The sequence below is a fragment of the Xanthomonas sp. NCPPB 3442 genome (assembly GCF_056725145.1).
Window position 1 is genome coordinate 4,131,718 of sequence record NZ_CM161514.1, and the last position, 57,671, is coordinate 4,189,388.

The 57,671-nt window shown below is 65.8% G+C and carries 48 protein-coding genes and 1 other RNA gene (2 of these 49 only partly in view); 14 read left to right on the top strand and 35 right to left on the bottom strand.

Features of this window, described 5'->3' with window-relative positions; genetic code table 11:
* The 4 genes from AC1POX_RS17930 to AC1POX_RS17945 all read right to left on the bottom strand — a co-directional run.
* Window positions 1–832, bottom strand: the 5' portion of a protein-coding gene (locus AC1POX_RS17930; protein ID WP_029818694.1) for a sulfotransferase domain-containing protein. The gene continues 101 nt to the left of window position 1, outside the view; only the first 832 of its 933 coding nucleotides appear in the window; the start codon lies at window positions 830–832; the stop codon falls past the left edge of the window.
* Between the two features lie 492 nt (window positions 833–1,324).
* Window positions 1,325–2,011, bottom strand: coding sequence for a sulfotransferase family protein (locus tag AC1POX_RS17935; protein WP_005910850.1), 687 nt, complete (start codon window positions 2,009–2,011; stop codon window positions 1,325–1,327).
* A 150-nt stretch (window positions 2,012–2,161) separates the two neighbouring features.
* Window positions 2,162–2,719, bottom strand: coding sequence for a DUF3228 family protein (locus AC1POX_RS17940; protein WP_209261694.1), 558 nt, complete (start codon window positions 2,717–2,719; stop codon window positions 2,162–2,164).
* Between the two features lie 234 nt (window positions 2,720–2,953).
* Complete coding sequence (locus AC1POX_RS17945) at window positions 2,954–3,499, bottom strand: DUF2058 domain-containing protein (RefSeq protein ID WP_039417995.1); 546 nt, start codon at window positions 3,497–3,499, stop codon at window positions 2,954–2,956.
* Window positions 3,500–4,212: 713 nt separating this feature from the next.
* Between AC1POX_RS17945 and AC1POX_RS17950 the strand changes: the two genes are divergently transcribed.
* Window positions 4,213–5,583: an alpha-amylase family protein gene (locus AC1POX_RS17950; protein WP_372356438.1), complete on the top strand. Its 1,371-nt coding sequence runs from the start codon at window positions 4,213–4,215 to the stop codon at window positions 5,581–5,583.
* 402 nt (window positions 5,584–5,985) lie between these two features.
* Here the strand turns inward: AC1POX_RS17950 and AC1POX_RS17955 are convergent, their stop codons facing one another.
* Window positions 5,986–6,921, bottom strand: coding sequence for a Gfo/Idh/MocA family protein (locus AC1POX_RS17955; protein WP_008573520.1), 936 nt, complete (start codon window positions 6,919–6,921; stop codon window positions 5,986–5,988).
* A 374-nt stretch (window positions 6,922–7,295) separates the two neighbouring features.
* Here AC1POX_RS17955 and AC1POX_RS17960 point away from each other — a divergent pair, with 374 nt between their 5' ends.
* Entirely contained in the window at window positions 7,296–7,700 is a 405-nt protein-coding gene (locus AC1POX_RS17960) for a VOC family protein (RefSeq protein WP_029818689.1), read from the top strand.
* 79 nt (window positions 7,701–7,779) lie between these two features.
* Here the strand turns inward: AC1POX_RS17960 and AC1POX_RS17965 are convergent, their stop codons facing one another.
* Together AC1POX_RS17965 and AC1POX_RS17970 are read right to left on the bottom strand one after the other, a co-directional pair.
* Window positions 7,780–9,540, bottom strand: coding sequence for a S53 family peptidase (locus AC1POX_RS17965; RefSeq protein WP_014089400.1), 1,761 nt, complete (start codon window positions 9,538–9,540; stop codon window positions 7,780–7,782).
* 239 nt (window positions 9,541–9,779) lie between these two features.
* Window positions 9,780–10,757 (bottom strand): NAD(P)H-quinone oxidoreductase, encoded by a 978-nt coding sequence (locus tag AC1POX_RS17970; protein ID WP_011346431.1) that lies wholly within the window; start codon window positions 10,755–10,757, stop codon window positions 9,780–9,782.
* A 396-nt stretch (window positions 10,758–11,153) separates the two neighbouring features.
* On the opposite strand from AC1POX_RS17970, the gene AC1POX_RS17975 reads away from it, so the two are divergent.
* From AC1POX_RS17975 to AC1POX_RS17985, 3 genes are read left to right on the top strand one after another with little or no spacing between them, the layout of a single operon-like run.
* The gene (locus AC1POX_RS17975) at window positions 11,154–12,536 is read left to right on the top strand and encodes a glycoside hydrolase family 2 TIM barrel-domain containing protein (RefSeq protein ID WP_372356439.1); all 1,383 of its coding nucleotides are present in this window, start codon (window positions 11,154–11,156) and stop codon (window positions 12,534–12,536) included.
* 39 nt (window positions 12,537–12,575) lie between these two features.
* Complete coding sequence (metF, locus tag AC1POX_RS17980; protein ID WP_372356440.1) at window positions 12,576–13,403, top strand: methylenetetrahydrofolate reductase [NAD(P)H]; 828 nt, start codon at window positions 12,576–12,578, stop codon at window positions 13,401–13,403.
* A 45-nt stretch (window positions 13,404–13,448) separates the two neighbouring features.
* Entirely contained in the window at window positions 13,449–14,078 is a 630-nt protein-coding gene (locus AC1POX_RS17985; protein ID WP_014089397.1) for a hypothetical protein, read from the top strand.
* Window positions 14,079–14,189: 111 nt separating this feature from the next.
* Here AC1POX_RS17985 and AC1POX_RS17990 read toward each other — a convergent pair whose 3' ends face one another.
* The 3 genes from AC1POX_RS17990 to AC1POX_RS18000 form a co-directional block, all read right to left on the bottom strand.
* Entirely contained in the window at window positions 14,190–15,137 is a 948-nt protein-coding gene (locus AC1POX_RS17990) for a Nudix family hydrolase (RefSeq protein ID WP_008571815.1), read from the bottom strand.
* Window positions 15,138–15,460: 323 nt separating this feature from the next.
* Window positions 15,461–18,199 (bottom strand): preprotein translocase subunit SecA, encoded by a 2,739-nt coding sequence (secA, locus tag AC1POX_RS17995; protein ID WP_372356441.1) that lies wholly within the window; start codon window positions 18,197–18,199, stop codon window positions 15,461–15,463.
* Between the two features lie 156 nt (window positions 18,200–18,355).
* On the bottom strand, window positions 18,356–19,297 hold the full coding sequence (locus AC1POX_RS18000; protein WP_011346427.1) for a M23 family metallopeptidase: 942 nt from the start codon (window positions 19,295–19,297) through the stop codon (window positions 18,356–18,358).
* Here AC1POX_RS18000 and AC1POX_RS18005 point away from each other — a divergent pair, their 5' ends adjacent.
* Window positions 19,298–19,744: a DciA family protein gene (locus AC1POX_RS18005; RefSeq protein ID WP_372356442.1), complete on the top strand. Its 447-nt coding sequence runs from the start codon at window positions 19,298–19,300 to the stop codon at window positions 19,742–19,744.
* 185 nt (window positions 19,745–19,929) lie between these two features.
* Here the strand turns inward: AC1POX_RS18005 and lpxC are convergent, their stop codons facing one another.
* From lpxC to mraZ, 15 genes are all read right to left on the bottom strand, one after another.
* On the bottom strand, window positions 19,930–20,841 hold the full coding sequence (lpxC, locus tag AC1POX_RS18010) for a UDP-3-O-acyl-N-acetylglucosamine deacetylase (RefSeq protein ID WP_011346426.1): 912 nt from the start codon (window positions 20,839–20,841) through the stop codon (window positions 19,930–19,932).
* Between the two features lie 234 nt (window positions 20,842–21,075).
* Window positions 21,076–22,314, bottom strand: a complete 1,239-nt coding sequence (gene ftsZ / locus AC1POX_RS18015; protein WP_008571978.1) for a cell division protein FtsZ — start codon at window positions 22,312–22,314, stop codon at window positions 21,076–21,078.
* A gap of 306 nt (window positions 22,315–22,620) precedes the next feature.
* On the bottom strand, window positions 22,621–23,856 hold the full coding sequence (gene ftsA, locus AC1POX_RS18020; RefSeq protein ID WP_003485272.1) for a cell division protein FtsA: 1,236 nt from the start codon (window positions 23,854–23,856) through the stop codon (window positions 22,621–22,623).
* Window positions 23,853–24,680: a cell division protein FtsQ/DivIB gene (locus tag AC1POX_RS18025; protein WP_071117963.1), complete on the bottom strand. Its 828-nt coding sequence runs from the start codon at window positions 24,678–24,680 to the stop codon at window positions 23,853–23,855. The genes ftsA and AC1POX_RS18025 overlap by 4 nt, the downstream gene beginning before the upstream one ends.
* A 124-nt stretch (window positions 24,681–24,804) precedes the next feature.
* Window positions 24,805–25,761, bottom strand: a complete 957-nt coding sequence (locus AC1POX_RS18030) for a D-alanine--D-alanine ligase (protein WP_029818682.1) — start codon at window positions 25,759–25,761, stop codon at window positions 24,805–24,807.
* Complete coding sequence (gene murC, locus AC1POX_RS18035; protein ID WP_011346425.1) at window positions 25,758–27,191, bottom strand: UDP-N-acetylmuramate--L-alanine ligase; 1,434 nt, start codon at window positions 27,189–27,191, stop codon at window positions 25,758–25,760. The genes AC1POX_RS18030 and murC overlap by 4 nt, the downstream gene beginning before the upstream one ends.
* Entirely contained in the window at window positions 27,188–28,480 is a 1,293-nt protein-coding gene (murG, locus tag AC1POX_RS18040; protein WP_031421105.1) for an undecaprenyldiphospho-muramoylpentapeptide beta-N-acetylglucosaminyltransferase, read from the bottom strand. The genes murC and murG overlap by 4 nt, the downstream gene beginning before the upstream one ends.
* On the bottom strand, window positions 28,477–29,853 hold the full coding sequence (ftsW, locus tag AC1POX_RS18045) for a putative lipid II flippase FtsW (protein WP_218556761.1): 1,377 nt from the start codon (window positions 29,851–29,853) through the stop codon (window positions 28,477–28,479). Before ftsW ends, murG begins: the two co-directional genes overlap by 4 nt.
* Window positions 29,853–30,938, bottom strand: coding sequence for a phospho-N-acetylmuramoyl-pentapeptide-transferase (mraY, locus tag AC1POX_RS18050; protein ID WP_372356443.1), 1,086 nt, complete (start codon window positions 30,936–30,938; stop codon window positions 29,853–29,855). Before mraY ends, ftsW begins: the two co-directional genes overlap by 1 nt.
* Window positions 30,928–32,439 (bottom strand): UDP-N-acetylmuramoyl-tripeptide--D-alanyl-D-alanine ligase, encoded by a 1,512-nt coding sequence (locus AC1POX_RS18055; protein WP_218558595.1) that lies wholly within the window; start codon window positions 32,437–32,439, stop codon window positions 30,928–30,930. Before AC1POX_RS18055 ends, mraY begins: the two co-directional genes overlap by 11 nt.
* Window positions 32,436–33,911 (bottom strand): UDP-N-acetylmuramoyl-L-alanyl-D-glutamate--2,6-diaminopimelate ligase, encoded by a 1,476-nt coding sequence (locus AC1POX_RS18060; RefSeq protein ID WP_170922841.1) that lies wholly within the window; start codon window positions 33,909–33,911, stop codon window positions 32,436–32,438. Before AC1POX_RS18060 ends, AC1POX_RS18055 begins: the two co-directional genes overlap by 4 nt.
* Before the next feature lie 8 nt (window positions 33,912–33,919).
* On the bottom strand, window positions 33,920–35,788 hold the full coding sequence (locus tag AC1POX_RS18065; protein WP_372356444.1) for a peptidoglycan D,D-transpeptidase FtsI family protein: 1,869 nt from the start codon (window positions 35,786–35,788) through the stop codon (window positions 33,920–33,922).
* Window positions 35,789–36,143: 355 nt separating this feature from the next.
* A complete protein-coding gene (ftsL, locus tag AC1POX_RS18070) occupies window positions 36,144–36,407 on the bottom strand; it encodes a cell division protein FtsL (protein WP_005910928.1) in 264 nt (87 codons plus the stop codon).
* The gene (gene rsmH / locus AC1POX_RS18075) at window positions 36,404–37,447 is read right to left on the bottom strand and encodes a 16S rRNA (cytosine(1402)-N(4))-methyltransferase RsmH (protein WP_057682282.1); all 1,044 of its coding nucleotides are present in this window, start codon (window positions 37,445–37,447) and stop codon (window positions 36,404–36,406) included. The genes ftsL and rsmH overlap by 4 nt, the downstream gene beginning before the upstream one ends.
* A 14-nt stretch (window positions 37,448–37,461) precedes the next feature.
* Complete coding sequence (gene mraZ / locus AC1POX_RS18080) at window positions 37,462–37,917, bottom strand: division/cell wall cluster transcriptional repressor MraZ (RefSeq protein ID WP_005910933.1); 456 nt, start codon at window positions 37,915–37,917, stop codon at window positions 37,462–37,464.
* 315 nt (window positions 37,918–38,232) lie between these two features.
* On the opposite strand from mraZ, the gene AC1POX_RS18085 reads away from it, so the two are divergent.
* The 3 genes from AC1POX_RS18085 to AC1POX_RS18095 are packed head-to-tail and all read left to right on the top strand — an operon-like array spanning window position 38,233 to window position 39,613.
* Complete coding sequence (locus AC1POX_RS18085) at window positions 38,233–39,000, top strand: NRDE family protein (RefSeq protein WP_218496562.1); 768 nt, start codon at window positions 38,233–38,235, stop codon at window positions 38,998–39,000.
* Window positions 39,001–39,047: 47 nt separating this feature from the next.
* On the top strand, window positions 39,048–39,299 hold the full coding sequence (locus tag AC1POX_RS18090; RefSeq protein ID WP_008571282.1) for a type II toxin-antitoxin system CcdA family antitoxin: 252 nt from the start codon (window positions 39,048–39,050) through the stop codon (window positions 39,297–39,299).
* Window positions 39,296–39,613, top strand: coding sequence for a CcdB family protein (locus tag AC1POX_RS18095; RefSeq protein WP_008571283.1), 318 nt, complete (start codon window positions 39,296–39,298; stop codon window positions 39,611–39,613). Before AC1POX_RS18090 ends, AC1POX_RS18095 begins: the two co-directional genes overlap by 4 nt.
* A gap of 477 nt (window positions 39,614–40,090) precedes the next feature.
* Here AC1POX_RS18095 and rnpB read toward each other — a convergent pair.
* Window positions 40,091–40,440: RNase P RNA component class A (gene rnpB, locus AC1POX_RS18100), an RNA gene on the bottom strand.
* Window positions 40,441–40,586: 146 nt separating this feature from the next.
* Window positions 40,587–41,408 (bottom strand): 16S rRNA (cytidine(1402)-2'-O)-methyltransferase, encoded by an 822-nt coding sequence (gene rsmI / locus AC1POX_RS18105; RefSeq protein ID WP_029818675.1) that lies wholly within the window; start codon window positions 41,406–41,408, stop codon window positions 40,587–40,589.
* A gap of 120 nt (window positions 41,409–41,528) precedes the next feature.
* Between rsmI and AC1POX_RS18110 the strand changes: the two genes are divergently transcribed.
* From AC1POX_RS18110 to AC1POX_RS18130, 5 genes are all read left to right on the top strand, one after another.
* Complete coding sequence (locus AC1POX_RS18110; RefSeq protein ID WP_372357189.1) at window positions 41,529–43,220, top strand: penicillin-binding protein activator; 1,692 nt, start codon at window positions 41,529–41,531, stop codon at window positions 43,218–43,220.
* 3 nt (window positions 43,221–43,223) lie between these two features.
* On the top strand, window positions 43,224–43,592 hold the full coding sequence (locus tag AC1POX_RS18115; RefSeq protein ID WP_008571510.1) for a YraN family protein: 369 nt from the start codon (window positions 43,224–43,226) through the stop codon (window positions 43,590–43,592).
* Window positions 43,593–43,621: 29 nt separating this feature from the next.
* Window positions 43,622–44,161: a metal-dependent hydrolase gene (locus tag AC1POX_RS18120; RefSeq protein ID WP_127167617.1), complete on the top strand. Its 540-nt coding sequence runs from the start codon at window positions 43,622–43,624 to the stop codon at window positions 44,159–44,161.
* Window positions 44,158–45,555 carry an FAD-binding oxidoreductase gene (locus tag AC1POX_RS18125; protein WP_122273271.1) on the top strand — a complete coding sequence of 466 codons (1,398 nt, stop codon included), beginning with the start codon at window positions 44,158–44,160 and terminating at the stop codon, window positions 45,553–45,555. The genes AC1POX_RS18120 and AC1POX_RS18125 overlap by 4 nt, the downstream gene beginning before the upstream one ends.
* Window positions 45,556–45,622: 67 nt before the next feature.
* Window positions 45,623–46,231 carry a hypothetical protein gene (locus AC1POX_RS18130; protein ID WP_046932260.1) on the top strand — a complete coding sequence of 203 codons (609 nt, stop codon included), beginning with the start codon at window positions 45,623–45,625 and terminating at the stop codon, window positions 46,229–46,231.
* Here AC1POX_RS18130 and AC1POX_RS18135 read toward each other — a convergent pair.
* The 8 genes from AC1POX_RS18135 to AC1POX_RS18170 all read right to left on the bottom strand — a co-directional run.
* A complete protein-coding gene (locus AC1POX_RS18135; RefSeq protein ID WP_008571514.1) occupies window positions 46,212–46,928 on the bottom strand; it encodes a response regulator in 717 nt (238 codons plus the stop codon). The genes AC1POX_RS18130 and AC1POX_RS18135 overlap by 20 nt on opposite strands.
* On the bottom strand, window positions 46,918–49,578 hold the full coding sequence (locus AC1POX_RS18140; RefSeq protein WP_008571515.1) for a sensor histidine kinase: 2,661 nt from the start codon (window positions 49,576–49,578) through the stop codon (window positions 46,918–46,920). The genes AC1POX_RS18135 and AC1POX_RS18140 overlap by 11 nt, the downstream gene beginning before the upstream one ends.
* Window positions 49,579–49,713: 135 nt before the next feature.
* Window positions 49,714–50,343, bottom strand: a complete 630-nt coding sequence (gene kdpC, locus AC1POX_RS18145) for a potassium-transporting ATPase subunit KdpC (RefSeq protein WP_372165228.1) — start codon at window positions 50,341–50,343, stop codon at window positions 49,714–49,716.
* 40 nt (window positions 50,344–50,383) lie between these two features.
* Window positions 50,384–52,432 carry a potassium-transporting ATPase subunit KdpB gene (kdpB, locus tag AC1POX_RS18150; RefSeq protein ID WP_071117895.1) on the bottom strand — a complete coding sequence of 683 codons (2,049 nt, stop codon included), beginning with the start codon at window positions 52,430–52,432 and terminating at the stop codon, window positions 50,384–50,386.
* 12 nt (window positions 52,433–52,444) lie between these two features.
* A complete protein-coding gene (gene kdpA / locus AC1POX_RS18155; protein ID WP_209261687.1) occupies window positions 52,445–54,238 on the bottom strand; it encodes a potassium-transporting ATPase subunit KdpA in 1,794 nt (597 codons plus the stop codon).
* A 15-nt stretch (window positions 54,239–54,253) separates the two neighbouring features.
* A complete protein-coding gene (locus tag AC1POX_RS18160) occupies window positions 54,254–54,346 on the bottom strand; it encodes a potassium-transporting ATPase subunit F (RefSeq protein ID WP_005910961.1) in 93 nt (30 codons plus the stop codon).
* 447 nt (window positions 54,347–54,793) lie between these two features.
* Complete coding sequence (gene xopI, locus AC1POX_RS18165) at window positions 54,794–56,146, bottom strand: type III secretion system effector F-box protein XopI (RefSeq protein ID WP_372356445.1); 1,353 nt, start codon at window positions 56,144–56,146, stop codon at window positions 54,794–54,796.
* Between the two features lie 224 nt (window positions 56,147–56,370).
* Window positions 56,371–57,671: the 3' portion of a CocE/NonD family hydrolase gene (locus AC1POX_RS18170; protein ID WP_372356446.1), read on the bottom strand. 280 nt of this gene lie beyond the right edge of the window; the window shows 1,301 of its 1,581 coding nt (coding positions 281–1,581); its start codon lies beyond the right edge, outside the window; it ends in the stop codon at window positions 56,371–56,373.

Consider the following 57,671-nt stretch of genomic DNA (forward strand, 5'->3'; position numbering starts at 1 on the left):
GATAGGCCGCATCGACTGCCGGTGCCAGTCGGTCACGCCACCGCCCATTGAGACCTTGATTGAAGAAGGCTCGGCCGCCGTCGCGCCAGAAACCGGCGCCCTGTGGAACGTAGCGCGCCGCGTGCGCGCGCATGTAGTCCAGACTGCAGTGCGCCAGCACGCGCTCGCAGCACTGGGCATCCAGCGGGATATCCAGGAATGCGGCAATGCGCCGCACTTGCGCAGGCAGGTCATGCAGCAACGCGGCGTAATGCACCAGCAGCACGTTGTCGTAATCGCGCAGCGCCCACCAGGAACGCACGCCCTCCCAGAACGGCCACAGCGGCGCACCATCGGCGCGCATCCAGTTCTGGAAATAGTCCTCCACCGAGCACGTGGGCGGCGGCATGACCTTCAATTTACCGTTGCTGGAGGGCTCCGCATCCAGACGCGCCTGTGCATCCGCGCTGACTGCTCGCTGATGGTCGTACAGGCTCCAGACGATGTCGCGCGCATCGCGGCCGACGTAGAGATAGCGGGCGCGTTCGGATAGCACCAGCGCATCGGCGGGCAGATGGGTTTTCACGAAGCGGCGATGGCGTTGCTCGGCGAGCAGCCGCTGCTTGGTGGCCTTGTCCGGATACACCGAGTCGAACCAGGGCGACAGCCGCGAGACCTCGATCTCCTCGGCGCCGCCGAAGATCAGTTGCGCGACGATCTGCTGCACCCAGGTCGTCCCTGCCTTGGCATAGCTGGCGATGACGACATCGTCGTCGCGAAAGGCGAAGTCGTTCCAGACTGTCGAGTCGAAAAAGCGATTGGGATATTCGCGCTGCTTGGAGGGCATGCCCACATCGGCGTCCTGTCGGTTGTCATCGCATCGGGCTCATCGGATATGCACGAGTAAACACTTCGCAACCGCATGATCCGCATCCGCGCCTGGCTCCAAGTCCCGGCAAGACGGCATAACGTCTGCCGCACATCCGCACACTGCACTTGCAGCACATCGGTAACCTGCGGCAGCGCGCATCGCCGTCGCCGACGATGCGCGTGCATGCGGGCCATCCGGCAAAGCCTGCCCGGGCATTGCAGTCACTGCGTGTAGATATACGCCACCTTGCGCGGACCAAACATTTTTAGAATCTTCGAAAACACGAGTGACAGCATGGCTTTGGCAGTTTTCATCACGCGCACCTCTTCTGGAAGTTTCAGAAATGGCGAACTTTGACATTCGCCTTATTCAGGCTAGCAATAGTCATATGGCCAATCAACATTATGGTTGGTACTTTATTTTTAAAATCAAATTATCGGGCATGTGTCGCAGAATAAGCCACGCAATGTGCGTTTATCCGAACAGATCTTCGCGCAGGTACTCCAGATATTCGCGCACATGTCGCTCGCGTGCGGCAACGTCGTCCGGCAGACGCAAGCCGCGCGTAAACCAACGCAGCCGCGGCCGTGCGTGCAAGTGTGGGTAAGGCTTGTGCGGCAGCGGTACGCCGAGGAAGCTGCATAGTGGCGCCCAGCCTTGCCGAGCCGAAAATACCAGCAGCCGTTCGGCTGGCACCGTATCGATCACCGCCTGATTCCAGCGATTGAAGTAGTCGACCATGAAGGCGCGGTCCTGACTGCGCCCGCCCATCTGCTGCTTCAAGAACGTACTGAATGTTTCGCCTTCGGGGCCGACGAAGGTGCTCTTTCTGCCCGGCATCAGGATGGTCTGGGTCACCGACTCGAACCAGCTGTCGGGATCGCGCACCGTCAGGACGACCTTGGCCTGCGGATATACCTCAATCAATTGCCGCCAGTAATAGCAACCAGGATGGTCGGTGCTCGAACGGTAGCCGGCGAAGATGGTCGACCAGTCTGCGGCACCGCGCTCGGCGGCATTCCACAGCGGCAGTGCCGTACGCATGTTCGCGGCGACCTCCGTGGCGTGATAACACGGTCCAAATCCCAAATGTTCCAGCGCGAACTTCAGCGACAGCGTCCCGGTTCGGCCTAGGCCAGCACCAAGCACTTCTAACGACATGGCGATTCTCCGATCCGTTACACGCAGGGCGGCAACCTAGCACGCAGCCGTGGCGTACGTCCCGGCATTGGCAGTCAGGATGGATGTGGCAACTACACGCGCCATGCGCGATTTAAGTGGCGGACAAGAACGCGGATCGCAACGACGCGCTCACCCGCGCCAATTGGCATTGCGCTCCCAGAACGCCACGCTACGCCGATACGCCTCGCGGTCCAGCGGCGTGCCCGAGCCGCCCTCTTCCACACCCAGGGCATTGCGCAACATGGTGATCGGTGCCATCGGAATCTCGTCCGGCTCTGCGGTGTACAGACAACCCACCACACCCCAGTCTGCCTCGATGGGTGTGCCTTCCTTGGCCAACTGCTCGCGGCTGTAGAGGATGGGCAGCAGATAGGCAGCCACCGGTGGCTCGACACCTTCGAACCACCGCACCAGCACGGCCAATTCCTGCGTGCTGCGTGCCTCGTAGCCGGAACGCAGCAGGTGCCGGTTGTCTTCGGTAATGGGAATGGTGAGGCAGCGGGTCGAGGTCCAGTTGCAGTGCACATGCAATTGGCAAAACGGCGCATAGCCCTCGATCACGCGTAGCGGCGCCTCGTCGTTGAGCCGCTGGATGAACTGCTCCGGCGTGCAGTCCTGGATGGCATTGCGACGCCCATCGCGCGGAAACAAGCGGGTGCGGGCGAACTGGGTCAGGACGATCGACATGAGTGGGGTATGCGGCGACAAAGAGCGCCAGGGTAGCGCGCAGGCGTTCGCACGACTACGTTGATCAGCATCAGCCGACCGCGCGGCGATCGGACTGGCCCGAGTGCCTGGCCTGGTTCCCGACAGTCACCGAACATGCACCGACAGCATGCAGGTACGCAGCACGTAGCGATGGCGCGCCTGCGGCGGAGCGGGATCCGTCCGGCAATCACCCAACGCGGCCGTTCGCCGGCGCTACCAGATCAAATCGTCCGGCACCTTGAACTGGCTGTAGTACTCGTCATCGCTGTCGGCCGCAGCCGGCGCGCTGTTGCGTCCGTGGTCCAGCACCACCGCATCGGCATCGCGGCTGTAAACCTTGTCGGCGGCCGCGCGCGGAATCAGCTCGAAACCATCACCGTACCGCACGATCACCAGCGCGCCGCTGGCCAACTGGCTGCGCAGCGTCGTGTTGACCAGCACGCTACGGATCACGCTGCCGTCGTTGAAGCGGTAGTCGATCTCGCCTTCGCGCTTGACCTTGTTGGTCTCCACGATCTGCCGCACCTGCGCGAGCACTTCCTGCTGGCGCACCTGCACGTTGCGCTCTTGGGCCAGCGCACGATCGCGCTCGGCACGCTCGGCCTGCAGGCGCGCCGCATCGACCTTGTCCGTCGCCGCCGGCTGCACCGCCGCGCCCTTGGCATGGCGCTGTTTGACCTGTTCGCGCGCAACCTTGTCCACCTGGGCTTTTTTCACCAAGCCGGCCTTGAGCAGCTGTTCTTGCAATGGATTGCGCATCGGGAGGCCGGGCAGTGGACTGGCGACTAGTTTAACGCGGCCAGCACCGGCCCATCATCGTGGCCGGGCCGAGCCGTTGGGATCGCCTGCAATCCAGATTGCAGCCATGCAGCTGCCAGGCGCAGCCAGCTGCAGGCTCGGGCTTATCGCCGCTGCGGCGGGCGGTTGCTGCTCGGCGCGATGCGGATGCAGCGTACAAGACGCAAATCGGCACCTTGGCCTTGCCACACGAGGGCAGCGCAGCGTGCAACGATGACGTGCACACTGCCGGCGGCGAACAGCGAAGCAGCTGATCTGTGTCACCCGCGACGGTCCAGCGAGATTGCGCCGGCCACGTTGCACGCGCCGCATGCTAACGATGAGCATTGCCTATCGCCAAGCCTTGATGTGACAAGGCAAGTGCAGGCGAGATTGCAACGGCCGTGTGGTTCCCTGATTTTTGCGACCAATCGCGCCGTTGGCGCCCAACCCGGCGCCCAGATTGCTGGCCCGCTGCAGTGAATACGTATGCACAACCCCCATGCTGCGCCGCGATGCGCGCTTAGCATCACCGCGCGCTGCACGCCGTGCGCGCTTTCCGGAACAGGGGCCGGAAGCCTTGATGCGGGCATCGCGCACTGCGCGTCGGCCTGCGCTTACCACTGGAGATCGATCCGATGCGCAACACGCCTGCTCATGCCCCACCTTCCCTGATACAACGCGGTGCACGTCTCTTGCTGACCGCATTGGTCCTGCTGCTGACCACCGCCAACGCGCAGGCCGATGTCATCCTGCATGCCTTCAACTGGCCGTATGCCACCGTCGAAGCGCGCGCCAAACAGATTGCCGATGCAGGCTATCGCAAGGTGCTGGTCGCCCCCGCGTACCGCTCCGAAGGAAGCGCGTGGTGGGCGCGCTATCAGCCCCAGGACATTCGCCTGATCGACAACCCGCTCGGCGACACCGCTGCATTCAAGAAGATGGTCCAGGCGCTGGCCAACAACGGCGTGGAAACCTATGCCGACATCGTGTTCAACCACATGGCCAACGAAGCGGCCACGCGTTCAGACCTCAATTACCCGGGCAGCGCGGTGCTGTCGCAGTACGCTGCAAACCCCGGCCGTTACGATTCGCTGCGTCTGTTCGGCACGCTGCAGTCAAACTTCCTCAGCGCCAGCGATTTCGGCCCGGCGCAATGCATCAGCAACTACAACGACGCCTACCAGGTGCGTAATTACCGCATTTGCGGCGGCGGCAGCGATCCAGGCCTGCCGGATCTCGTGGGCAACGACTGGGTGGTGCAGCAACAACGCGCCTATCTGCAAGCGCTCAAGAGCATTGGCGTGACCGGCTTCCGGGTGGATGCGGCCAAGCACATGACCTTCGACCATCTCAATCGCGTCTTCGATGCCGGCATCCGCTCGGGTGTGTATGTCTTCGGTGAAGTGATCACCGGCGGCGGTACAGGCAATGGCGATTACGACCAGTTCCTGGCCCCGTATCTGCAATCCACGCCGCATGCAGCCTACGACTTTCCGTTGTTCAATGCGGTGCGCAATGCGTTCGCGATCGGCGCCAGCATGCAGCAGCTGGTGGACCCCGCCGCGTCCGGACAGGCATTGCCGGGCAATCGCGCCGTGACCTTTGCAGTGACCCACGACATTCCCAACAACGCCGGCTTCCGCTACGCAATTCTCGACCCGGTGGATGAGACGCTGGCCTACGCATACCTGATCGGTCGCAACGGCGGCATGCCGATGATCTATACCGACAACAACGAAAGCGGCGACAACCGCTGGGTCAACGCCTATCTCCGCGAAGACCTGCGCCGCATGATCGGCTTCCATAACGGCGTGCAGGGCACCGACATGCAGGTCTTGTCGTCCAGCTCCTGCCATATCCTGTTCCGTCGCGGCAGCCTAGGCATCGTGGGCATCAATAAGTGCGGCAACCCGGTCACCACCACGGTGGGAATGAACAACAGCGTGTTGTACTGGAATGCCGACTACGTGGACGCGTTGGGCTCGGGCAACGTGGTGCGCATTTCCAGCAGCTCGTACACCTTTACCCTGCCGGCGCGCGGGGCGCGCATGTGGCGCCGCTGAGCAGCCACCACAGCATGGCGGTGGCACTACGTTGCAGTGCTCCCATCGTTTGAAATGGTGACTGGCGCGTCGGCGTGCGACGTTGCACGCCACGCCGCAGTGCGATCAAGGCGAAGCCCCCGACGCAAACCGGCGTATGGGGGCTTCGTTGCCTCTACGTGCTGGCGCCGATCGACTGCACCAGGATGCCGCGGGGTGCAGTACACGCCCACTCGCATCGATGGACCGCCAACACGCCTTGCAGTCGGCCCGTTTCCTGCGCACCGCGCACCGCGGTGGGCGGACGACGCTGGCAGCGGCGCACGATTGTGTGCCCCGAACCCCGCTTCCATCGATCGCAGTCGGCCGCAGGACCGCTGGCATTGACCAGCGGTGTTCACCGTTGGCGAGCGGCAGAACGACTTACCAGGCGAACGCTGCGGTGACCTGGCGTGCGCCGAGCATGAACGCATCTGCCACGTGTACGAACGGTGCAATATCCACTTCCGATTGGCCCGCGCGTACCAGCTGCACGAAGCGCCCGTACAAGCCGTCGTATTCGCTGGACGCTGGCAGCGCCTTAAGTTGCCCATCGATGCTCAACTTGGCCCCGCCTTCGCTGAGCATGAGCAGGCCCGCGGTGGTTTCCACTTCGATGTCCCAGCGCTGGTGGCCGGTCTGCAGGAAATCGAATTCGGCCGTTACCGGGAGTCCTGCGGTGTCGACGAATGCGAGCCTGGCATACAGCGGCGCCTGGCGGTTTTCCGGGGTATGCAGCTCGGCGTCGCGCAGCGCCAAGCTGCGCGGCAGCAGATGGGTCGCGATGGAGAGCGCATTGATGCCGGGATCGAACACCCCCATGCCGCCGGGTTCCAGAATCCAGTCCTGGCCTGGATGCCAGTGGCGAATGTCTTCCTTCCAGGTGATGTGCGCGCGCACGAGTTGCTTGTCGGCCAACCATGCACGGGCAGGCTCGACACCGGCGGCGCAACGCGAATGCCAGCTGGTGAACAGGCTACGTTGCGCACGCCGCGCTACGTCCTGCAGGTCATGAATTTCGGCGAGCGTGGCGGCCGGCGGCTTCTCCAGAAACACATGGCGGCCGGCCATCAACGCGGCCTGCGCCAATGCGTGCCGTCCGACCGGTGGCGTGCACAAGGCCACCGCTTCGATCTGCGGCTGGGCGGCAAATGCGTCTTCCAGGGTGTGATAGGCGGGCACACCGTCGACCGTGCCATGCCGGCTCACGGTGGCCACCAGCTGCACATCGTCGCGCGCGGCGATGGTCGGCACGTGCTGGTCGCGGGCGATCTTGCCGATCCCGACAAGGGCGATACGCAATGCGTCTGGATGCTTCATCGAAACCTTCGTGCTGGTAGGGGTGGCCCGATGCGAACGCCTGCACGCACACTGCCTGGCCAATGCTGCAGCGGCGCGATGCGGAGAGCGCACGCGACGGCGCAGTGTACGGTCAGCGTGCAGCCCACTGCGAGACATCGCTCCTGCTTGTTTTGCTATACCTGTATGCCAGCCGCTGCCTACCGGGCCTGCTCAGTTGCGCCACGAAGACAATGCGCGACGGCTGCAGATGGTGTCGGCGCGGCGGTTGGAATTGGCGGTGCTCGACCACACGCCACTAGCCTCTTTTGCAGCATGCGATTGACGCCGGCGCGCGTGCAGACAAGTATCGCTGCCGGCACGCCGATGTGCCGTCGCCATCGAAGGCTGCACCGATGTTGCATCACGTTTCGCTGGGCGTTCGTACGATCGAGATATCCGCCGAATTTTTCGACGCAACGCTGGGTGCGCCTGGCTATGTGCGGGTGTGGTCCGATCTGGAGCCAGGCACGCTCGACCAGGCGGTCGGCGATGGCAGGCCCGGTGGCGACGATTGCCTGGCGTTGAAACAACGCCAGGCAACGCAATGTGCCCCGGGGGTCGGATTCCATCTGGCATTTGCCGCCACCGACGCGTCCGCCGTGGACGCGTTTCACCGAGCCGCGCTACGGCACGGCGGTCACTGCAATGGCGCACCCGGCTTGCGACCGGATTATGGCGATGACTATTACACCGCGTTCGTCATCGACCCGGACGGCCACCACATCGAAGCGGTGGTCGACTGTACGCCGCCACGGTAACCAGCACCGCCGCTACGCAACGTTGGAATATCGGTGGGTTAATGCGCAGCGACAGCGAGCTCGCCATGCGCAGTGAAGGTCATGGCGCTGCCTGCGTCAGGAAACGGTCGAAGTCGCCGATGTTCATGCTGCCCCAACCCGACGCGAAGTCCCAACCGTAGCTCGCGTTGTATCCATCGCGATACAGGCCATTGCTGCCGACCACCACGTCATGGGCGCGCTGCGCATCGTGACGCTGGCTCGCGTACTGATAGATCTGCGGCGCGACGAAGCCCAGAGTGGGATGCGACTGCAACAGCCGGGCGATATAGCCGGCGAAGGTCGGGGTGGCGGCACTGGTCCCCCACACATACCAGGCAGCCTCGTTCCCTTGCGCATCGGTGCCGCGGATCTGCGCACTGCTGTAGAACGAGCCATTGAAGCTGACGTCGGGCACAGCGCGGTAGCCGGAGGCCGTCTGCCCCGGCAGCAGGGTGCGCTGCCACTGCGGCGCATAGGCAATCTTGCTGAGGCCGCCCTGGCTGAGGTGGCGGCCGACACCGGCATTCCAGACGCGCTCGGAGGCGTAGCTGCCGGGGTTGCCGCCCTGGGTCAGCAACTCGGTGGCGCCCACCGCAATCGCGTAGCGGTGCGAAGCCGGCCAACCGACCTGGCGCAGGTCCGGGCGCCCCGCCAGCGTGTCGTAATAAGGCGCGTTGGCGCGTGCGCTCAGCGGCAGGTAGACGCCGTCGTCGCCGCTGCAGATCAGGAAGTTCTGCCCCTGACGCACCGCCTTGGTCAGGCTGGCGTCCATGGCCTGGAAGACCGCGTCGTTGACCTGGATTTCCTGCCCATAGATCGACATGCTGACCACGCGGGCCAGATTGTCGTCGGCCGCGCGCGCCATGCCATCGATCATGCTCTTCCAGGAAAAGTCCGGGATGTTGTAGATGATCAGGCGCTTCAACCCGCCGGCGCTGCCGACCAGCAACTGGGTATCCATGTCCCACTCGACTTCCGAATCCTTGCTGGCGGCATCGGACTGGTAACCCGGCGCGCTAGGGTCGCCCACCGTCACCACCGTGACCGGGGTGTGCAGGCCGTGCAGGTCCTGGAAGCTCTGCAGCCGCGCGAGGGTATTTTCCAGATTGCCGGCGGCAATGACCGCACCGACGATATCGCTGGCCGGTGCCAGCGTATCGGCGCCGTACGCGCTATTGAGCTCTTCGATGCTGTGGCGCACGACTTCTGCGCCGCCGCCGCTGTTGGCGGCCGTCACGGCGCTGCTGTTCAACAACGATGTGCGCGCGGCGCTCAGCGGCGCCCCGTGCGGGGTGACCTTGGCGCCGGCCGTGCCGTCCAGGCCAACCACACCTTGCACCACCGCCTGCAAGCCGGCCGGCACTGCGACCGTGCCCTGCGCAGCGGAAACGCCGAGGCGGCCATCGGCACTCACTGCACGCAGCGGGGTGCCAAGGGCAGCCTGCAATGCCGCCGCTGTCGCGCGAACCTGCAGCAGGCGGCCATCGATGGCCGGGCGTACATCGGTGATGCCATACCGGCTCAGATAGGCCTTGACCTGTGCGATATCGCGGGTGGAAGCAGCCGATGCGCGTGCCAGTTGGCCGCGCAACAGCGGATCGCCGCCATCGCGGGTCAACCACTGCTCCACCGTCGCTTGTTGCTGACGCATGGTCACCTGCGGCTTGAGCACCAATCCCACCTGCAGGATGCGTTGCGGCGCCAGCGCGCCACCGACGGCGGGTTGCGCAGGTGCCTGTTCGGCTGCCTGCGCGACACCGGTCATACCCAGCGCGACGGCGCAAGCCAGGACGGCCTGAGAGAAAGAGCGCGTCATCATTCGTGTGCCGCCATTGATCGTGAGTTAACAGGCTGCGGATTCTCACGAGGCGGCAGTGGTTTCAGGCGCAACAGTGCGAACTCTGTGTGCGTAAAACGATGCGGCCGCGAACTGACACGCGAACCTCGTGCCGAGGTAGCTGTGCGATTGCGCGGTGGCGGGGCCGGCGCTTGTCGATCGCCGGGCGCACGGCGCCTGCAGCCGCTGGCGCCGAGCTGGTTGAGGCCAGTGGCTACGTGCTACATCTCCAGCACCACCTTGCCCAGGTGACTGCCCTGCTCCAGGTAACGATGCGCCGCAGCCGCTTCGCTCAGCGGGAAGCACTTGTCGAGCAGTACGCGCAGCTTGCCCTGCTCGATCCATGGCCACACCACGCGCTCCACTTCCGCCGCCAGCCGGGCTTTTTCGTCTGCATTGCGCGGGCGTAGCGTCGAGCCGGTGATGACCGCCTGCTTGCGCATCAGCACCGGAATCGGCACCTCGATGGTGGCGCCGGCCTGCGAGGCGATGTAGACGATGCGTCCGCGCGGGTTGAGCGCTTCCAGGGTGTCGGCGAAGACCGCAGCGCCCACCATGTCGAGCGCAACATCCACGCCGCCGTGCGCCTTGGCCACCTCGACAAACGACGCAGTGGTGGAATCGATCGCCACATCGGCGCCCAACTCGCGCGCCTGTGCCGCCTTGCTGGCCGAGCGCGCGGTGGCCAGCACGTGCGCGCCCGCCGCCTTGGCCATCTGGATCGCCGTAACGCCGATGCCCGAGGTCGCACCATGCAACAGCAGCCATTGGCCTGCCGCGAGCCGGCCGTGTTCGAACAGATTGGCATAGGCAGTGAAGATGGTTTCCGGTAACGCGGCGGCGTGCACCAGATCCATGCCGGCGGGAATGGGCAGTACGTGACGCGCATCGACGGCGGCGTATTGCGCGTAGCCACCGCCAGCCAGCAGCGCGCACACGCGCTCGCCCACCTTCCAGCGACCAGCCGGCTCGACGATTTCGCCGGCGATTTCCAGCCCCAGCGTTTCCGGCGCGCCAGGTGGCGGCGGGTAGTGCCCGGTGCGTTGCAGCAGATCCGGGCGATTGATGCCGGCGGCATGCACGCGGATCAGCACCTGCCCCGGTGCCGGACGCGGGCGCGGTTGTTCGGTGGCGTACAGCGCCTCGGCGTCGCCCTTGCCATCGCGGATGGCGATGGCGGTCATCGTGGTATCGCTCATGAAAGCGCTCCATGGAAAGTGCGCCCAGTGTAGGCGTGCAGGCGTCAACGCCCGGCGCAGATGCACCCACGGTTTCCAGCAGGCATTGCCACGGCAGCGGCAAGCCAGCGATGGTGGGTCTTCGACAACGCCGCGGTGCTGCGTAATGTTCGTTGGACAAGCGGTCTTCGCCAACCTCTTCCTGCATGTCGCATTGCAGCCCAATGCAACCAAACGCTTGCGCTCACCGAATGCACCGCAAGTTCAAGCAGGCAAGCGGCGTGCGATTGCAACAACCCAGCCCCAGAACCGGATGCGATTGCCCGCAAGCAACCCCAACCAGGCAGATGCTGCGCGGCCGCCCGCATCACGGTATCCCGGCCTATGCTGGTGCCTTGCTGACCACCAGGAGTCGCCATGCAACTGCCATGGAATACGCGCGTCATCGCCGTCTGCGTGTTCGCACTGGCCGCGAGCACGCAGGTCAGCGCGGCGCAGGTGCGCATTGCGCAGGAAGCAGACGGCTACCGCCTGTTGGTGGATGGCGCTCCCTTCGTGATCAAGGGTGCCGGCCTGGGCAATGGCAGCATGGAAACGCTGGCCGCACGCGGCGGCAACGCGTTGCGCACCTGGCGCGTGGATCCGGACCCGCAACGCCAGCGCGCCCTGCTCGATCGCGCACAAGGCAACGGCCTGAAAGTGGCGGTCGGCATCGAGGTCGGCAACCAGCGACATGGCTTCGATTACGACGATGCAACGGCAGTGAAACAGCAACTGCAACGCATCCTTGCGCAGGTACGGCAATCGGCGGCGCATCCGGCGGTGCTAATGTGGGTGGTCGGTAACGAGCTCAATCTGGATTACACCAATCCCAAGGTCTGGAATGCGGTCGGCGAGATCGCCGAGGCGATCCATGCCATCGACCCGGATCATCCGGTCACCACCACGCTGGCCGGTTTCGACAAGCAACTCATCGACCAACTCAAGACGCGCGCGCCGGCACTGGACCTGATCGCCGTGCAGCTCTACGGCGATATCGCAGCGCTCCCGCAAAAGCTGCACGAGAGCGGTTGGCGCGGCCCTTACGTGGTCACCGAATGGGGCCCCACCGGGCACTGGGAATCGCCGACCACCTCGTGGGGCGCACCGATCGAAGACGACAGCACGCGCAAGGCGCTATTGCTGGAACAGCGCTACCGCAGCGACATCGCCAGCGACACCCGCCAGGGGCTGGGCTCGTTCGTGTTCCTGTGGGGCGACAAGCAGGAGCGCACGCCCACCTGGTATGGCCTGTTCCTGTCTTCGGGCGAGGCCACGCCCAGCGTGGACACATTGCAATTGCTGTGGACCGGCCAATGGCCAGACACCAGGGCGCCAACGGTAGCGGCGCTCACGCTGGCTGGCCAACGCGCCACCGACAGCGTGAGCCTTCGCCCGGGCCAGGCCGTGACCGCACGCATTCGTGCCAGCGGCGCATCCGTACTGCGCTACGACTGGCACGTTCGCAGCGAAAGCACCGCGCGCAGCATCGGGGGCGACCCCGAGACGTTGCCACCGCTGGTCGATGCCGCCATTGCGCCGAACCGCGTTCCCGGTGGTCGCAACGGCGCACGCGCTACGGGCGAGGAGGTGCGCCTGATCGCACCACCGCCGGGCAATTACCGCTTGTTTGTGGAAGTGCGCGATGACGCCGGCCGCGCCGGCTATGCCAACCTGCCATTCCGCGTGCTGCCGCCCTCACCGGCCCTGCGACAGGGCGCATCGGAACCGTCGCAACCTGATATGCATTCATCGCGATGAAGCGATATTATCGCCAGACGATCCGCCGGAACCGCCGCGATGACGCATCTCAGTTTCGAGTTCTACCCGCCCAAGACCGATGATCAGCGCGCGCAACTGGACCGCACTGCAGCCAGGTTGAAGGGCTACGCGCCGGAGTATGTGTCGTGCACCTTCGGCGCCGGCGGCTCCACGCTCAGCTACACCTCCGAAACGGTACGCCACCTCAAGCAGAAGCATGGCTTCGAAGCGGCGCCGCACCTGTCCTGCGTCGGCGGCAGCCGGCAGGAAATCCGCGAGCTGCTCAAGCTGTATCGCGCCATCGGTTGCACCCGCATCGTTGCGCTGCGTGGCGACCTGCCGTCGGGCATGGGCCATCCCGGGGACCTGCGTTACGCCTCGGACCTGATCGCCTTCATCCGCGCCGAGCACGGCGCCGCGTTCCGGATCGAGGTCGGCGCCTATCCGGAAACCCATCCGCAGGCGGCCAACGCGCTCAGCGACCTGCGCTATTTCAAGGCCAAGGTCGATGCCGGCGCCGATGCGGCCATTACCCAGTATTTCTACAACGCCGATGCCTACTTTCATTTCCGCGACGCAGTGCAGCGGATGGGCGTGGAGATACCGATCATTCCCGGCATCATGCCGATCTCCAATTTCTCGCAGCTGCGGCGGTTTTCCGAGCAATGCGGCGCAGAGATTCCACGCTGGATCGGCAAGAAGATGCAGTCCTACGGCGACGACGCCGACGCAGTGCGCGCCTTCGGCGCAGAGGTCGTGGCGGCCTTGTGCCAGCGCCTGATCGCAGGTGGCGCGCCGGCATTGCATTTCTACACCCTCAATCTGGCCAAGCCGACCACGCAGGTGTTGCAGCTGCTCGGACGCTGAGCACCTGCTTCGCATTCCAGTCGTCGCCCTCGCACACCCGCGCGCATGCATGTCGCCAGCTCACGCTTACCCGGCTACGCTGCGCCGATGCATCGCCTTCTGCCCCTGCTGTTCTTGCTCTGCGCCTGTCCCGCCGCGCGCGTGCAGGCGCAGGAAATCCATCGCTGCGTCGCGCCGGACGGGCAAACCCTGTTCACCGACCGGCGCTGCGAAGACGTCGGCGCGGCCAGCCGCGCACCGCCTGCCATCCGCCCGCAGGGCGATACCGGCCTGTATCGCTACGGCTGCCCGCGGCGGCTGAGCGAACTGGTGTCGTTGCTGCAATTGGCGGTGGACAGCCGCGACGTCAACCGCCTGTCCAGCCTGTACCTGTGGAGCGGTCAATCCGATGCCGCCGCCAATCAGGTGCTGAGCCGGCTGGAAGCCATCGTGCAGCGCCCGTTGCTGGATATCGTGCCGATGTATCCGCAAAGCGACACCCCCACCTGGGACGCCGACACCACCGCGCCCACATCGTCGCTGGATGGCAGCGCCATCGACGCGCCACTGCCTACCCCGCCCAGCCGCCCGCGCCCCTGGGGACTGCGGCTGGAACAGAACCTCGCCAGCGGCACGCCGGCGCGCAGCGTGCTGCGGCTACGCAGGCAATACAACTGCTTCTGGGTGACGTTCTAGCAGCGTATGCGTGGCATCCGGCGGCGCGGGATCACCGCAGGACCGCTGCACGCCGCAACAGGGATCGAAGGCATTGCGCTGGCGGTTCGGCCGTCAGACGCTGCGGTGCGCTCATTGCGGCCAGAGCGCGCGGATCGCCGCGATACCCTGCGCACCATGCGAGCGCGCCTGACGCACATCTTCGCCCTGCATGCCGCCGAGCGCGTAGATCGGCAGCCAGACCTGTTCGCGCAAGGTCTCGAAACCGTCCCAGCCGATCGGTGTGGCGCCCGGATGCGACGCGGTCGCCTGCACCGGGCCCAGCACCGCAAAGTCGCAGCCGATCCGTTGGGCGTGGCGCAGGTCGTCCAAGCCATGGCACGACGCAGCCACGAGTCGGTCTGCAGGCAGCGGGCGTTCCTGCAGACCGGCCAGCTGCTCCGATCCCAGGTGCACGCCAATACCCAGATCCGCAGCCAGCGCGATATCGCGATTGAGCAAAAGTTGCGCACGCGCGCGACCACGCAGGCGCATCACCTGCTGCAACAACGCCTGCCAACGCGCCGGCGCAAGCTGCCGCGCACGCAGCTGGATCCGGGTGATCCCGTTGTGCAATGCGAGCTCCAGGCCCTCCAGCCAGCGCGCCTCGTCCTCCGGCTCGGGCGTGATCAGGTAACGGTCGGGCTGCCGTAGCGCGCCCACCACCGGCACGTCGGCCGGCGGCATCGAATAGCGGGCCAGCTTGTCTGCCGCCACCCAGGTCATGGCCTGGCCTTCGCGGCCGCGCGGGCTGCCTTTCCAGCTCGTGATATGACGTACTTCCAGGCGCAGCCGCTTGTCCGGATAGAGCTGCGGCACTTCCATCACCCAATCGCCCACCTGCGCCTCAATGCCGAGCTCTTCGTTGAGCTCGCGCACCAACGCTTGTTCGGAGGTCTCGCCAGGCTCGCGCTTGCCGCCCGGAAATTCCCACAGGCCAGGCATGTCGCGCGTTTCGGTGCGGCGGGTCAGCAGGATGCGCCCGCGGGGGTCGGTGATCACGCCGGCAACGACGTGAATGGATCGAAGAGAATCAGGCATGGCGGCAAGAGTGCCGCGAGTGAGCGGTACAGCGCAATGAGGCCGGGATCGGAGATTCGGGATTTGCTAACGCAGGCGTTGCACAGGCATTGCCAATCCCCAATCCCAAATCTCCGCCTCAGAGCAGCAGATCAACGCCGCACTTACCGCTTAACCTCGTAGCTCGCAAAGCATCGCGATAGTTCCGAAAGCAAAGCCCCCCTTGGTAGGGAGGGCGCGCCGAAGGCGCAGGGGGTCGGAAGCAGCACCATGAGCCCGCTATCGGCAACGCGGATAGCGGGTGAGCAGCCCGCAAAGCGGGCTGCTCCACGGTCAACTCAGCATCAGCTGAGTTGACCGTGGCAGTGCTTGTACTTCTTGCCGCTGCCGCACGGGCATGGGTCGTTGCGGCCCACCTTGGGTTCGTCGCGGGTGACCTGCGACACCGGCACAGGCGCGTTGCCGCCCTGCATCTGCTCCACTTCCTCCTCGGCGCCGTAGCCACCCACATCCTGGTGCTGGAATTGCGAGGCCATCAAGCGCGCCTGCGCCTGGAGACGTTCCTGCTCTTCCAGTTCGGCCACTTCTTCTTCGCTGCGAATGCGCACGCGCGCCAGCAGATTGATCACCTCGCGCTTGACGTTCTCCAGCATCTCGGAGAACAGCTCGAAGGCTTCCTTCTTGTATTCCTGCTTGGGCTGCTTCTGCGCGTAACCGCGCAGGTAGATGCCCTGGCGCAGGTAATCCATCTTGGCCAGATGCTCCTTCCAGCCCTGGTCGAGCACGGTCAGCATCACGTGCTTTTCAAGCGCGCGCATGGTGTCCGCGCCGATCGCAGCTTCCTTCTCGGCGAAGTGCGCATCCACCGCTGTCTGCACTTTGGCGGCGATCTGCTCGGCGTCGATTTCTTCCTGCGCACGCACCATGTCGGTCAGCGACAAGGTCATGCCCAGCTCCGACTCCAGCGTGGCTTCCAGGCCCTTCAGATCCCACTGTTCGTCGACCGAATTGGGCGGCACGAAGCGTGCGACCAGGTCGTAGATCACATCGCCGCGAATTCCGTTGACGTTGTCCTTGACCGACTCGGCGTCCAGCAATTCGTCGCGCTGGGCATAGATCACCTTGCGCTGATCGTTGTTGACGTCGTCGAAATCCAGCAGGTTCTTGCGGATGTCGAAGTTGTGCGCTTCCACCTTGCGCTGCGCCTTTTCGATCTGCCGGCTGACCAGGCGGTCTTCGATGACGTCGTCTTCCTTCATGCCCATCATGCGCATCGCCTTCTGGACCCAGTCCGAGGCGAAGATGCGCATCAGGTTGTCTTCCAGCGACAGATAGAAGCGCGACGAACCCGGGTCGCCCTGACGACCGGCACGGCCACGCAGCTGGTTGTCGATACGCCGCGACTCGTGGCGTTCGGTACCGATGATGTGCAGGCCGCCGGCCGCCTTGACCGCGTCATGACGACGCTGCCATTCGGTCTTGATCTTGAAGCGCGCATCTTCGCTGGCGTCTTCGCCGAGGGCGTGATACTCCGATTCCAACGAGCCACCCAGCACGATATCGGTACCGCGACCGGCCATGTTGGTGGCGATGGTCACCGCGCCCGGCTGGCCGGCGTTGGCGACGATGGTCGCTTCGCGCTCGTGCTGCTTGGCGTTGAGCACTTCGTGCTTGACCCCGGCCTTGCGCAGGTGCTCGGACAGCATCTCCGAGGTCTCGATCGAGGTGGTTCCCACCAGCACCGGCTGGCCGCGCTTGGCGCAATCTTCGATGTCGGCCAGCACCGCGTTGAACTTGCCCTTGCGGTTGAGGAACACCTGGTCCGGATGGTCCTTGCGCACGGTCGGGCGGTTGGTCGGAATCACCACCACTTCCAGGCCGTAGATGCTCTGGAATTCGTAGGCTTCGGTATCGGCCGTACCGGTCATGCCGGACAGCTTCTTGTACATGCGGAACAGGTTCTGGAAGGTGATGCTGGCCAGGGTCTGGTTCTCGCGCTGGACCGGCACGCCTTCCTTCGCTTCGACCGCCTGGTGCAGGCCGTCCGACCAGCGACGCCCGGACAGCGTGCGGCCGGTGAATTCGTCCACGATCACCACTTCGCCATCGCGCACGATGTAATCCACATCGCGCTGATAGATGGCATGCGCACGCAGCGCCGCGTTGAGGTGGTGCACCACGCTCAGGTTCTGCGCGGCATACAGCCCGTCTTCGGCGTTTTCCAGGATGCCGGCCTGCAACAGCAACTCTTCGGCGTGGCCCATGCCCGCCTCGGACAGATGCACCTGCTTGCCCTTTTCGTCGATCCAGAAATCGCCTTCGCCTTCTTCGCTTTCCTGCCTGGTCAACTGCGGCACGATGCGATTGACGCGGATGTACAGCTCCGGCGATTCGTCGGCCGGGCCTGAGATGATCAGCGGAGTGCGCGCTTCGTCGATCAGGATCGAGTCGACTTCGTCGACGATCGCATAATGCAGGTTGCGCTGATAGCGGTCGGCGCGCGACAGCGCCATGTTGTCGCGCAGGTAATCGAAGCCGAATTCGTTGTTGGTGCCGTAGGTGATGTCGGCGCCGTAGGCCTCGCGCTTGTCGCTGTGCGGCATGCCCGGATACACCACGCCCACGCTCAGGCCCAGCCAGTTGTACAGCTTGCCCATCTGCGCGGCGTCGCGGCGCGCCAGGTAGTCGTTGACCGTGACCACGTGCACGCCCTCGCCCTGCAGCGCATTGAGGTACACCGGCAGCGTGGCTACCAGGGTCTTGCCTTCGCCGGTGCGCATCTCGGCGATCTTGCCCAGGTGCAACACCATGCCGCCGATCAGCTGCACATCGTAATGGCGCATGCCCAGCACGCGTCGGCTGGCCTCGCGGCATACCGCGAAGGCTTCGGGAAGAATCTTGTCCAGGGACTCGCCGGCGGCAAGCCGCTGCTTGAACTCCGGAGTCTTGGCTTGCAGCTCGGCGTCGGAGAGCTTCTCGATCGTCGGCTCCAGCGCATTGATCTGGGTGACGAGGCGGTTGAGCTGGCGCAGCTGGCGTTCGTTACGACTGCCAAAGACACGGGTAAGCAGACTGTTGATCATTGAAGAAACCGGTTGAAAAGGAACGGTTTGACCGACGCCGGTCCCCACAGACCCGACCGCCGTAAACGAAACAGGGCGCACTGCGCCCTGTCGATGGCAACACCCTATTGTAGCTTGGGGCGGGCCTTCACGAATCAAGCGCGGCCCGCGCCCCCGTCAACCGCGCCCCTGACGTCCCACCGGCGTGGCTTCGCCCAGGAATTTGCGCGGATTGACCACGCGCCCATCCGCCCAGACCTCGAAATGCACGTGCGCACCGGTGGAGCGGCCGCTGGAACCGGCACGCGCGACCTGCTGGCCGGCGCGCACCAGATCGCCCACCTTCACCACCAGGCGCGAGTTGTGCGCGTAGCGGGTCACATAGCCATTGCCGTGATCCACTTCGACCACGTTGCCGTAACCGCCGCGTACGCCGGCGTAGCTGACCACGCCATCGGCCACCGACAGCACCGGGTCGCCCACGTTGGCATGGAAGTCCACGCCCTTGTGGAAGGCCGAACCACCGTCGAACGGATCGGCGCGGCCGCCGAAACCGGAGGTGATGTAGGTGTTGCGGATCGGCATCCGCGAAGGCACCGAATTCTGCTCCAGCTGATGATCGAACATCAGCGAGGCCAGCACGTTCAATTGCTGGCCGGAGGCGGAGAACTGTTGCTCCACTTGCCCGAGCGTCTCCTTGAGGTCTTTCACCGGCATGTCGCTGACCGGCTCATCGCCGCCACCGACGCCGACCGGCTCGTCGAAGTCGAACTCGCCGTCCTTCAACTTGCCCATTTCGGTCAGGCGCTCGCCCAACGCGTTGAGGCGGGTGGCCTGCGCCTGCAGCTCGCCCAGCCGGGCGGCCAGTGCATTGACCTGCGCCTGCGAGGCGCGCTGCGCCTGGGCCAGCTCGGCCTGCTGCTGCGCAACCTTGGCCTGCAGCGCCGAATTGGTCACCATGCCGGTGGCGGTGCTGGCACCGACGCCGATCAACATGCCCAGGCCCAATACCGCGCCAAGCACCACCATCGGTCGATCCGCTGCAAAGTCCTGGAACTGTCGGGCCACACGCTGCGCCCGGGTCTGCCGCGATTTGATTACAACTTTTTTCAACGCCATATGAGTGTCATGTCCAAGCCCAAGTCCAACGCACGCAACCCTTCCACTCCACAACCGGCCATCGAGGCCGCGCTGGGGGAAAAGGCTGGCGACCCCTTGCGCCGAGCCTTGTGGCTCGATGCGCTGGACCGGCAGTTGCGCCCCCTGTTACCACCTCATCTGGGGACCCGTTGCCGGTTGGCCAATGTCCGAGGCGAACAGCTCGTTTTTCTGGTGGATTCGCCGGTCTGGCATGCCAAGGTGCGGCTTGCCGAAACCCAAATCCTGGATGCCGCCCGATCCGTCGGACTGAAGGCCACCGCGGTGACCGTCAAGACCGCAACCGTGCCGCTGCATTCCCCAACGCAGCAGAACCGCGACCGTCCCAAACCTGTTTCCGAGGCGACGCACAAAGGCTTGCGCGACGCGTTGGCTTCCCTGCAGGACGTGTTACCGACCAAACGGTGAAGCCATGCCGCCCATCCGGAGCGGCCGCCAGTGCGTGAAAGCGTTGCGAAGACCGCACACGACCCGACGCATCCTAGCGGGCATGTGGCCCGCAGGAGTTAGAGAAGTCTTAAATAAATGTTAAGAACGGGCCGGAAATCCGACCTAGTTCACACTTTGAACGCCAACCAGGGCATTCCCTGACATCAGGCGTAGACAGGACTGGCGTAGGTGACCGGCGGTTGTTCGGTGCCTTCCGGGAAGCTGACCCATTCCCAGGCGGCCTGGTCGGCCAGGAGCGCACGCACCAGTTTGTTGTTGAGGGCGTGGCCCGACTTGAAGCCTTCATAGGCGCCGAGGATGGCGCCGCCAGCCAGATACAGATCGCCGATGGCGTCCAGAATCTTGTGCCGCACGAATTCGTTGGTGTAGCGCAGGCCGTCTTCGTTGAGCACGCGGAACTCGTCCAGCACGATGGCGTTGTCCATCGAACCGCCCAGGCCCAGATTGCGCTCGCGCATGTACTCAAGGTCGCGCATGAAACCGAAGGTGCGCGCGCGCGAAATTTCCTTGACGTACGCCGAGGTGGAGAACTCGATTTCCTGGCGCGACTGCTTGGCCGGAATCATCGGGTGATTGAATTCGATGGTGAAGCCGAGCTTGTAGCCCTCGTAGGGCTCAAAACGCGCCACCTTGTCGCCGTCGCGCACTTCTACCGTCTGCTTGATCCGGATGAAGCGCTTGGGCTTGCTCTGTTCGACGATGCCTGCCGACTGCAGCAGGAACACGAACGGGCCGGACGAGCCGTCCATGATCGGCAACTCGGCCGAAGACAGCTCGACGATGACGTTGTCCACACCCAGGCCCGCCAATGCGGACATCAGATGTTCGACGGTCTGGATCTTGGCGCCGTTGCAGGTCAGCCCGGTGCACAGCGTGGTCTCGGTGACCAGTTCGGCATCTGCGGGGACTTCGACGACCGGTTCCAGGTCCACCCGTCGGAACACCACGCCATGATCGACCGGAGCCGGCCGTAACGTCATGTACACCTTGTCGCCGCTGTGCAGGCCGACGCCGGTGGCGCGAATGGTGTTCTTGAGAGTGCGTTGCTGGGTCATATGCGAAGTCTGGATGAACAATGCAGACAGACGCTGAACCGACTGTCTAATCGCTGAGATTATCCGAATTTTAACAAGTCGCGCGTGACGGCAACCGTAATCAGTCAGTCACGCGATAACAAAAGCTGCCGGATCGGCACCGATCCGGCAGGAATGACATGACATGGCAGTGCAACCCGAAGCGGGCCCCGGGCGGGACGGGCTGCGTCACCGTAGCAACGCAGCCGACGATCCTCAGTCGGCCTGGCGGCGCAGGAACGCCGGGATATCCAGATAATCGTTGGGCAGGTCCGCCGCCGGCGTCGAGGAGCCGCCGCCGTTGTGGCTGCCGCTGCCGACCGAGTCGCTGCTCGGACGGCGCAGGCCCAGCCCCATGCTGCCGCCCACGGCCTTGGACACCGCATCGCCGCTGGTGGTGTCGAAGTCGCCGAATTCCGGCTGGCCGGTGGTGGCGTTGCGCACCAGCTTGATCGGCGCGCGCTGGTCCGGACGCTGGGCCTGGCGTGCAACCGCGCGGTTCAGGCCGGTGGCCACCACGGTCACGCGCACTTCGTCCTGCATGTCCGGGTCGAGCACGGTACCGACGACCACGGTGGCATCTTCCGATGCGAACGCTTCGATGGTGCGGCCGATCTCGTCGAACTCGGACATGGTGAAGTCCGGGCCGGCGGTGATGTTGACCAGGATGCCGTTGGCACCGGCCAGGTTCACGTCGTCCAGCAGCGGGTTCTGGATGGCGGCTTCGGCAGCGGCCTGCGCGCGATCGTCGCCGCGTGCCGAACCGGTGCCCATCATGGCCAGGCCCATTTCCGACATCACGGTGCGCACGTCGGCGAAGTCGACGTTGATCAGGCCCGGACGCACGATCAGGTCGGCGATGCCCTGCACGGCGCCCTGCAGCACGTCGTTGGCAGCGCGGAACGCCTGGATCATGGTAGCGTTGCGGCCCAGCACGGTGATCAGCTTTTCATTGGGAATGGTGATCAGCGAATCGCAATGCTGGCTCAGTTCCTCGATGCCCTTCAGCGCAACCTGCATGCGGCGACGGCCTTCGAACGGGAACGGCTTGGTGACCACGGCCACGGTCAGGATGCCCATTTCCTTGGCCAGCTGCGCAACGACCGGTGCCGCACCGGTACCGGTGCCGCCGCCCATGCCGGCGGTGATGAAGACCATGTCCGCACCCTGCAGCGCGTCCATGATGCGCTCGCGATCTTCCAGCGCGGCCTGACGGCCGACTTCCGGATTCGCGCCTGCGCCCAGGCCCTTGGTGACGTTGGTGCCGAGCTGCAGCTGCAGCTTGGCGCCGCAGTTCTTGATGGCCTGCGAGTCGGTATTGGCGGTGATGAATTCCACGCCGTCGACGTTGGTGTTGACCATGTGCGCAACGGCATTGCCACCGCCGCCGCCGACGCCAACCACCTTGATGACCGCGTTGGGAGCCATTTTTTCAATCAGTTCGAAATGTGCCATGTCAGTGTCCTCTTGAGCCGGGATTGGGGAATGGGGATTGGGGATTCGCACAAGCGAGGGTCCCTGCCCACTCCGCACCACGGCGAGTGTTGTTGTTTGAAAGTCGGGATTCGTGTGCCGGGGCCGTAGATTCGCTGTTGCGCTCCACGGCTCGTGTCACCTACTCCTCGACGCAATGCCTGCAAATGATTTTATCGCCTACCTGCTCGCCGCTCTCTACTTAATCTTCGCAACCGCCGCCGCTTTGCCTTTCGCTCTTGCTCTTGCTCTTTCCAATCCCGAATCCCGACTCCCGAATCCCGGCATTCAGAATTCCCCGCGATACCAATTCTTCAATTTCTTGAACAAGCTGCCTGCGCGCCCGGTCGGAATCGATGGTCGGCGCGGGTGTTCGATCTGGCTGCCCATCAGCAGCAGGCCCACGCCGGAGGCGTGTACCGGGTTGCCGACGACTTCGCCCAGGCCGGTAACGTGCTGCGGAATGCCCACGCGCACCGGCATCTGCAACATTTCTTCGGCCAGTTCCACCACGCCTTCCATCTTCGAGGCACCGCCGGTAAGCACCATGCCGGCGCGCACCATTTCTTCGAAGCCCGAACGACGCAGTTCGGCCTGCACCATCTCGAAGATTTCCTCGTAACGGCCCTGCACCGCCTGCGCGAGTGCGTGGCGCGGCATGCGGCGCGGCGGGCGGTCGCCCACCGACGGCACCTGGATGCTTTCTTCGGCGGTGGCCAGCTGTGCCAGCGCGCAGGCGTAACGCACCTTGATCTGCTCGGCTTCCGGCGTCGGCGTGCGCAGCATGTGCGCAATGTCGTTGGTGACATGGTCACCGGCGATCGGCAACGAAGCGGTGTGGCAGATCGCGCCTTGCACGTACACCGCCAGATCGGTGGTACCGGCGCCGATGTCCACCAGCACCACGCCAAGCTCGCGTTCGTCGGCGGTCAGCACTGCGACCGACGACGCGAGCGAGGACAGCACCAGATCGTCGACCTGCAGGCCGCACTTCTGTACGCACTTGGTGATGTTGGCGGCTGCCGACTGCGCGCACACCACCAGGTGCGCATGCACCTCCAGGCGCACGCCGGTCATGCCGACCGGGTTGCGGATGCCTTCCTGCGAATCGTCCAGCACGTACTCGCGCGGAATCGCATGCAGGATGCGCTGGTCGGCCGGAATGGCCACCGCCTTGGCGGCATCGAGCACGCGCTCCAGATCGCTCCAGGTCACTTCGCCATCGCGGATCGGCACGATGCCGGGCGAGTTCTTGCACTGCACGTGGTTGCCGGAAATCGAGGCATACACCGAGCGGATCTCGCAGCCGGCCATCAGCTCGGCCTCTTCCACCGCACGCTGGATCGACTGCACGGTGGATTCGATGTCCACCACCACGCCGCGCTTGAGACCGCGCGATTCATGCGAACCGATGCCGATCACTTCGATCGGATTGCCGGGCGAGTATTCGCCGACCAGCGCAACGACCTTGGAGGTGCCGATGTCCAGTCCAACGATGAGGGATTTGTCGCCTTTGCGATTCATGTCTTAAAGCCGGGATTCGAGATTCGGGATACGGGATTGGGAAAACGCGGAAATGCCTGGGCGACGGGAGGTGCGGAAGGTGCTGCGCGATGCCGGGGCTGCGCTTTTTCCAATCCCGAATCCCCACTCTCCAATCGCTGCCGTTCGACGGTAAATCCGTTGGTGTAGCGCAGGTCGGCGCGGGCGATCGGGCGCTGTGGATCGGACAGCTGCGGCAGCACGCGGGCGAAGCGCTGCAGCCGTGCGCGTGCATCGTCGCGGCCGACCACGATCTGCACGCCATTGCTCAGCCCCAGCGACCAGCTGCCGCGCGCGTCCATTTCAAGACGCTCCACATCCAGCCCGGTCGGTGCGAACAGGGCGCGCGATTCGTTGTACAGCGCCACCACGTCCTGGGTCTTGCTGTCCGGCCCACCGAGCTGCGGCAACTTGAAATCCTTCAACAGCGGCGGGGTGCGAAACAGCCGGCCCTGCTCGGACAGCATGCGGTCGGTACCCCAGCGCGCGAACGGCTTGTGCTCGGTCACGTGCACTTCCAGCACATCCGGCCAGCGCTTGCGCACCTGCGCACTTTCCACCCACGGCAACCGCGCAATGGCGTCCTGTGCCTGCTGCAGTTTCACCGCGAAAAAGCCGGCACGCGCATACGGCAACACCACCGCACGCAACTCTTCGGCAGGCACCCGCTTGAAGTCGCCGGACACGCGCAACTTCGCCAATGGCCAGCGCTCGGCACCGACCCAGCCATTGAGCACGGCCACCACCGGCAGCGCGACCAACGCCAGCGCGAGCAACCAGGCCAGGATGCGCAGGGTGGCGTTCATTGGTGTGCTCCGCACACGGGATTCGGCATTGGGGATTGGAGATTCGTCACGGCAGCAGCAACAGCAAGGGCGCGCATCGCGTCGCTGTTGGCCAATCCCGAATCCCGAATCCCCAATCCCCGCGTCACAGCGTCTGCTCCAGCACGCGCCAGACCAGTTCTTCGAAATCGATGTCGAGTTGGCGGGCAGCCTTGGGCACCAGCGAATGGCTGGTCATGCCAGGAGCGGTGTTCACTTCGAGCAGATACAGCTGGCCGCTGCTGCCATCGCGCATCACGTCCACGCGACCCCAGCCACGGCAGCCGGCAGCGCGGAAGGCGTCCAGCGCGAGTTGGCGAATCTGCGTTTCGGCCTCGCCTTCCAGGCCAGGGCACAGGTACTGGGTGTCCTCGGCGATGTACTTGGCGTTGTAGTCGTACCACTGGCCCTTGGGCACGATGCGGATGGACGGCAACGCGGTGTCGCCGAGCACGGCGACGGTGAGTTCGTCGCCTTCGATCAATTGCTCCATCAACAGCGCACCGTCGTAGCGCGCCGCCAGGGTCACTGCTTCTTCGAGCTGCGCCTGGTCGAACACGCGGCTGACGCCGACGCTGGATCCTTCGTTGGCCGGCTTGACGATGACCGGCAACCCGATCTGCTGTGCAGCGGCATGGATTGCCTCTGCGCTGGCACCAGCAGCCAACCGCGCGTAGCGCGGCGTCGACAGGCCCAGCGACAGCCACACCTGTTTGGTACGGATCTTGTCCATGCTCAGCGCCGAGCCCAGCACGTCCGAGCCGGTATAGGGCACGCCGAAGGCTTCCATCAGGCCTTGCACGATGCCGTCTTCGCCGCCGCCGTTATGTCCGTGCAGCACGTTGAACACGCGATCGAACTGCTGCGCGACCAATGCCTTGGCCAACGCCGGAATGCCATCCACCGGCTGCGCATCGACGCCGCGCGCGCGCAGCGCTTCCAGCACGTTGCTGCCGGAATTCAACGACACCTCGCGCTCGGACGAGGTGCCGCCGAGCAGTACGGCGACGCGTCCAAAGGCTGCCGGATCGCTGGTGCGAACGTTGCCGACCAACGCGCTCATGCCTGCTCTCCGACAAACCCGTTGCTGATGATGTGCTGGGCCACGTAACCGATATCGCCGGCGCCCATCATCAACAGCAGGTCGCCGTCCTGCAGGACGTCCGGCAACACTTCGGCAAGCCCGGCGATCTGGCCGACGACCACCGGCTCGCTGCGGCCGCGCGCACGGATGGCGCGTGCCAATGCACGCGAATCGGCGCCCGGGATCGGCGCTTCGCCGGCCGGGTAGACCTCGCTCAGCACCAATGCGTCGACCGTGCTGAGTACCGCGGCAAAGGCGTCGAACTGGTCGCGGGTGCGGCTATAGCGGTGCGGCTGGAAGGCGACGACCAGACGCTTGTCCGGCCAGCCGCCACGCGCGGCGGCGAACACCGCTTCGAGTTCGCGCGGGTGATGGCCGTAATCGTCGACCACGCGCACACGTGCGCCGCTGCTGGTGGTGACTTCGCCCAGATCGTTGAACCGACGGCCGATGCCGGCAAAGTTTTCCAGCGCGCGCGCAATGGTGTCCGGCGCCACGCCGAGCTGCCAGCCGATTGCGGCAGCCGCCAGCGCATTGAGCACGTTGTGACGACCTGGCAGTGCGAGCGTCACCGGCGTGGTGGTGCCTTCGGGCAGGCGCAGCGTGAAGCGCATCCGTGGCCCGTCCTGCACGACATCTTCGGCGCGCACGTCGGCATTTTCGCTCATGCCGTAGCTCATCACGTGGCGCGGCGTCTTGCCGGCCAGTGCAGCCACTTCCGGGTCGTCGATGCACAGCAACGCCAGGCCGTAGAACGGCAGGCGCTGCAGGAATTCGGCGAATGCGGCCTGTACGCGGGCAAAATCGTTGCCGTAGTTTTCCAGGTGATCCGCATCGATGTTGGTGATCACCGCCATCAACGGATTCAGGCGCAGGAAGCTGCCATCGCTCTCGTCGGCCTCGGCGACCAGCCATTGGCCGCCACCGAGCTTTGCGTTGGCACCGGCAGCCAGCAGCTGGCCACCGATGACGAACGTCGGGTCTAACCCGCCTTCGCTCAACACTGCAGCCGCCAGGCTGGTGGTGGTGGTCTTGCCATGCGTGCCGGCCACCGCAATGCCGCGACGGAAACGCATCAGCTCGGCCAGCATCGCCGCGCGCGGCATGATCGGAATGCGCTGGCTGCGCGCTTCCATCAACTCGGGGTTGTCTTCGCGGATGGCGCTGGACACCACCACGCAATCGGTGCCCAGCACGTTGGCCGCCGAATGGCCGCGCATCACGCGCGCACCCAGCTTGGCCAGCCGGCGCGTGGCCGCGTTGTCGGCGTTGTCCGAGCCGGACACTTCATAGCCCAGCGTCAGCATCACCTCGGCAATGCCGCTCATGCCGGTACCGCCGATGCCGACGAAATGCACGCGCGGGAACGCCCGCACCAAATCGCCACTGTCTTGCAGACGGCGGATCACGGGGCACCTCCTGCGGAGGCGCCGGGATTGGGGAGTCGGGATTGGGGATTGGTGGCGATCAACTGCGCCGAACGGTCGCCATTTACGGATGTCTGCATGCTGCCCTGTTTGTGCGTTTGCTTGTTACGAATCCCCAATCCCGCTCGCTCTTGGACAGCCGGAGGCTGGCCATCTCCACTCCCGGCCTCTTGAAGAATGATGTCGGCGATGCGCTCGGCGGCGTCCGGCTTGGCCAGGGTGCGTGCGGCGTTGGCCATCGAGAGGCGACGAGTCGGGTCGGCGAGCAACGTCTGCAGCACCTGCTGCAAGCGCACTGCCAGGCTGTCGTCCTGCTTGAGCAGCACGGCGGCGTCGGCGCCGACCAGGTATTCGGCATTGCGGGTTTGATGGTCGTCCACGGCGGCGGCGAACGGCACCAGCACGCTGCCGACACCGGCGGCGCATAGTTCGGCCAGGGTGGATGCGCCAGCGCGGCACACCACCAGATCGGCCCAGGCATAGGCCGCAGCCATGTCGGCGATGAAGGGTTCGACGCTGGCGTTGACGCCTGCCTGCAGGTAGGCCGCTTCGGCTTCGGCGCGCAGCTTCTCGCCGCACTGATGGCGCAACTCGACCTCCGGGTGACCCAGTGCAGCCAGCGCTGTCGGCACCGCCTGGTTCAACACACGCGCGCCCTGGCTGCCGCCCAGCACCAGCACGCGTACCGGGCCGGTGCGGCCCACCAAGCGATCGGCCGGCGCCGGCAATGCAGCGATTTCTGCACGCACCGGGTTGCCTACCGCTTCTTCGCCAGCAAAGCTGCCCGGAAACCCGGTCAGCACGCGGCGCGCGAAACGCGACAACACCTTGTTGGTCATGCCGGGGGCGCGATTCTGTTCGTGCACCAGCAATGGCGCACCGAGCAGGCGCGCAGCCAGGCCGCCCGGGCCGGCCGCAAAGCCGCCAAAGCTGATCACCGCACGCGGACGGCGCTTGCGCAGCACGAAGCCGGCAGCGCGCACCGCGCGCATCACCCGCACCGGCGCACCGAGCAGCTTCACCACGCCCTTGCCGCGCAAGCCGCTGATGGCCAGCGTATCGATAGGAATATCGTGCTGTGGCACCAGGCGGGTTTCCATGGCGCCATCGGCGCCCAGCCAGGTCACCGGCACGCCGCGCGCGCGCAGCACCTTGGCCACGGCCAAGCCCGGGAAGATGTGCCCGCCGGTGCCGCCAGCCAGAATCATGACCGGCCGCATCATCGCAGACGACGGTGCGGGCATTTGCGCGGCATGGGCAGAAACGCTCACGCAATCCTCCCGAAGGTCGGTTCCACACGCGGTTGCATGCGGCTGGTGCCGCGCAGGATGGCCGACGCCGGCGCTACGTAGGCGGCGGCAACCGGAGGAGCGGCCGGCGCAGGCGTAGCGCCAGTGTCGCGCTGCGGCTTGTGCGCAGGCGCGTACGCCGGCGGCACCGAATCGACCACCGGCTCTGCCGGCTCAGCTGGCGAGGTGGCCGCGCCCTGCGGAGACAACTTGCTGCGCAGGCGCTCGGCGCGATTGGCTTCGTAGGACACCCGCAGCAGCACACCCATCGCAAGACAGGTCATCAGCACCGATGAGCCGCCCGACGAAATCAGCGGCAGGGTCAACCCCTTGGTCGGCAGGATGCCCAGGTTGACGCCGATCGACACGAAGCTCTGCATCGCGATCCACAGGCCGATGCCGAAGGCGATATAGCCGGAGAAATGCCGCTTCATCTCCACGCAGCGCATGCCCAGCCAGAAGGCGCGACCGACCAGCAGCGCGTAGAGCCCGATCACGCCGCACACGCCCACAAAGCCCAGCTCCTCGGCGATCACCGAGAAGATGAAGTCGGTATGCGATTCGGGTAGGTAGTTGAGCTTCTGCACCGAAGCGCCCAGGCCCACGCCGGTCCACTGGCCGCGGCCGATGGCCATCAGGGCGTTGGACAGCTGGTAACCGGAGCCCAGCTGATCCACCCACGGGTCCATGAAGGAGGTCACGCGCCGCATGCGGTACGGCTCGAAGATCACCAATGCCACCAGGGCCGGCAGCAGCAGCAGGATCGGCAGGATGATGCGCCCGATCGGCGCACCGCCCAGCACGAGCATGCAGGCGGTCACGCTCAGCAGCAGCATCGAGGAGCCGAAGTCCGGCTGCAGCAGCAACAGGCCGACCAAGAAGCCGACCACAAATACCGGTTTGAGCATCGCCTGCCAGGTCGCGTTGACCTCGTCGCGGAACCGCACCAGATAGCTCGCAAGCCAGATGATGTAGAACACCTTCACCGATTCGACCACCTGGAACCGCGACACGCCCAGGTTGATCCAGCGCTTGGCGCCATTGACGGTGCTGCCCAGGCCAGGCACGAACACCACCACGAGCAGCACAAAGCAGGCCAGCAACAGCATCTGGTTGTGCTGTTCGATGGTCTTGAGCTCGGTGCGCATCGCCCAGAACGCCAGCGCGATGCCACCACCCAGGAACAGCAGGTGGCGGGTCAGGTAATAGAACGGGCTGGCTTCCAGTTCGATCGAGCTGGACGCCACCATCACCACGCCCAGCGAGGCGAGCGTGACTGCCGCCCCGAGCAGCCACGGGTCGTAGCGGCCGCCGATGGCGTCCAGTCGTGTGGCCTGGCGGGACATGTCGTTCATCAGCGCACCTTCAACGTGGCAAGGCCGATCAGCACCAGCACCACCGAAATGATCCAGAAGCGCACGATCACGCGCGGCTCCGGCCAACCCTTGAGCTCGAAATGGTGGTGGATCGGCGCCATGCGGAACACGCGCTTGCGGGTCAGCTTGAAGCTGGCCACCTGGATCATCACCGACAGCGTTTCGATCACGAACACGCCGCCCATGATCACCAGCACCATCTCCTGACGCACGATCACCGCGATGGTGCCGAGCACTGCGCCCAGCGACAGCGCGCCGATGTCGCCCATGAACACCATTGCCGGGTAGGTGTTGAACCACAGAAAGCCCAGCCCTGCCCCGGCGATCGCCGAGCAGATGATGATCAGCTCGCCGGCGCCGGGAATCAGCGGGATTTTCAGGTATTCGGCAAACACCACGTTGCCCGAGGCATACGCGAACACGCCCAGCGCGCAGGCCACCAGCACGGTCGGCATGATGGCCAAACCATCCAGGCCGTCGGTGAGGTTCACTGCATTGGAGAAGCCCACGATCCAGAAGTAGGCGATCACCACGAAGCTCACCCCGGCCAGCGGCAGCGCGATCGACTTGAACATCGGGATGTAGAACGTGATCGCCGCCGGTACGTCGGCGGTGTAGTACAGGAACAAGCCAGCGGCCAGACCGAAGATCGACTGCAGCAGATACTTCCAGCGCGACTTCAGGCCATTGGGATCGCGTTTGACGATCTTGATCCAGTCGTCGTACCAGCCGATCGCACCGAAGCAGATCATCACTGCCAGCACCAACCACACGTAACGGTTGCGCAGGTCGCCCCACAGCAGCACCGACAAGGTGACGGTGAGCAGGATCAGCGAACCGCCCATGGTCGGCGTGCCGGCCTTGGAAAAATGCGTTTGCGGGCCGTCCTGGCGGATCGGCTGGCCGCCCTTGAACTGGGCGAGCTTGCGGATCACCGCCGGGCCCATCCACAACGACAGGAACAGCGCGGTCAGCGCAGCCAGGATGCCGCGGAAGGTCAGATAGTTGAACAGCCCGAACAGGCTCTCCAGTTGCTGCAGCCAACGGGCCAACTCAAGCAGCATGGGATGCGTCCTCCGCCGATGCGAGCAGCGCGGTGACGACGCGGTCCATCGCGCTACCGCGCGAGCCCTTGATCAGGATCGTGATGGAGGCGACGCCCGGAAGCGCGTTGGTGGATGGCGATTGCTGTTGGTGAATCACTGCATGTTCCTGCGTATTTCCTGATCCGTGCTGCGGCACTTGCTGTTGCTGGCTGGTGGCATCGACCAGATCCGCCTGCAAGGCGTCGATCAACTCGGCGTGCGTGGCGAACACACGCCCGCCCTCGCCGAACGCGTGCGCGGCAGCGGCGCTCAGTTCGCCCAGCGCATACAACCGCTGCAGCTTGGCCGCACGTGCGCGACGCCCCGCGGCGGCATGCAGTGCCACGCCTTCGGCGCCGAGTTCGCGCATGTCGCCCAGCACCAGCCAGCCTTCGCCAGGTGCGGCGGCCAAGGCATCGATGGCCGCATCCAGCGAGCCCGGGTTGGCGTTGTAGCTGTCGTCGATCAGGACCGCGCCATTGGGCAAGGTCTGCGCAATCTGCCGGCCGGCTACCGCGCGCGCCTGCGCCAGACCGTCGGCGATCACCGGCAAGGCGATGCCGGCACCGAGTGCAAGCCCGGTTGCCGCCAGTGCGTTGAGCACGTTGTGGCGGCCTGGCAGCGGCAGCGCAATCGGCGCCTCGCCCTGCGGCGTGACCAGGGTGAACTGCGCGCCGCCGGTGTGCAGACGCAGCTGACGCGCAGTGATCTCGGCACTGGCCTGCAAGCCATAGCGCAACACGCGACGTCCCTGCACCGGCTGGCTCTGCAACTGCTGTTCGAACCACATGCCGAACGCGTCGTCGGCGTTGATCACCGCCACGCCATCGGCGGGCAGCGCGGCGTAGATGGCGCCCTTGGTCCGTGCGACGCCAAGCAAGCTGCCCAGACGTTCCAGATGGGCGGGCGCGATGTTGTTGACCAACGCCACATGCGGCTGCGCAATCTCGGTGAGATAGGCAATATCACCCGGCTTGCCGGCGCCCATTTCGTAGATCGCAAAGTCCGCATCGTCGGGCGCGGCGATCACCGCCAGCGGCAAACCGATCTCGTTGTTGCGGTTGCCCGGCGTGGCGTACACGGTGGTGCCATCCACGCGCCCGGCTTCCTGCAGGATCGACAGCAGCAGCGCCTTGACGCTGGTCTTGCCGTTGGAGCCAGTCAGCGCAAGCACACGCGTGGCGCGGTCGCGCTGCATGCCGGCGGCGATGCGCGCCAACGCCAGCTCGGTGTTGTCCACCACCACCTGCGCCACGCTCAGCGCCGGCAGCAGGCGATCGACCAGCACACCGCTGGCACCGCGCGCGACCGCCTCGGTGGCGAAATCGTGCCCATCGAAGCGTTCGCCGCGCAGCGCCACATACAGGCTGCCGTCGGCAAGCGTGCGGGTGTCGTTACCGACCGCATCGATCATGGTGTCGTCGCCGTGCAGCTCGCCGCCCGCCCAATGCGCAATCAACGACAGTGGCGTGAGCTTCATGGCCGCACTCCCAGCACGGTGCGCGGCAGCAGCGCCTGCGCCGCCACGAGGGCGTCGTCGAAGGCGTGCCGCACACCGGCAATTTCTTGATACGGCTCGTGGCCCTTGCCGGCGATCAACACGATGTCCGATGGGCTGGCCATGCCGATGGCCTGATGGATCGCAGCGGCGCGGTCGCGCTGCACGATGGCGGCATCCGGTCGCGCGAAACCGCGCAGGATATCGGCCACGATCGCATCGCCGTCTTCGCCACGCGGGTTGTCGTCGGTCACGATCGCCACGTCGGCCTTGAGCTCGGCAATCGCCGCCATCTGCGGGCGCTTGCCGGTGTCGCGTTCGCCACCGCAGCCGAACACGCAGATCAGGCGGTCCTGCGCATGCGAACGCAGGCTGCTCAATGCCTGTTCCAGCGCATCGGGCGTGTGTGCGTAATCGACCACCACCAACGGTGCGCCATGTGCGCCGCCGAGGCGGTTCATGCGGCCATGGATGGGCTGCAACTGGCCGAGCACACTGGCGATCTGCGCAGGCGCAAACTCCATCGCCCACAACGCGCCGGCCACGGCCAGCAGGTTGTCCACGTTGAAACGGCCCAGCAGCGGCGAATGCACCGGATGCACTTGGCCCTGGATATTCAACGCAAAGTTGATGCCGTTGTGGTCCAGCTGCAGTGCCTGCGCGCTCACGCGGGCGTCGGCATGCGCGCGCGAGCTCACACCGATCGCGCGCAGCGCGGGATCGAGCGCAGCGAACAGCGTGCGGCCGAAGCCATCGTCCAGGTTCACCACGGCCGCTTTCAACCCTGCGCGGGTGAACAGCTTGGCCTTCGCCGCGCCGTATTGCGCCATGTCGCCGTGGTAATCGAGATGGTCGCGGGTGAGATTGGTGAACACTGCCACGTCGAAATGCACCGCATCCACGCGGCCCTGATCGAGCGCGTGCGAGCTGACTTCCATTGCCACGGCCTGCGCACCCTCATCGCGCAACTGCGCCAACAGGGCGTGCGTGGGCAGCACCAGCGGGGTGGTGAAACCGGTCGGCACGGCCGCGCCATACAGACCGACGCCCAGCGTGCCGAGCGTGCCGGTGGGCGTACCAAGCAGCGTCAAGGCCTGCGCCAGCAGCTGCACGGTGGAGGTCTTGCCGTTGGTACCGGTGACGCCGACCATGCGCATCGCCTGCGATGGCCGGCCATGAAATTGATCGGCCATCACGCCAAGGCGCGTGCGCAAACCGGGCACGGCAATCGCATCGGCCGGGACCGGCAGACCGTCGGGAGCCGGCGGCTCGAACAACACCGCCGCCGCGCCATTGGCGCGCGCCTGTTCGACAAAGCCCAGACCATGCGCACCGAAACCGGCGATCGCCACGAATGCATCGCCCGGGCGCACGGCGCGGCTATCCATCACCAACCCGGACACCTGCACGTCGTGCGTCAATGCCACATCCGGCAGCAACTGCGAAAGCGCCATGGAGCGGCTCACTGGCGGCTCTCCTGCAACGGCGCGGGCTGTGCTGGCGCGGCAGCCGGCGCAGGCGCCAGTGCGGTCGGAATGCCGGCAGAGACTTCATCCACCGGGTCCGGCACCAGGGCCGGATCCGGATCGGCCGATTGCGGCTTGACCACCGGCTGGCCGGTCTTGCCGGCCGCCTGTGCGGCCAGCCACGACTGGATATCGTCCGGCGGCACGTCCATCAAGCGCAGCGCGCCTTCCATCACGCGATGGAAGACCGGCGCCGACACCAGACCGCCGTAATACACCTTGCCTTGCGGATCGTTGATCACGATGACGGTGGCAAAGCGCGGGCGCGTGGCCGGCACCAGGCCGGCGAACAGGGCGTTGTAATGCCCGCGCTCGTAGCCGTTGGCGCCATTCTTGCGCGCCGTGCCGGTCTTGCCGGCCACGTGGTAGCCCAGAATCGCCGCGCCCTTGGCGCCGCCCTGGGTCACCACGGTCTCCATCATGTCGATGACCTGGCGCGCCACTTCCGGCGTGATCACCTGCCGGGTTTCGTTGTGCTGGCCACGCACGAAGGTCGGCGGAGTGAGCTTGCCGCCGTTGCCCAGCGTGGCGTACGCCTGGGCAATCTGCAGCGGCGTCACCGACAGGCCGTAACCGTAGGACATCGTGGTCTTGGACGGGCCGCTCCAGCGCGCCGGCTGCAGCACCACGCCGGCCGATTCGCCGGGGAACCCGCTATGCGGCGCGCTGCCGTAACCGAAGTTGCGGATCGACTGGTAGAAGGTCTGGTCTGGCACCTTGGCCGCGATCTTGGCCGCGCCGATGTTCGAGCTGCGGGTGATCACGCCGGTGACGTTGAGCACGCCGTTGTTGCGCGGCACATCGCGAATGGTGAAACGCCCCATCGACATGTAGCCGGGGTTGGTATCGATGACGGTGTCCTTGGTCACCACGCCGGCCGTCAGCGCGGTGGCCACGGTCAGCGGCTTCATCGTCGAACCCGGCTCGACCAGATCGGTGACCGCACGGTTGCGGCGCGCCGACGGGTTGATGCCGGTGACCGAATTGGGGTTGTAGGTAGGCAGGTTGACCATCGCCAGCACTTCGCCGGTGGCCACGTCCATCACCACCATCGAACCGCCGGCCGCGTTGTTTTCGACCAGGGCGTTGCGCAGCTCCTTGTAGGCCAGGAACTGGATGCGGCGGTCGATGCTCAGCGTCAGGTCCTTGCCCGGTTGCGCCGGACGCACCAGGTCCACGCTTTCCACGATGGCGCCGCGCGCATCGCGCACCACCTTCTTGGAACCGGCCTTGCCGCGCAGCCATTCGTCGAATGCCAGCTCCAGGCCTTCCTGGCCGCGGTCGTCGATGTTGGTGAAGCCCAGCACATGGGCCATCGCCTCGCCTTGCGGATAGAAGCGGCGGAACTCGCGCTGCGAGAACACGCCAGGAATCTTCAGATCGACAATCGCATGCGCCTTGTCCGGATTGATCCGGCGCTGCAGGTACATGAATTCCTTGCCGGCCTTCTGTGCCAGCTTGGCGTTCAACTCGTCCAGCGGCTGCCCGAGCGCTTTTGCCAGCTCGGGAATGCGGTCCGGGTTGCGCAGCAGTTCCTGCGGATTGACCCAGATCGATTCCACCGGCGTAGACACCGCCAGCGGCTCGCCGTTGCGGTCGGTGATCATGCCGCGCGAGGTGGCGATGGGCAGTTCGCGCAGGTAACGCGCTTCGCCCTGACGCTGGTAAAAATCGCGATTGACCAGTTGCACGTAAGCCGCGCGGCCGATCAGCGTCACCGAGCACAGGCCAAGCGCGATACCGACCAGGGTCAGGCGACCACGGAGATTGAAATTGCTACGGGGGCGGTTGCGGCCGGTTTTCATGGCGCACCTCCGTGTGCGCCACCCTGCGGGCAGCTGCGCTGTGCAAAACGGCTGTCCTGCCGTTTTGTCATGGCGGCACCTGCATAAGCGCCACCCTGCGGGCAGCTGCGCTGTGCAAAACGGCTGTCCTGCCGTTTTGTCATGGCGGCACCTGCATAAGCGCCACCCTGCGGGCAGCTGCGCTGTGCAAAACGGCTGTCCTGCCGTTTTGTCATGGCCGCACCTGCATAAGCGCCACCCTGCGGGCAGCTGCGCTGTGCAAAACGGCTGTCCTGCCGTTTTGTCATGGCCGCACCTGCATAAGCGCCACCCTGCGGGCAGCTGCGTCGTGCAACGCGGTTGTCCTGCCACAAGCTCATGGGCGCACCACCACGATGTCGTTGGTCTCGGGGAACTTCATCCCGATGCGCGCACGTGCGACCTGGTCGACCCGGTTGCTTTCCGCCCAGGTGGCCTGCTCCAGCTGCAGCCGGCCGAATTCGATATTCAATTCGTCGCGCGTGTGTTCGAGCTTGGACAACTGCACGAACAGCTTGCGATGCATGTGGCGCATGTACACCACACCGATCGCCGAGGCGATGCTGCAAGCAAGCAGCACGACGAGCAGCAAGCGGCTCATTGGGCGTCTCCTTGAGACGCCGGGATTGGGGATTGGGGATTTGGGATTCGCTTGGAGCGCTCTTCCAATCCCGAATTCCGAATCCCGACTCCCAGCTTCTCAGCCACTCGCAACACCGCGCTGCGGGCACGCGGATTGACGTTCAATTCGGCGTCGTCGGCCTTGATCGCGCCGCTCACCAGCTGCAGCGTGGGAACGAACGGCTGGGCTTCGGGCAAGCGGCGGTTGCTCGGCGGGGCCTTGGCATAGCGGGCCATGAATTGCTTGACGATGCGATCTTCCAGCGAATGGAAGCTGATCACCGCCAGCCGGCCGCCCGGCTTGAGCGCAGCCAGGGCAGCGTCCAGCCCGGCTTCCAGATCGGCCAGCTCGCGGTTGATGTGGATGCGGATGGCCTGGAAGCTGCGTGTGGCCGGGTGGGTCTTGCTGTCGCCGCGCGGCATCACCGACGCGATCAGGTCGGCCAGTTGTGCAGTGCGCAGCAGCGGCTGTTCGGCGCGCCGCGCCACGATGGCGCGCGCGATGCGGCGGCTCTGGCGTTCTTCGCCATAGGTCCACAGCACATCGGCGATCTCGCGCTCGCTGGCCTGCGCCAGCCACTGCGCCGCGCTCTGGCCGTTGTCCGGGTCCATGCGCATGTCCAGCGGGCCGTCCTTGCCGAAACTGAAACCGCGCCCGGCCACGTCCAGCTGCGGCGAAGACACGCCCAGGTCCAGCAGGATGCCGTCGACGGTGGCCGCGGCCACCACCTGGCCGAGTCCGGCAAAACTGCCGCGATGGATGGACACGCGCGCATCGCCACCGAAGCTGTGTTCGGCCACTGCGATCGCTTCGGGGTCCTTGTCCATCACCAGCAGTCGACCTCCCGGGCCAAGGTGTTCCAGCACGCCGCGTGCGTGCCCGCCACGCCCGAACGTGCCATCCAGATACGTTCCGTTTTCGGTCACTTGCAGGCCATCCAGAACCTGCGTGTACAGCACCGGCACATGGGCCGCCGGCGGCTGCGACACCGGGTGACCGGGCTGCGCTTCACCGCGCATCCGGGCACCCCGGCTCACAACCTGAGATCGAGCAATTCATCGCCCAGATCCCCGTCAGACAATGTCTGCTGGATCAGTGCGCGATGTGCCTGCTCGCTCCAGAGTTCGAACTTGTCGCCCATGCCCAGCAGCACGGCTTTTTTCTCGATGCCCACCGCATTGCGGTGGCTGGCCGGGATGCTCAGACGGCCGTTGGCGTCCAGCTCCAGCACGGCGGATGAACCCACCAGCTTCTGTTGCAGCGTGCGGACCACGCGCTGGGTGTTGGGCTTGGACATCACGTCGTCGCGCACCCGCTCCCACTCCTTTTCCGCATATAGCCACAGGCATCCGGCTTCGAAGGGGTTGTAGGTGAGAACCAGGCGATTGCCGCTGACACGCGCAACGAGGTCGCGGTATGCGGTTGGCACCGCCATACGCCCCTTGTCGTCCACCGTGATGGCAGTCTCGCCCTGAAACACCGAATGCAACCTCGAATACCCGCTGGGGGATCATTGAACCACGAAAAACCACAAAACACCTGGTTTTCCCTCCGTTGCCCACCTTAGCAGTGCGTCAAAGGTTGTCAACAGTTTTCAAGACCACAAATCGCCAGTTGCATCAATGAGTTGCGGCACTCTTTAGAGACTTGTTCAAAGGTTATCCACAAGTTGCTGTTTCGTCTCATATTTTGAGATTGAACGGAAATTCAGGGCGGTGAAGGCCATGTAAACCCGACTGCCGTCTCACTTCACATTGCGCCAGCTACGTATCCCAACTGCGCAAACAAGGTGACAATCGGCGGCATGTGTCTGGTCGCTCTTGCCTGGAAAGCCCACCCGCGCTGGCGTTTGCTGCTGGCGGGCAACCGCGACGAATTCCATGAACGTCCCACTGCGGCACTGACGCGCTGGGCGGCGCCGGCCGACAACATGCTGGCCGGCCGCGACCTACGCTCCGGTGGCAGTTGGGTTGGCCTGGGTCGGGACGGACGCGCTGCGGTGGTCACCAACGTGCGTGACCCGCTCGCCACGGCCTCGGGGCGCTCGCGCGGGCATCTGATCGCCGACTATCTGTCCGGCAGCCTGAGCGCTACTGCCTACGCCAACGCACTGACCGGTGCCGGCCACGAGTTCCCACCTTTCAACCTGTTGCTGTGCGACGCCGACCGTTGCGAGCACCTGAGCAACCACCCGCCGCTGGCACGGCAACTGGCTGCGGGCATCCATGGCATGTCCAACGGGCCGCTGGATGCGCCGTGGCCCAAGACCGCCGCGCTGACCAGGGTGCTGCACCGCTGGTGCGCCAGCGGCGAGGAAGACCTGCAGCCGCTGTGGGCCGCCCTGGGCAACCCGGCCATCGCCCCCGACGCTGCGCTACCGCAGACCGGCGTGGACCTGCCCACCGAACGCCTGCTCTCGGCCGCCTTCATCAGCGGCCTCAGCTACGGCACCCGCGCCAGCACCATCGTTGCGGTAGACCATCACGGCCACGGCTTCATCCACGAACGACGCTTCGGGCCGAATGGGAGTTTCCAGGGCGAGACACGCCTGGAGATCCCTGGCTCGCGTTGACAAGCCACAGTCATGCGCATAGCGTGCGCATAACCAGGAGCCAATGCATGAATCGCTATTACGACGTTTCAGCGCAGAAGAAGCCGCTGAATCTGACCATCAATGCCGACCTGGCGGCGCAAGCCCGCGCGATGACTGGCAACCTGTCGGCAAAGGTGGAAGAGTTGCTGGCCGAGTACGTCACCAAGGAACGCGACAACCACAGCGCCAGAGCGCTTGAGCTGCAACGCGCCGCGAGCGAATGGAAGGTCTTCACTGAAGCGCACGGCTCCTTCGCCGACGAGTTCTCCACGCTATGACCGGCCAGTTCGATGTCTACGCCAATGTCGGCCAGAACAAGAACATCCCGTACGTGGTGGTGGTCCAGTCGAAGATCTTCGACGCCTCTCCTCGCCGCGTCGTCGTGCCCCTGGTCATCAAGTCCGGCCACTCCCCGACCCCATCCCGTTTCACCCCGGAACTCACCGTCGCCGGCCACAGCGTCATCCTGCAGCCTCTGGAAATGACCTCGGTGCCGCTGGCCGTGCTCAACAAACCTGCCGGCACATTGAAGGACCAAGGCCAGATCATCATCGACGCCCTGGACGAGCTATTCACCCGCTCGTTCGGTTAAGCGCAAAACAGAAAAACGCGTCAAGCAAGGCCGCAGCAACGCACACAGCGTTCGCCGCGAGGGCAAAGCCCAAGCCAAGCAGTAAAGATCGAAGCAGCAATCGCATTAATCGCAGACAGCCGAAAGCACCAGACAACTTACCGAGTGCAAGCCCTCTTGAATCAAGGGGCGCGGCGACAACCGCGGGGATGTGGCAGACCCGGAGCGGGACCCGCGTCTTGTACCGCCTGCAGCGGTACCAAGCGTGGGCGCCTTCGAGAAGGGCGAACGCCCGAATGAAGGCGGCGACGCGTCGCGAGAGCCTCGACCAACGACCTACGCCTCGACCAACTGCCTACCTGCAAGCCCCCTTGAGTCAAGGGGGCGCGGCGACAGCCGCGGGGATGTGGCAGGCCCGGAGCGAGACCCGCGTCTTGTACCGCCTGCAGCGGTACCAAGCGTGGGCGCCTTCGAGAAGGGCGAACGCCCGAACGAAGGCGGCGGAGCCGGCCGATAAGCCGGGTTCTGTCGTGGACAGTCATTCGTCTAGGCGCTACGTCACCGCAGCGCTCAAGCAACCTACCCGGATCCAGCGCGGGCCACGCCAATGGATCCCTATTTGGTCTTGCTCCAGGTGGGGTTTGCCGTGCCGGTCCGTTACCGGACTCGCGGTGCGCTCTTACCGCACCATTTCACCCTTACCGGCTCCCCGAAGGGAACGTAGGCGGTATCTTTCTGTTGCACTGTCCGTCGGCTTGCGCCGCCCAGGCGTTACCTGGCACCTTGCCCTATGGAGCCCGGACTTTCCTCGGCACTCTTGCGAGTGACGCGACTGTCTGGCCGACTCCGCCGGGGCGCATTCTACGCTATCGCTGCAGTGCAAAACGGCGCGGCGATTTCACGCTGGCCCTTGCCTTGTAGGAGCGCACCCGTGCGCGAGAGGGGGTACCGACCCACCACCGTCGCGTCCAGGCATGCTCCTGCAATGACCGCATTAGCCGCCATACAACGCCTTCCGCGGCGCGCCAGTCAGCTCGGCGGCGAGCTTGGCGGCGGTGGACGGGGGCAGGTGCTCGGCGAGCTTGGCGTAGACGCGGCGGCCTTCGGCGAGCTGGCCGTCGGCAGCGTCGGCGGCGCCCTGCACCATCACCACGAACTCGCCCTTGCGCTGGTTGTCGTCGGCTTCGACCTGGGCCTGCAGCTGCGCCAGGCTGCCGTCGAGCACGGTTTCGAACAGTTTGGTCAGTTCGCGGGCGATCACCGCCGGGCGGTCATCGCCGAAGGCCAGGCGCAGGTCGGCCAACGATTCGACGATGCGGTGGGACGACTCGTAGAACACCAGGGTGCGGGTCTCGCCGGCCAGCCGCGCCAGGCGCTCGCGGCGGGCGGCGCTCTTGGCCGGCAGGAATCCCTCGAAGCCGAAACGGTCGCTGGGCAGGCCGGCCACGCTGAGCGCGGCGATTGCCGCGCAGGCGCCCGGGACCGGGCTGACCTTGATGCCGGCCGCACGGGCGGCGCGCACCAGCTTGAAACCGGGGTCGCTCACCAACGGGGTGCCGGCGTCGCTGACGATGGCCAGCGACTCGCCTTCGCGCAGGCGCGCCACGATGCGTTCGGACATGGCGTCTTCGTTGTGGTCGTGCAGCGCCAGCAGCGGGCGGTCGATGCCGAAATGGCCGAGCAACTGGCGGGTATGGCGCGTGTCTTCGGCGCAGATCGCGGCCACGCCACGCAACACCTCCTGCGCGCGCGGCGACAGGTCGGCCAGGTTGCCGATCGGCGTGGCGACCACGTGCAGGGTTCCAGGGGACGTCATCAGCGGTTTTCCGGGGGCAAAGGGTAGAATCGTAGCGTTTTTAACGGTCCGCCCCGGCGGCCCCTGTCCAATGGATCTGAAATGAACAAGCGTGTTGCAAGGATCTCTGCCCTTTCGCTGATGGTGATGCTGGCCGCAGGTTGCGCCACCAGCAGCGTCACGCCGACCGCCTCGCCGACGCAGAGCGCAGCGCTGGCACTGCTGGATCAGGGCAAACCGCGCGACGCCGCGCAGCAGTTGGAAGCCGAAGCCGCCAGTGCCAGCGGCGCGCAGCGCAGCCGGTTGCTGGCGGCAGCGGCGTTCGGCTGGCACGACGCCGGTGACGATGCGCGGGCCCGCACGCTGCTGGCGCAGGTCAACCCACGCCACCTGAGCGGCGAGGAGCGGGCCCGCTTCGGGCTGCTCACCGGCGAGCTGGCGGTGCTCGACAAGCAGGGCGCGCAGGCGTTGCAGGCCCTGGGCGACAGCCCGCAGGGGCTGACCCAGCCGCTGCAGACGCGCTGGCTGGTGGCACGCGCTGCGGCGCTGGAAGCCACCGGCGACCTGTTCGGCGCCGCAGCCGACCGCGCGCGTGCCGATGCCAGCCTGACCGGCACCGTGCGCAGCGACAACCAGCGCGCGATCGTGCGCCTGCTTGCCGCGCTCGACGACGCCACCCTCAAGGGCCGCACCGCTGCACTGCCGGCCGGCGACCCGTTGTACAACTTTGCCGGGCGCGCGTTGATCAGCCGTGGCCTGGCGTTGCCGCGCGCCTTCGAGCGCGATGCGCAGTGGGGCTTCGACACCAGCAAGAGCCCGCCGGCCGAGCGCGATGGCTACCGCCCACCGGTCAAGCTGGGCGTGCTGCTGCCGATCACCGGCAACCTGGCCACCGCCGCCGCGCCGGTACGCGATGGCCTGCTGGCCGGCTACTACGCCGAAACCCGCCGCCGCCCGGAAGTGCAGTTCTTCGACACCGCCGGCACCCCGGCCGGCGCCAATGCCGCCTACGACAAGGCAGTCAACGCCGGGGTGGATTACGTGGTCGGCCCGTTGGGGCGCGACGAGGTCAGCGCGCTGTTTGCGCGCGGCCAGTTGGCGGTGCCGGTGCTGGCGCTCAACCGCCCCACCGACAACAAGGCCCCGCCCACCGGCAGCGCAGGCTTCTCGCTGGCGCCGGAAGACGACGGCATCATGGCCGCCGAATACCTGCTCTCGCGCGAACGCCGCAACGTGCTGATCGTCGGCACCAGCGACGACAACGGCAAGCGCACCATCAAGGCCTTCCGCGACCGTTTCAGCGAACGCGGCGGCACGGTGGCCGGCAGCATCAGCGTGGCCGATGCGCCGGGCGATATCGGTGCGCAGTTGCGCAATTACGGCACTGCCGATGCAGTGTTTCTGGCAGTGCGCGGCAATACTGCGCGTGCGCTGGCGCCGCAGCTGGCGTTGGCCGGGTTCGCCGGCAAATCGCGCGTGGGTACCTCGCAACTGGTGGCCGGCACCGGCAAGGTCGAAGACGATCTGGCGCTGGATGGCATCGTCTACCCGAGCGAAACCTGGACCGCCCTGGGCGTGTCCGGCCTGCCGGCGGTCAGCCAGGTGGCCAGCACCCTGCCCAGCGCACGCGGCCCGGCCGCCCGCCTGTTCGCGTTCGGCTACGACGCCTGGAAGATCACTGCGTACCTGGAAAAACTCGCCACCGGCACCGATGGCGGCCTGCGCGGCGCCACCGGCACCCTGCATCTGGATGGCTTCGGCAATGTGTTGCGCACGCCGGCCTGGTCCACCTTCAGCGGCGGCCGCCCGACGCCGATCGCCGACGGCCGCTGAGCCATGCCGGCAGCGCGTCAGCAGCGTGGTGCGGCGGTCGAGGCGGCCGCACGCGCGTTGCTGGAGCAGGCCGGGCTGCGGCTGGTGGTCGGCAATGCCAACTACCGTGGCGGCGAACTGGATCTGGTGATGCGCGACGGGCCAGCGCTGGTGTTCGTGGAAGTGCGTTACCGGCGCGACGACCGCTTCGGCGGCGGTGCGGCATCGGTGGACTGGCGCAAACGTCGCAAGCTGGTGCTGGCCGCGCAGTTGTTTCTTGGCGCCCACCCGACCCTGGCCGCGCTGCCGTGCCGCTTCGATGTGGTCGATGCCAGCGGCGAACCGCCGGTATTGCACTGGATCCGCGACGCGTTCCGCGCCGACGATTGCTGACCGCCACCGACGCTCACGCCAACGTTTTTATGCCAACCGTCATGACCCACGCAGCCGTGCCATTGGCGCTGTGGTGCGCCAGTGAACGCGGCCGCATCTCGCCACGCCTGCTCGCGGCCGGCGTGGCGGCGGCGATGCTGCCCGATGCCGATGTGCTGGCGTTCGCGCTGCACATTCCCTACGCCGATGCGTTTGGTCATCGCGGTGCCAGCCACTCGCTGTTGTTCGCCGCAATCGTGGGGTTGCTCGGCGTTGCGTCACATCGCCTGTTGCGCGCGGATGCCGTGCAGGCGTCTGTGTTTTTGTTCGTCTGTGCCGCCTCTCACCCGCTGCTGGATGCGATGACTTCCGGCGGCCTGGGCGTGGCACTGGGCTGGCCGTGGAGCCAGACGCGCTGGTTCGCACCATGGCGGCCGATCCGGGTGTCGCCATTTGCCACCGGCTTCTTCAATGCGCGTGGCCTGAGCACGCTGCTCTCCGAGCTGCGCTGGGTCTGGCTGCCGCTCACCGTCGCCGTGCTGGGGTGGAAATGCATCCAGCGCGCGGCACCACAGGATCGCAAGTCATGACCGATGTACTTCCCACCGCACTTGCCGAGGTATTGGCCACGCGCCTGGGTACCGATGGCTGGTTGACCGGCGACGATGCGCGCCGCCGCTATGGCGAAGACGATTCGCGCCGCTGGGCATTGCCTGCCGCAGTGGCGTTGCCGCGCGACACCGATGAGGTGGTGGCGATCGTGCAGGCGTGCCGTGCGCACGGCGTGCCGATCGTGGCGCGCGGCGCCGGCACCGGCACCACCGGCGCGGCGGTGCCGTTTTCCGGCGGCGTGGTGGTGTCGATGGCGCGCATGAACCAGATCCTGGCACTGCGTCCGCAAGACCGCTGCGCGGTGGTGCAACCGGGCGTGCTCAATGGCGACCTGCAGCAGGCGCTGCAGCCGCACGGATTGTTCTGGCCGCCGGATCCGTCCAGCGCGGAGATCTGCAGCGTCGGCGGCAATCTATCCACCAACGCCGGCGGCCCGCGCGCGGTGAAATACGGCGCCACCCGCGACAACGTGCTCGGCCTGGTGGCCGTCACTGGCACCGGCGAGGTGATCCGCTGCGGCGGTGCGTATACCAAGAATTCCACCGGTTACGACCTCACCCACTTGCTGGTGGGCAGCGAGGGCACCCTGGCGATCATCGTCGAGGCGACCTTAAAGCTGACCCCGCGCGCAATCGCGCAAGCCGGCCTGCGCGCGCTGTATCGCGATGCCTCCAGCGCCGCAGCCGCAGTGTCGCGGCTGATGGCACAACCGACCACGCCGACCATGCTGGAATTCATGGATGCCAGCGCGATTGCGCTGCTACGCCGCAATGGCAGCGACGTACCCGACGCCGGCGCCATGCTGTTGATCGAAGCCGACGGCGATCACGACACCTTGCCCTACGCGCTGCAAGTCCTGCACGAGGCGGCCGATGGCCAGGGCGTACTGGGCCTGGACGTGGCCGCCGATGGCAGCGCGCGCGACAGGTTGTGGGCCGCACGCCGTGCCTTGTCACCGGCGTTGCGCACCATCAAGCCGGGCAAGATCAATGAGGACGTGGTGGTGCCGGTGTCGCGCATTCCCGAACTCGTTGCCGGCGTGGAAGCACTCGCTGCGGAATTTGCGCTGCCCATCGTCGCCTTCGGCCATGCCGGCAACGGCAACCTGCACGTCAACATCATGTACGACCCGGCCGATGCCGACGAAGATGCCCGCGCACACGCCGCCCTGCCACGGCTGTTTACGCTGGTGCTGGCGCTGGAGGGCACGCTCTCCGGCGAACACGGCATCGGCGTGGCCAAGCGCGATTTCATGAGCCAGGCGTTCAATCCAGCCACGCTGGCGGCCATGCGCGCGATCAAGGCCGCACTGGATCCGGATGGCATCTTGAATCCGGGGAAGGTGTTGCCCCACTCGCCTGCCGGGCGATAGTCCGATGCAGACCCACACCATGAGTCAGTTGCTTCAGAAAGCACTCGATCCATACCGCAACCAGGCGATGGAACGGCTGCTCATCGCACGCGATGCGTTTCACTACAGCGCCGCTGGCTATGCGCTGCTGACCTCGCCGGAAACCGGTCCGGAAATAGCGCGGCATCGCATCCATATCACCGAGTCGGGCTTCACCATTACCCAGGACGATGCCTCACCAGGGCCGGCAGGCAATGGTTACCGTATCCGCTTCAACGCTGCCGTGCAGGCCGGCCTGGCGCGGTCGACGATGGACGCGGCCTATGCGCGCATGCTCTCGGAGAGCGTGGCCGCCACCGGGGATTACGCTACGGCAAAGAACGAGTTTACCCAGTTGCGCGACCAGGACTGGTTCGCCTTCGCGATGCACCTGCGCAACGCCTTCAGCCACAACAACATCTGGAACTTCGGCAAGAGAAGCAAGCTTCCCGTCCGATGGCGCAGCTTTACCATCGACGCTGCAATGGCTGGACTTCCCCTCAATGACTTCCTTCCCTGGTACCACGGACTGCAACTGTGTGCGCAGATGATCCTGTACGTCGAAGGCATCGTCGATTACCGGCAGCAACGCGTCCCCTGTTACACGCAGTCATCCACCTCCGGCGCACCAGATACGCTCAACGCATCACTCCGATAAACCGCAGCCCCACGCCCGGCTCGGTGACGATGTAGTGCGGGTCGGCGGCGTCGTCCTGCAGTTTCTGGCGCAGTTTGCCGACCAGGATGCGCAGGTAGTGGGTGTCTTCTTCGTGGGTGGGGCCCCACACCTCGCGCAGCAACTGCGGCTGGGTGACCACGCGGCCGGCGTGTTTGAGCAGCAGTGCGAGCAAGGCGTATTCCTTGCGGCTCAGCGGCACGGCCTCGCCGTGCAGGGTGACCTCGCGCAGGCCCAGATGGATATGCAACCGGCCGTCGTCGAACACGCTTTCTTCCACCGTACTGCCGGCGCCGGCCTGGCGCAGCAACGAGCGGATGCGGGCCATCAATTCCTGCACGCCGAAGGGTTTGGTGACGTAGTCGTTGGCGCCGGCATCGAGCGCGGCGACCTTTTCGGTTTCGCCGGCGCGCACCGTGAGCATGATCACCGGCACGTTGGACCACTGGCGGATCTCGCGCAGGACTTCATGCCCATCGCGATCGGGCAGGCCGATGTCCAGCACCACCAATTCGGCGCCCTGCCCGGCCAGCAAGGCCAGGCCTTCTTCGCCGGTGCCGGCCTGCAGCACGCGATAGCCCTGTGCACGCAGGCTGATGTCGAGAAAACGACGGATCTGCGGCTCGTCGTCGACGATCAGCACGCGGGCGGGCGGGATGGCGGTGAGGTCAGTCGGCATCGGGGCGAGGTGGCGCGGCGGGAACGAGCAACGGCAGCGTAATGCGGATTGTGGTGCCGTGACCATGCGCGCCTGCCAATGCCTCCACGCTGCCCCCGTGCGCGCCGATCATGCCCTGGCAGATGGCAAGACCCAAGCCGGTGCCGTTGCGCCCGCGGTCACCGCGCTCCACGCTGTAGAACATGTCGAAGATCCGCGCGCGCTCGTCTTCGGGAATGCCCGGCCCCTGGTCGCCGATGTCGATCTGCAGCGCGCCGGCGCGCAGCTGCGCGTGCACGGTCACCGGCACGCCGGCTGGCGAAAATTTCGCCGCATTTTCCAGAACGTTGAAGATGGCCTGTTCCACCAGCGCCGGGTGCACCCAGATCGCCGGCAGGTCGGCGGCCAGGTCCAGTTGCAGGCGCACCTCCGGCTGGTAGCGCTGCAGGCGGCGGGTGGCCGAGCCGATCAATTCATCGACGCCGATCCAGTCGCGATTCAAGGTCAGGCCGGTGTGGCCGAGCCGGGTCATGTCGAGCAGGTTCTGGATGTAGCGATCCAGTCGCTCGCCTTCGAGCTGGATGGTGTCGAGCAGGCTGTGGCGGTCGTGCGCGTCCATCGCATCGCCGTAGCTGGCCAGGCTGCTGGCCGAGCCGATCATCGAGGCCAGCGGCGAGCGCAGATCGTGCGAGACCGACGAGAGCAAGGCAGAACGCAGGCGCTCGGTTTCGCCGCTGACGCGTGCGCCTTCCAGATCGGCGACCAGGCGCGTGCGCAGCGCGGCCTGGCCGATGTCTTCCACCATCGCTTCGGCCAGGCGGCGTTGTTCCAGGCCGGGCCGTTGCAGAGTCTGCCGAAAGCGCAGCGCGGCCACACCCAGCGTGCCGCGCTCGTGGCGCACCGGCAGGCACCACCATTGCGCGCCGGCCAGGGTATCGGTGAAGCGGCCGGCCGGTTGGCCGTGGCGCTGGGTCCAGTCTGCGGCGCTGCGATCGAGCGCACCGAAGCTGGCGGGTGCGTCGCTTTCGCGCTGCTCCAGGCGTAGCCAGACGTCGGCATCCAGCGCAGTGGTCAGCGCGCGACGGCCGGCTTCCAGCACCTGCCCCAGATCGGCGGCGGTGCTGAGCTGGCGGCCCAGCGCCTGCAAGGCGTTGGCATGCGCATTGGCCGCGCGCAAGGCCAGTACCTGGCTGCGCAGGCGCGAGGCCAGCCGGCCGGCGACCAACGCGGCGATCAAGAACATGCACACCGTCACCACGCCCTGGCGCGCGCTGATCTGCAAGGTGAAACGCGGTTCGATGAAGAAGAAGTTGTAGGCGACAAAACTCAGCAATGCGGCAACCACCGCCGCAGCCATGCGTGTGCGCGAGGCCACCAGCACCACCGCGACGATGAACACCATCGACAGGTCGTCGATATCGGTCCAGCGTTGCAGCAACCACGCCACGCCCACCGCACCGGCTGCCGCGATCGCAGCGAACGCCATGTCGTAACGCTGCAGCCATTGGCGCGGGTTGCGCCAGCGTTGGCGCGCACGTGCGCGCGCATCGGCGGAGCTGACGATGACCAATTCGTAATGCGCGCCACGTTGCAGCAATTGCTGGGTCAACGTGCGGTTGAACATGCGCGCCAGCGGGCGCTCGCGGGTGCGCCCCAGCACCAGGGTGGAAATGCCGTTTTGCGAAGCGAAATCCAGCAAGGCATCGGCCACGTTGGTGCCGTGCAGCAGCGCGCTGTCGCCACCGAGACGATGGGCGAGCGCGAATGCGCGATCGATTTCCAGCTGCCAGGCCGCATCGGTCACGGTGCGGGTCTGGACGGTGACCACCGTCCACGGTGCATCGCGCCGCTCCGACAGGCGCCGCGCCACGCGCACCAGATAATCCGAGCTGCCACGGCCATCGATGGCTACCACCACGCGGCGTCGCAACGCAGCGGTGCCAGGCAAGCCGCGCGCGGCCTGGGTATCGCGCAGATCGCTGTCGACGCGATCGGCAGCGGTCTGCATCGCCAGCTCGCGCAACGCGGTGAGGTTGGAAGGCGAGAAAAACGCCTGCAACGCCTGCGTGGCCTGCTCGGGCAGATACACCTTGCCCTGCTGCAGGCGCTCGATCAGTTCGCGTGGCGGCAGGTCCACCAGCACGATGTCGCGCAGGCGGTCGAATACGGCATCGGGCACGGTCTCGGACACGCGCACGCCGGTGATGCGCAGCACGATGTCGTTGAGGCTTTCCAGGTGCTGGATGTTGACCGTGGTGTAGACGTCGATGCCGGCATCGAGCAACTCCACGATGTCTTGCCAGCGCCGCTCATGGCGGCTGCCGGGCACGTTGCGGTGCGCCAGCTCGTCGATCAGGGCCAGCCGCGGTTTGCGTGCCAGCAGTGCATCCAGATCCAGTTCTTCCAGCATGCGGCCCTGGTAACTGACCCGGGCGCGCGGCAGCAGCGGCACGCCTTCCAGCAGCGCCGCGGTTTCGCTGCGCCCGTGCGTCTCCACCACGCCGGCCACCACATCCATGCCCTGGCGCAGGCGCTCGCGCGCCCGCGACAACATGGCGTAGGTCTTGCCGACTCCGGGCGCGGCGCCCAGGAACACCGTCAGCCGCCCACCATGTTCGCGCTGTAATTCGCCGATCAGGGCATCGGCTTGCTGGGTGCGGGCATCGGACATGCGGGAATGGAGAGTCGGGAATTGGGAGTGGGCGAAGCGGGTCCCGGGACCCGGAAGAGCCTACCGCGCAATGCTGCATGATGACTGCGTTTGCAGGTAGTGCGCTTGGCAACAAGCAAATGCGTAATCCTGCAGTTACTGCTTCGGCATTTCCCGGGTCCCCGGTTCCGGGTTCCGGCCCCCGGCCTCATCCAACGCGAGGTTCAAAGCCAACACATTCACCCGCGGCTGCCCAAGCAGCCCGAACTGGGGCGCTTCGGTCGCCGCCTGCACCAGGGCGGCAACGCGTTGTTCGGGCCAGCCGCGTGCGGCGGCCACCCGGCGGATCTGCACCTGGGCGCCGGCCGGGCTCAGGTGCGGGTCCAGGCCGCTGCCGGATTGGGTCAGCAGCTCGCCCGGTACGGCTTCAGGGGCGATGCCGTCGCGTGCGGCCACTTGTGCACGCGTGGCCGCGATACGGGCCAGCAAATCGGGATTGGAGCGGGCCTGGTTGCTGCCGGCCGCGGCGGTGAGGTCGTACTTGGCGGCCGACGGACGCGGCTGGAAATAGCGCGCATCGGTGAACGGCTGGGCCACCAAGGCCGAACCAACCACGCGCGCATCGACGCGCACCAGCGAACCGGTGGCCTGCTCGGAGAACAGCGCACCGGTGATGCCGGTGGCGATCAGCGAGTAGGCCAGGCCCGACCCGAACAAGGTGAACACCGCGAGCATCAGCGAACCGCGCAGAACGCCGCCGTCGCGTAATGGCAAGGAAGAAGACATGGACATGTTTCCGGAAGAAGAAAGGGGCATCACGCGTGGCTCAGGCACCGAGGACGGCCACCAGCGCCAGATCGATCACTTTGATCGCCGCGAACGGCAGCAACACGCCGCCAACGCCGTAGATCAGCATGTTCCGGCGCAGCAGCGCGGTGGCGCTGGAAGGACGAAAACGTACCCCGCGCAACGCCAGCGGAATCAATGCCGGAATAATCAACGCATTGAAGATCAAGGCCGCCAGCACCGCATGACGCGGGCTGGAGAGCTGCATCACGTTGAGCGCTGCCATCGACGGGATGGCGGCTGCAAACAGCGCCGGCAGGATCGCGAAGTACTTGGAAACGTCATTGGCCAGCGAGAAGGTGGTCAACGCGCCACGCGTGATCAGCTGCTGCTTGCCCACTTCCACCACCGCCAGCAACTTGGCCGGATCCGAATCCAGATCCACCATGTTGCCGGCTTCCTTGGCCGCCTGGGTGCCGGAGTTCATTGCCAGGCCCACATCGGCCTGCGCGAGCGCCGGGGCGTCGTTGGTGCCGTCGCCGACCATCGCCACCAGCCGTCCGCCCGTCTGTTCGGCACGGATGCGTGCCAGCTTGTCTTCCGGGCGGGCCTGGGCGATGTAGTCGTCCACGCCGGCTTCGGCAGCGATCGCCGCCGCGGTGAGCGGGTTGTCGCCGGTGATCATCACGGTCTTGATGCCCATCGCACGCAACTGCGCGAATTTTTCCTTGATGCCCTGCTTGACCACGTCGCTCAACTCGACCACACCGAGCACATGACGGCCTTCGGCCACCACCAACGGTGTGGCGCCGCCACGTGCGACCTCCTCGATACGGCCCTGCAATTCCGGCGAGACCGTTGCGCCCTGCGCCTGCACATACGCCACGATCGCATCGCCGGCGCCCTTGCGGATGCTGCGCCCACCGATATCCACGCCGGACATGCGCGTCTGCGCGGTGAACGCGATGAAATGCCCACCCTCGGCTTCCACTGCGACCGCACCTTGCTGACGCGCCAGCTTGACGATGGACTTGCCTTCCGGCGTGGGGTCGGCCAGCGAGGCGAGCATGGCCGCATCGCGCAGTTGCGCACGGTCGACGCCGGCCAGCGGATGGAATGCGGTGGCCTGGCGGTCGCCGTAGGTGATGGTGCCGGTCTTGTCGAGCAGCAGCACATCCACGTCGCCGGCCACTTCCACGGCCTTGCCCGATTTGGCCAGCACATTGGCCGACAGCGCGCGGTTCATGCCGGCGATACCGATCGCCGGCAACAGCCCGCCGATGGTGGTCGGGATCAGGCACACCAGCAACGCGATCAGCAGCAGCGGATCCAGCGTGACGCCAACAAAGCCCGCGATCGCCGGCAACGATGCCACCACGATCAAGAACGTCAGCGTCATCGCGGCCAGCAACAAGGTCAGCGCGATTTCGTTCGGTGTCTTTTGCCGGTTGGCACCTTCCACCAACGCGATCATGCGATCGAGGAAGCTGTGCCCCGGCTCGGCGGTGACCTTGAACACGATCTCGTCGGAGAGCACGCGCGTGCCACCGATCACGCCGCTGCGATCGGTGCCGGCCTCGCGCAGTACCGGTGCCGATTCGCCGGTCACCGCTGCTTCGTTGATGGTGGCCACACCGCGCACGATCTCGCCATCGGCCGGCACGAATTCGCCTTCGGATACCATCACGTAATCGCCCGGACGCAGCTCCGCTGCCGGCACACGCGTTTCGCGGCCACCGAGTGCGGTTTCCACCCTGCGTGCCACCAGGTCCTTGCGCGCACGCCGCAGCGATGCAGCCTGGCCGCGACCGCGCGCTTCGGCGATGGCTTCGGCAAAATTGCCGAACAGCACGGTGACGAACAGGATCGCCGTCACCGCCCAGCCGAAGCCGGCATGCGAATGCCCGCTGGCGGTGATCACCGCCGCCAGCAAGGTACCGCCCATCACCACCGCCATCACCGGGCTGCGCAGCAGATGCCGCGGCGCCAACTTGGCGAACGCCGCACGCATCGCCGCAACCAGCACGGCGGCATCGAACAACGCTGCGTCACCGCGCTCGCGTTTTTCAGTCGTATCGATCGTAGACATTGCTCAAAGCTCTCAGGACGCCGCCAGGGCGAGGTGTTCAGCGATAGGACCCAGCACCAGTGCCGGCATGAACTGCAGCACGGTCAGCACGATCACGATCGCCATCAGGGTCAGCGCAAAGGTGGGCGTTTCGACCTGCAGGCTGCCGGCCGATTCCGGCGCACGCCGCTTGACTGCCATGCGGGCGGCCACCATCAACGGCAGGATCAACGCCGGATACCGTCCCAGCGCCAGCACCGCCGAACAGCTCAGGTTCCACCAGTACGTGGCATCGCCCAGGCCTTCGAAACCCGAGCCGTTGTTGGCGAATGCAGAGGTGTACTCGTAGAACACCTGGCTGATGCCATGGAAGCCGGGGTTGGAATTGGCAGTCAGTGCCGGGACAGCCAGCGCCACTGCGGTAAAGCCCAGCACCACCAGCGGCTGCAGCAGGATCAACAGCGCCAGCAACTGCACTTCGCGCGATTCGATCTTGCGGCCGAACAACTCCGGCGTGCGTCCGGTCATCAAACCGGCCAGAAACACGCTCAGCAACAGATACACCACAAACTGCTGCAGACCACAGCCGATACCGCCCCAGATGGCGTTGATCAACATGTCGACCAGCGTGACCAGGCCACTCAACGGCGCCAACGAATCGTGCATCGCATTGACCGAGCCATTGGAGGTCTGCGTGGTCAACGCCGCCCACAATGCCGAGGCATCGGCACCGATGCGCACTTCCTTGCCTTCCATCAGCGCCGGCGAGTTGGCGCTGGCCGAATGCGCTTCGGACCACAGCAATAGCGCGGTGGACGCGGCCGACATCGTGAGCATCGTGCCGAACACCAATGCCGTCAGGCGCTTGCGCCCGGTCAGGTAGCCGACCATGAACACCACGCTCATCGGCAGCAAGACCAACGCGAGCGTTTCAAGCAGATTGCTCAACGGCGTTGGGTTTTCCAGCGCCACCGAACTATTAGGGCCATACCAGCCACCGCCATTGGTGCCGAGCTGTTTCACCGCCACCATCGCCGCAACCGGGCCCACCGCAATGGTCTGCTTGGGCATGCCCGCGCTGCTATCCAATGGCGTCGCCGTCGCCGCGCCCTGTAATGTCGACGGCACGCCCTGCCAGCCGAGCAGCACGGTCCACAGCAGGCACAGCGGCAACAACACGCGCACGCTGGAGCGAATCACGTCGGCCCAGTAATTGCCGACGTCCGCTTCAGGCAGGGCTTCCAACCCAGACCCGCTGTGCTGGCGCCCCGGACGCGACGGTTCCGGCTCCGAACTCTCCGCCACGGCCGACGTGTCCGGATTCGCTGCAGCAATCGACGCCTGTCTGGCGGCACGCCCACCGAACAATGCGCGCAGCGTTGCAACCGCCAATGCCAAGCCCATCATCGGCGTCACCACCTGCAGGCCGACGATGCCGGTCATCTGCGACAGATACGACAGCTGCGCCTGGCCAGAGTAATGCTGCTGATTGGTGTTGGTGACGAACGACACCATGGTGTGCAGGGCGGTATCCCACCGCATGTTGGGGATGGCATCCGGGTTGAACGGCAGCCATGCCTGGGTCATGAACACCACCCAGGTCAGCAAGCCAACGACAAGGTTGCTGAGCAGAAATGCCATGCTGTATCCGCGCCACGACATGCCCTGCTGCGGACGCGTGCCAAGCAAGGCATACAACGGCCGTTCGATCCAGCCGAACAGCGCATCGCCGCGCATCGGTGCACCGCGCATCACCGCAGCCATATAACGGCCCAGGGGCCACGCCAGCACGATGGCCAGCGCGTACACAAGAAAAGTTTCAGTCATTGAGGCGCACTCGGATCAGAAGTCTTCGGGCCGCAGCACCACGTACAGCAGATACGCAGCAGCAACGAGTACGGCCACGCCGCACAACAGGGACAACCAGCCAGGCATGTCGGTCACTCCCCCGAACGCGCGCACGGCGGCGCGATAAGTGCGATGTGCAACGGCGTAGGAAGCGTGTGCGTGCCAACATGGCAAAGCGCTGCCGCACCGTGCGCGCAGCGCCGATGGAGCAGACAGGTCAAGGGATGCATCGGGATCGTCCACGGCGGAACCGCTCCGCCAACCTGCGCAGTCTCTGCCTGCGCCGCGTAAAGTCGCTATGGATCTGCCGCCGGCGCTGCGTAAAGTCCGCATAAAATGCGCGGGCCAGCGCTGCGCCTCAACCAGATGGCCCGCCGCGCGTTCCGACGGTTGGCTTGCCTGGCTGCGCCGGCTGCAGGCACGCAGATGGCAGCGACGCTGCGAAGTTCCATCTGCTCAAGGGTCGCGCCGGACAGGGGGGCTCCAGGCACGCGCGTCCGCTGCGTGACCAGACCACACTCAATCAAACAGTGCTCACATGTCCATATACCTGCGCGACACAGTCGCAAGCATCATGCTGGCCGTGGCGATCGCGTCGTCGCATCTGGCGATAAGTTCAGCGGCCTGGTTCGGGATCGCAGCAGCCTGCGCACGGACGGCGGCAATGACCGGTATCTGCTCGCTCGGGAAGAGGCTCGCCGCCGCTGCAAGCACATCAAGGCTGCACAGGTAACGCACCGCGGCAGGCTGGTGCGGCAACGCCCCAGCCAACCGCCTCAGCACCGCAGCGCCGCTCTCTGTGCTGTCCAATGCGTGCACGGCGCGCGTCAATTCCCTGAAGGCAGCCTGGCGCACTCCCGGATCGGGCAGTCTGTTCAACAAGGCCACCAGGTGGGTCAAGGCTTCGGCTCCATCGCCGGAACGCGCGAGGTGCTCGGCAAGCTGCGCATACGCTTGCTGGAATCGATGGATCGGCTCCAATCCGACAAGATGCAGGCGTAGGGTCACCTCTGCCAGCAGGCGGGGGCCGGTCTGGAGTGCAGCAGCCTCGGTGATCGCCAGGTTGACTGCCTCCTCGGGCAGATGCCTGATCGCCGATGCCAGCAAATTAAACGGAAGCGCTCCGCCGATGCCTCCGGCAGCGCCACCCTGGGCCGGAGCCACTGCGCCTTGCGGCCCTGGCTCACCATCACCTTGCACGCCCCCTGCATCAGCCTCTGCGACTGCCCCTATGTGGCCAACGTGCGCTGCTCCGGCAGCAGCCTGCAGCGCTTGCCGGCGCGTGGCAATCAAACTGGGCAAGATTGCATGGAACGCGAGCGCGCGCAGGTCCTCGGGCAAGCATCCCAGGTCATCCGTCAAGCGCGCCACCACGCGAAATGCCATATTCCCGGAATGGCGGGTGGCGTGATTCAACACCGCGGTAAACGCCTCAAATCGCTGCGCCTGCGGCAATGATGGAATCCGCGCTGCAAGCCTTCCGTATCCGCGCAATATCTGCTCGCTGCGATCCTCATCGTCCGGATAGGGGAAATGCGCCACTTCGTCCAGGGCGACACGCATGCTTTCTGCAGTATGGACGTCCCCGAACTCCAAGCTCGGGTCATAGCGCGGCCTCGCTGTCAGGAACGCTCGCACATCCCTGGTGTCTTCCGCCATCTGCCGCGAGACGCTGCCCAGGCGCACGAGGCTGCGCGGTCCACACCGCTGCGCAATCTCGCGGCGTAGATCATTCGGCAGCGCAGATAGCCCGTCGAACGTCTCGGCACGCCGGGGTGGCACTGTGCTTGAGTCGACGACTCCTTGACTCGCCGAAGCCTGCGACGTCTCCTGCGTTTGGCTGGTTGACGCCACAGCGTGCGGCAGACCGGTTCGGGTGATCGGCATCTCGGGTCTCCTGCGGTGTGCCGCAGCAGCGGCATCGAGTTAGGCTTCGTGCGTACTTTCCCGAAAGCGACCTCTTGTCCGCGCGCACAGCCAGAAATCGCGTTCGCCTGGGCGAACGCGACGTGACCGATGCAGATGCGGGTTCGGCGGATGGCACGCCACCCGCCGCTGTTCGCCAGTCTCGCGGCGGACGATCTGGGACGATGCAGATACGGCGTGCTGCCCTACCGAAGCGGCACGTTCAACACGGAGGGCGCTGCAACTGGCGAGGTGAATGTCACCGTGCCACCGCCCTCGCTGGCATCGGTGTAGCGCGCGTCGCGGGTGTCGATCACCAACACCAGTCGCTGCCCTGCGGGAATCTCGGTTGCCGCCGCCTGCAGTGGCCAGTCCAGCGTGACTGCGCGCCCCGGCGTGGCGTTGCGCAACGAATACGGCGCATGCGTGATCAGTTGCGCAACGCCCAAGCCATCCATGCGGTACAGATACGCGAACAGACTCACCTTCGATTGACTGGGCACCACTGTCACGCGTAGCGACGGGCTACCGGCCAGGCGCCGGGTGCTGGTCGATGGCGAGCCGACCCACACGGCGGCACCGGCGCGGTTGACCAGCGGAATCGAGGTGCTCACCGGCAGGCCGATGCCTTGCAGCAAACCGCTGACCAGCACCACCCCGGAATCGGCCACGGTCGGCACGTCGGTGGCGATGCGCGATTGCCACCCGCTGAACGTCCCGCCGGTCAATCCACCGGTGGGGGTCAGCAAGCTGGCTGGTGCGGACAGACCCAGCTGCGTGGTTGCCTGTTGCACCGATGCCCAGTCCGGATAGTCCAGCCATTGCCCGGCACGTGGCGACAGCCGCACCGGTGCTTCGGCATCTACGCCATTACGCACCTGCTTGAGATGGCGATCGAACCAGCGCGTGGTCGCGGTATAGATCTCATTCGGCAATCCCAATGCACCAGGCAGCTCTGCGGTGGCGTGATCGCCCTGGCTGAGCAGCAGTTGTTTGGGGCCACGCAACTGGTTGAAGAACGCGATGGTCTGGTTCGGCGGAAACAGGCCGTCGTTGAAGGCATTACCCAACAAGACCGCGGTCCCACGCGCGTTGAGCGCTGCCACATCGGTCGCAGGGCTGCGCGAGGCGGCCTGCGGCAGGAAGCCCTGCACCGCGCCATCGTAATCGCCTTGCGCCACGCGTGTGCCGATCTGCGCCAGATCCGGGCCGGCCCGGCCGGTGAGTGCGCCCGCACCCACCAGCAGGCCGACGCCCTGCTGGCTGACGGTGCGATTGGAATACAGCGCCGCTTCGAGATCGGCCCAACCGCTGAGCGCAGCCACCGCCTTGATCCGCGGGTCGCGCTCGGCCGCCAGCAGGCTGATGCCCGCACCGTACGAAATGCCCGACGCACCGATCGCATTCGGATTGGCCGGCGTATGCGCCAACGCCCAGTCGATCACCGCGCTGACGTCTTCCACCGTGTCCGGCCCGGCGATATCGATCTGCCCGGCCGAATCCCAGA

Bases quoted from the DNA above. Each gene is read 5' to 3' on its own strand.
- AC1POX_RS18095 (WP_008571283.1), top strand. From the start codon at position 39,296: ATGACCGGCCAGTTCGATGTCTACGCCAATGTCGGCCAGAACAAGAAC.
- rsmH (WP_057682282.1), bottom strand. From the start codon at position 37,447: ATGCGCGGTGAAGCGCAGCCCGGTCACCCGGTGTCGCAGCCGCCGGCG.
- AC1POX_RS18160 (WP_005910961.1), bottom strand. From the start codon at position 54,346: ATGCCTGGCTGGTTGTCCCTGTTGTGCGGCGTGGCCGTACTCGTTGCT.
- AC1POX_RS17945 (WP_039417995.1), bottom strand. From the start codon at position 3,499: ATGCGCAATCCATTGCAAGAACAGCTGCTCAAGGCCGGCTTGGTGAAA.
- AC1POX_RS18125 (WP_122273271.1), top strand. From the start codon at position 44,158: ATGACCGATGTACTTCCCACCGCACTTGCCGAGGTATTGGCCACGCGC.
- kdpB (WP_071117895.1), bottom strand. From the start codon at position 52,432: ATGTCTACGATCGATACGACTGAAAAACGCGAGCGCGGTGACGCAGCG.
- kdpC (WP_372165228.1), bottom strand. From the start codon at position 50,343: ATGTCTTCTTCCTTGCCATTACGCGACGGCGGCGTTCTGCGCGGTTCG.
- AC1POX_RS18130 (WP_046932260.1), top strand. From the start codon at position 45,623: ATGGAACGGCTGCTCATCGCACGCGATGCGTTTCACTACAGCGCCGCT.
- AC1POX_RS18060 (WP_170922841.1), bottom strand. From the start codon at position 33,911: ATGGCGCTTTCGCAGTTGCTGCCGGATGTGGCATTGACGCACGACGTG.
- AC1POX_RS18115 (WP_008571510.1), top strand. From the start codon at position 43,224: ATGCCGGCAGCGCGTCAGCAGCGTGGTGCGGCGGTCGAGGCGGCCGCA.
- AC1POX_RS18090 (WP_008571282.1), top strand. From the start codon at position 39,048: ATGAATCGCTATTACGACGTTTCAGCGCAGAAGAAGCCGCTGAATCTG.
- ftsZ (WP_008571978.1), bottom strand. From the start codon at position 22,314: ATGGCACATTTCGAACTGATTGAAAAAATGGCTCCCAACGCGGTCATC.
- secA (WP_372356441.1), bottom strand. From the start codon at position 18,199: ATGATCAACAGTCTGCTTACCCGTGTCTTTGGCAGTCGTAACGAACGC.
- kdpA (WP_209261687.1), bottom strand. From the start codon at position 54,238: ATGACTGAAACTTTTCTTGTGTACGCGCTGGCCATCGTGCTGGCGTGG.
- ftsL (WP_005910928.1), bottom strand. From the start codon at position 36,407: ATGAGCCGCTTGCTGCTCGTCGTGCTGCTTGCTTGCAGCATCGCCTCG.
- rsmI (WP_029818675.1), bottom strand. From the start codon at position 41,408: ATGACGTCCCCTGGAACCCTGCACGTGGTCGCCACGCCGATCGGCAAC.
- AC1POX_RS18025 (WP_071117963.1), bottom strand. From the start codon at position 24,680: ATGAACGCCACCCTGCGCATCCTGGCCTGGTTGCTCGCGCTGGCGTTG.
- AC1POX_RS17990 (WP_008571815.1), bottom strand. From the start codon at position 15,137: ATGCCTGATTCTCTTCGATCCATTCACGTCGTTGCCGGCGTGATCACC.
- lpxC (WP_011346426.1), bottom strand. From the start codon at position 20,841: ATGACCCAGCAACGCACTCTCAAGAACACCATTCGCGCCACCGGCGTC.
- AC1POX_RS17985 (WP_014089397.1), top strand. From the start codon at position 13,449: ATGCATGTCGCCAGCTCACGCTTACCCGGCTACGCTGCGCCGATGCAT.
- AC1POX_RS17970 (WP_011346431.1), bottom strand. From the start codon at position 10,757: ATGAGCGATACCACGATGACCGCCATCGCCATCCGCGATGGCAAGGGC.
- AC1POX_RS18030 (WP_029818682.1), bottom strand. From the start codon at position 25,761: ATGAGCGCGTTGGTCGGCAACGTTCGCACCAGCGATCCGGCAGCCTTT.
- xopI (WP_372356445.1), bottom strand. From the start codon at position 56,146: ATGCCGATCACCCGAACCGGTCTGCCGCACGCTGTGGCGTCAACCAGC.
- AC1POX_RS17960 (WP_029818689.1), top strand. From the start codon at position 7,296: ATGTTGCATCACGTTTCGCTGGGCGTTCGTACGATCGAGATATCCGCC.
- AC1POX_RS18005 (WP_372356442.1), top strand. From the start codon at position 19,298: ATGAGTGTCATGTCCAAGCCCAAGTCCAACGCACGCAACCCTTCCACT.
- ftsA (WP_003485272.1), bottom strand. From the start codon at position 23,856: ATGAATCGCAAAGGCGACAAATCCCTCATCGTTGGACTGGACATCGGC.
- AC1POX_RS17940 (WP_209261694.1), bottom strand. From the start codon at position 2,719: ATGTCGATCGTCCTGACCCAGTTCGCCCGCACCCGCTTGTTTCCGCGC.
- AC1POX_RS18110 (WP_372357189.1), top strand. From the start codon at position 41,529: ATGGTGATGCTGGCCGCAGGTTGCGCCACCAGCAGCGTCACGCCGACC.
- AC1POX_RS18065 (WP_372356444.1), bottom strand. From the start codon at position 35,788: ATGAAAACCGGCCGCAACCGCCCCCGTAGCAATTTCAATCTCCGTGGT.
- AC1POX_RS18085 (WP_218496562.1), top strand. From the start codon at position 38,233: ATGTGTCTGGTCGCTCTTGCCTGGAAAGCCCACCCGCGCTGGCGTTTG.
- AC1POX_RS17965 (WP_014089400.1), bottom strand. From the start codon at position 9,540: ATGATGACGCGCTCTTTCTCTCAGGCCGTCCTGGCTTGCGCCGTCGCG.
- AC1POX_RS17975 (WP_372356439.1), top strand. From the start codon at position 11,154: ATGCAACTGCCATGGAATACGCGCGTCATCGCCGTCTGCGTGTTCGCA.
- AC1POX_RS18055 (WP_218558595.1), bottom strand. From the start codon at position 32,439: ATGAAGCTCACGCCACTGTCGTTGATTGCGCATTGGGCGGGCGGCGAG.
- AC1POX_RS17955 (WP_008573520.1), bottom strand. From the start codon at position 6,921: ATGAAGCATCCAGACGCATTGCGTATCGCCCTTGTCGGGATCGGCAAG.
- AC1POX_RS18120 (WP_127167617.1), top strand. From the start codon at position 43,622: ATGCCAACCGTCATGACCCACGCAGCCGTGCCATTGGCGCTGTGGTGC.
- metF (WP_372356440.1), top strand. From the start codon at position 12,576: ATGACGCATCTCAGTTTCGAGTTCTACCCGCCCAAGACCGATGATCAG.
- AC1POX_RS18000 (WP_011346427.1), bottom strand. From the start codon at position 19,297: ATGGCGTTGAAAAAAGTTGTAATCAAATCGCGGCAGACCCGGGCGCAG.
- AC1POX_RS18135 (WP_008571514.1), bottom strand. From the start codon at position 46,928: ATGCCGACTGACCTCACCGCCATCCCGCCCGCCCGCGTGCTGATCGTC.
- ftsW (WP_218556761.1), bottom strand. From the start codon at position 29,853: ATGAACGACATGTCCCGCCAGGCCACACGACTGGACGCCATCGGCGGC.
- AC1POX_RS17935 (WP_005910850.1), bottom strand. From the start codon at position 2,011: ATGTCGTTAGAAGTGCTTGGTGCTGGCCTAGGCCGAACCGGGACGCTG.
- AC1POX_RS18140 (WP_008571515.1), bottom strand. From the start codon at position 49,578: ATGTCCGATGCCCGCACCCAGCAAGCCGATGCCCTGATCGGCGAATTA.
- mraY (WP_372356443.1), bottom strand. From the start codon at position 30,938: ATGCTGCTTGAGTTGGCCCGTTGGCTGCAGCAACTGGAGAGCCTGTTC.